This is a genomic window from Caulobacter sp. CCNWLW153, from assembly GCF_036889365.1.
Lineage (GTDB): Bacteria > Pseudomonadota > Alphaproteobacteria > Caulobacterales > Caulobacteraceae > Caulobacter > Caulobacter radicis.
The window spans coordinates 55,380-109,027 of record NZ_JBAKFV010000013.1; the positions used below are offsets into that span (position 1 = coordinate 55,380).

At 69.5% G+C, this 53,648-nt stretch carries 57 protein-coding genes (2 of these 57 cut by a window edge); 32 read left to right on the plus strand and 25 right to left on the minus strand.

The window, feature by feature from the left end:
• The 8 genes from V6S85_RS19150 to V6S85_RS19190 form a co-directional block, all read left to right on the plus strand.
• Positions 1–547 carry the 3' portion of an ArsR/SmtB family transcription factor gene (locus V6S85_RS19150; RefSeq protein ID WP_334349931.1) on the plus strand. The gene continues 431 nt to the left of window position 1, outside the view, so 547 of the gene's 978 nt are visible here — the last part of the coding sequence; its start codon lies off the left edge, out of view; its stop codon occupies positions 545–547.
• Positions 544–1,494, plus strand: coding sequence for a methylenetetrahydrofolate reductase [NAD(P)H] (metF, locus tag V6S85_RS19155; protein ID WP_334349932.1), 951 nt, complete (start codon positions 544–546; stop codon positions 1,492–1,494). The genes V6S85_RS19150 and metF overlap by 4 nt, the downstream gene beginning before the upstream one ends.
• Positions 1,491–2,351 carry a CAU/MBL1b family subclass B3 metallo-beta-lactamase gene (gene blaCAU, locus V6S85_RS19160; RefSeq protein ID WP_334349933.1) on the plus strand — a complete coding sequence of 287 codons (861 nt, stop codon included), beginning with the start codon at positions 1,491–1,493 and terminating at the stop codon, positions 2,349–2,351. Before metF ends, blaCAU begins: the two co-directional genes overlap by 4 nt.
• Positions 2,348–3,439, plus strand: a complete 1,092-nt coding sequence (locus V6S85_RS19165) for a homocysteine S-methyltransferase family protein (protein WP_334349934.1) — start codon at positions 2,348–2,350, stop codon at positions 3,437–3,439. Before blaCAU ends, V6S85_RS19165 begins: the two co-directional genes overlap by 4 nt.
• Positions 3,440–3,453: 14 nt before the next feature.
• Positions 3,454–4,458 carry a D-alanine--D-alanine ligase family protein gene (locus V6S85_RS19170; RefSeq protein WP_334349935.1) on the plus strand — a complete coding sequence of 335 codons (1,005 nt, stop codon included), beginning with the start codon at positions 3,454–3,456 and terminating at the stop codon, positions 4,456–4,458.
• A gap of 2 nt (positions 4,459–4,460) precedes the next feature.
• Positions 4,461–4,862 carry a DUF4259 domain-containing protein gene (locus V6S85_RS19175; protein ID WP_334349936.1) on the plus strand — a complete coding sequence of 134 codons (402 nt, stop codon included), beginning with the start codon at positions 4,461–4,463 and terminating at the stop codon, positions 4,860–4,862.
• Positions 4,859–7,534: a methionine synthase gene (gene metH / locus V6S85_RS19180; RefSeq protein WP_334349937.1), complete on the plus strand. Its 2,676-nt coding sequence runs from the start codon at positions 4,859–4,861 to the stop codon at positions 7,532–7,534. Before V6S85_RS19175 ends, metH begins: the two co-directional genes overlap by 4 nt.
• 214 nt (positions 7,535–7,748) lie before the next feature.
• Positions 7,749–9,197: a GH1 family beta-glucosidase gene (locus V6S85_RS19190; RefSeq protein WP_334349938.1), complete on the plus strand. Its 1,449-nt coding sequence runs from the start codon at positions 7,749–7,751 to the stop codon at positions 9,195–9,197.
• A gap of 121 nt (positions 9,198–9,318) precedes the next feature.
• Here V6S85_RS19190 and V6S85_RS19195 read toward each other — a convergent pair whose 3' ends face one another.
• Positions 9,319–10,182, minus strand: a complete 864-nt coding sequence (locus V6S85_RS19195) for a hypothetical protein (RefSeq protein ID WP_334349939.1) — start codon at positions 10,180–10,182, stop codon at positions 9,319–9,321.
• A gap of 294 nt (positions 10,183–10,476) precedes the next feature.
• Between V6S85_RS19195 and V6S85_RS19200 the strand changes: the two genes are divergently transcribed.
• The 4 genes from V6S85_RS19200 (at position 10,477) to V6S85_RS19215 (ending at position 13,239) form a co-directional block, all read left to right on the plus strand.
• On the plus strand, positions 10,477–11,172 hold the full coding sequence (locus V6S85_RS19200) for a J domain-containing protein (protein ID WP_116487518.1): 696 nt from the start codon (positions 10,477–10,479) through the stop codon (positions 11,170–11,172).
• A gap of 124 nt (positions 11,173–11,296) precedes the next feature.
• The gene (locus V6S85_RS19205) at positions 11,297–11,599 is read left to right on the plus strand and encodes a hypothetical protein (RefSeq protein WP_116567398.1); all 303 of its coding nucleotides are present in this window, start codon (positions 11,297–11,299) and stop codon (positions 11,597–11,599) included.
• Positions 11,600–11,730: 131 nt separating this feature from the next.
• Entirely contained in the window at positions 11,731–12,021 is a 291-nt protein-coding gene (locus V6S85_RS19210; protein WP_116567314.1) for a putative quinol monooxygenase, read from the plus strand.
• Between the two features lie 126 nt (positions 12,022–12,147).
• The gene (locus V6S85_RS19215; protein WP_116487520.1) at positions 12,148–13,239 is read left to right on the plus strand and encodes an NADH:flavin oxidoreductase; all 1,092 of its coding nucleotides are present in this window, start codon (positions 12,148–12,150) and stop codon (positions 13,237–13,239) included.
• A gap of 182 nt (positions 13,240–13,421) precedes the next feature.
• Here V6S85_RS19215 and V6S85_RS19220 read toward each other — a convergent pair whose 3' ends face one another.
• The 7 genes from V6S85_RS19220 to V6S85_RS19250 form a co-directional block, all read right to left on the minus strand.
• Entirely contained in the window at positions 13,422–14,333 is a 912-nt protein-coding gene (locus V6S85_RS19220; RefSeq protein WP_334349940.1) for an SMP-30/gluconolactonase/LRE family protein, read from the minus strand.
• A gap of 136 nt (positions 14,334–14,469) precedes the next feature.
• Entirely contained in the window at positions 14,470–15,546 is a 1,077-nt protein-coding gene (locus V6S85_RS19225) for an NAD(P)H-dependent flavin oxidoreductase (protein WP_334349941.1), read from the minus strand.
• Between the two features lie 16 nt (positions 15,547–15,562).
• Positions 15,563–15,934 (minus strand): hypothetical protein, encoded by a 372-nt coding sequence (locus tag V6S85_RS19230; protein WP_334349942.1) that lies wholly within the window; start codon positions 15,932–15,934, stop codon positions 15,563–15,565.
• Positions 15,931–16,449, minus strand: coding sequence for a dihydrofolate reductase (locus V6S85_RS19235; protein WP_116487524.1), 519 nt, complete (start codon positions 16,447–16,449; stop codon positions 15,931–15,933). Before V6S85_RS19235 ends, V6S85_RS19230 begins: the two co-directional genes overlap by 4 nt.
• A gap of 39 nt (positions 16,450–16,488) precedes the next feature.
• Entirely contained in the window at positions 16,489–17,331 is an 843-nt protein-coding gene (locus V6S85_RS19240) for a thymidylate synthase (protein WP_334349943.1), read from the minus strand.
• Between the two features lie 97 nt (positions 17,332–17,428).
• Positions 17,429–18,373 (minus strand): SH3 domain-containing protein, encoded by a 945-nt coding sequence (locus V6S85_RS19245; RefSeq protein ID WP_116567400.1) that lies wholly within the window; start codon positions 18,371–18,373, stop codon positions 17,429–17,431.
• Between the two features lie 79 nt (positions 18,374–18,452).
• Positions 18,453–19,007 carry a DUF924 family protein gene (locus V6S85_RS19250; protein WP_116567327.1) on the minus strand — a complete coding sequence of 185 codons (555 nt, stop codon included), beginning with the start codon at positions 19,005–19,007 and terminating at the stop codon, positions 18,453–18,455.
• Positions 19,008–19,111: 104 nt separating this feature from the next.
• On the opposite strand from V6S85_RS19250, the gene V6S85_RS19255 reads away from it, so the two are divergent.
• Together V6S85_RS19255 and ilvC are read left to right on the plus strand one after the other, a co-directional pair.
• Positions 19,112–19,987 carry an RcnB family protein gene (locus V6S85_RS19255; protein ID WP_334349944.1) on the plus strand — a complete coding sequence of 292 codons (876 nt, stop codon included), beginning with the start codon at positions 19,112–19,114 and terminating at the stop codon, positions 19,985–19,987.
• 243 nt (positions 19,988–20,230) lie between these two features.
• Complete coding sequence (ilvC, locus tag V6S85_RS19260) at positions 20,231–21,250, plus strand: ketol-acid reductoisomerase (protein WP_116487528.1); 1,020 nt, start codon at positions 20,231–20,233, stop codon at positions 21,248–21,250.
• Positions 21,251–21,406: 156 nt separating this feature from the next.
• Here the strand turns inward: ilvC and V6S85_RS19265 are convergent, their stop codons facing one another.
• Positions 21,407–22,207, minus strand: a complete 801-nt coding sequence (locus V6S85_RS19265; protein ID WP_116567331.1) for a CAP domain-containing protein — start codon at positions 22,205–22,207, stop codon at positions 21,407–21,409.
• Positions 22,208–22,270: 63 nt separating this feature from the next.
• On the opposite strand from V6S85_RS19265, the gene V6S85_RS19270 reads away from it, so the two are divergent.
• Entirely contained in the window at positions 22,271–22,834 is a 564-nt protein-coding gene (locus V6S85_RS19270; protein WP_334349945.1) for a nucleoside 2-deoxyribosyltransferase, read from the plus strand.
• Between the two features lie 206 nt (positions 22,835–23,040).
• Positions 23,041–24,408, plus strand: a complete 1,368-nt coding sequence (locus V6S85_RS19275; protein ID WP_334349946.1) for an MATE family efflux transporter — start codon at positions 23,041–23,043, stop codon at positions 24,406–24,408.
• A gap of 156 nt (positions 24,409–24,564) precedes the next feature.
• Here the strand turns inward: V6S85_RS19275 and V6S85_RS19285 are convergent, their stop codons facing one another.
• Both V6S85_RS19285 and mdoH read right to left on the minus strand, forming a co-directional pair.
• Positions 24,565–25,467 carry a cobalamin biosynthesis protein CbiG gene (locus V6S85_RS19285; protein WP_334349947.1) on the minus strand — a complete coding sequence of 301 codons (903 nt, stop codon included), beginning with the start codon at positions 25,465–25,467 and terminating at the stop codon, positions 24,565–24,567.
• A 168-nt stretch (positions 25,468–25,635) separates the two neighbouring features.
• Positions 25,636–27,630 (minus strand): glucans biosynthesis glucosyltransferase MdoH, encoded by a 1,995-nt coding sequence (gene mdoH, locus V6S85_RS19290; protein ID WP_116567402.1) that lies wholly within the window; start codon positions 27,628–27,630, stop codon positions 25,636–25,638.
• A gap of 272 nt (positions 27,631–27,902) precedes the next feature.
• Between mdoH and V6S85_RS19295 the strand changes: the two genes are divergently transcribed.
• The gene (locus V6S85_RS19295) at positions 27,903–28,265 is read left to right on the plus strand and encodes a copper-binding protein (protein ID WP_243410544.1); all 363 of its coding nucleotides are present in this window, start codon (positions 27,903–27,905) and stop codon (positions 28,263–28,265) included.
• A gap of 137 nt (positions 28,266–28,402) precedes the next feature.
• On the opposite strand, the gene V6S85_RS19300 is transcribed toward V6S85_RS19295, so the two are convergent.
• Complete coding sequence (locus V6S85_RS19300; protein ID WP_334349948.1) at positions 28,403–29,428, minus strand: NADP-dependent oxidoreductase; 1,026 nt, start codon at positions 29,426–29,428, stop codon at positions 28,403–28,405.
• 113 nt (positions 29,429–29,541) lie between these two features.
• Between V6S85_RS19300 and V6S85_RS19305 the strand changes: the two genes are divergently transcribed.
• Positions 29,542–30,471, plus strand: a complete 930-nt coding sequence (locus tag V6S85_RS19305; RefSeq protein ID WP_116567343.1) for a Gfo/Idh/MocA family protein — start codon at positions 29,542–29,544, stop codon at positions 30,469–30,471.
• Positions 30,472–30,646: 175 nt separating this feature from the next.
• Here the strand turns inward: V6S85_RS19305 and V6S85_RS19310 are convergent, their stop codons facing one another.
• Positions 30,647–31,843, minus strand: a complete 1,197-nt coding sequence (locus V6S85_RS19310) for an MFS transporter (protein WP_334349949.1) — start codon at positions 31,841–31,843, stop codon at positions 30,647–30,649.
• A gap of 344 nt (positions 31,844–32,187) precedes the next feature.
• On the opposite strand from V6S85_RS19310, the gene V6S85_RS19315 reads away from it, so the two are divergent.
• From V6S85_RS19315 to V6S85_RS19335, 5 genes are all read left to right on the plus strand, one after another.
• The gene (locus tag V6S85_RS19315; protein ID WP_279325491.1) at positions 32,188–32,742 is read left to right on the plus strand and encodes a sugar O-acetyltransferase; all 555 of its coding nucleotides are present in this window, start codon (positions 32,188–32,190) and stop codon (positions 32,740–32,742) included.
• A 94-nt stretch (positions 32,743–32,836) separates the two neighbouring features.
• Complete coding sequence (locus tag V6S85_RS19320; RefSeq protein WP_334349950.1) at positions 32,837–33,244, plus strand: VOC family protein; 408 nt, start codon at positions 32,837–32,839, stop codon at positions 33,242–33,244.
• Between the two features lie 79 nt (positions 33,245–33,323).
• A complete protein-coding gene (locus V6S85_RS19325; RefSeq protein WP_334349951.1) occupies positions 33,324–35,495 on the plus strand; it encodes a TonB-dependent receptor in 2,172 nt (723 codons plus the stop codon).
• Positions 35,495–36,619, plus strand: a complete 1,125-nt coding sequence (locus V6S85_RS19330) for a PepSY-associated TM helix domain-containing protein (RefSeq protein ID WP_334349952.1) — start codon at positions 35,495–35,497, stop codon at positions 36,617–36,619. Before V6S85_RS19325 ends, V6S85_RS19330 begins: the two co-directional genes overlap by 1 nt.
• Before the next feature lie 95 nt (positions 36,620–36,714).
• Positions 36,715–37,608: a hypothetical protein gene (locus V6S85_RS19335; protein WP_334349953.1), complete on the plus strand. Its 894-nt coding sequence runs from the start codon at positions 36,715–36,717 to the stop codon at positions 37,606–37,608.
• 8 nt (positions 37,609–37,616) lie between these two features.
• On the opposite strand, the gene V6S85_RS19340 is transcribed toward V6S85_RS19335, so the two are convergent.
• Together V6S85_RS19340 and V6S85_RS19345 are read right to left on the minus strand one after the other, a co-directional pair.
• Positions 37,617–38,135, minus strand: coding sequence for an MOSC domain-containing protein (locus V6S85_RS19340; protein WP_334349954.1), 519 nt, complete (start codon positions 38,133–38,135; stop codon positions 37,617–37,619).
• A complete protein-coding gene (locus V6S85_RS19345; RefSeq protein WP_116567359.1) occupies positions 38,135–40,552 on the minus strand; it encodes a UvrD-helicase domain-containing protein in 2,418 nt (805 codons plus the stop codon). Before V6S85_RS19345 ends, V6S85_RS19340 begins: the two co-directional genes overlap by 1 nt.
• A 110-nt stretch (positions 40,553–40,662) precedes the next feature.
• Between V6S85_RS19345 and V6S85_RS19350 the strand changes: the two genes are divergently transcribed.
• Both V6S85_RS19350 and V6S85_RS19355 read left to right on the plus strand, forming a co-directional pair.
• On the plus strand, positions 40,663–40,887 hold the full coding sequence (locus V6S85_RS19350) for a hypothetical protein (RefSeq protein ID WP_116487543.1): 225 nt from the start codon (positions 40,663–40,665) through the stop codon (positions 40,885–40,887).
• Positions 40,888–40,917: 30 nt separating this feature from the next.
• Positions 40,918–41,139 carry a hypothetical protein gene (locus V6S85_RS19355; RefSeq protein ID WP_116567361.1) on the plus strand — a complete coding sequence of 74 codons (222 nt, stop codon included), beginning with the start codon at positions 40,918–40,920 and terminating at the stop codon, positions 41,137–41,139.
• 43 nt (positions 41,140–41,182) lie between these two features.
• On the opposite strand, the gene V6S85_RS19360 is transcribed toward V6S85_RS19355, so the two are convergent.
• Positions 41,183–41,392 carry a ribbon-helix-helix domain-containing protein gene (locus tag V6S85_RS19360; RefSeq protein ID WP_116567363.1) on the minus strand — a complete coding sequence of 70 codons (210 nt, stop codon included), beginning with the start codon at positions 41,390–41,392 and terminating at the stop codon, positions 41,183–41,185.
• A gap of 91 nt (positions 41,393–41,483) precedes the next feature.
• On the opposite strand from V6S85_RS19360, the gene V6S85_RS19365 reads away from it, so the two are divergent.
• Positions 41,484–42,266, plus strand: coding sequence for a Coq4 family protein (locus V6S85_RS19365; protein ID WP_116567365.1), 783 nt, complete (start codon positions 41,484–41,486; stop codon positions 42,264–42,266).
• Positions 42,267–42,338: 72 nt separating this feature from the next.
• Positions 42,339–44,147: a vWA domain-containing protein gene (locus V6S85_RS19370; RefSeq protein ID WP_334349955.1), complete on the plus strand. Its 1,809-nt coding sequence runs from the start codon at positions 42,339–42,341 to the stop codon at positions 44,145–44,147.
• Positions 44,148–44,151: 4 nt separating this feature from the next.
• Here the strand turns inward: V6S85_RS19370 and V6S85_RS19375 are convergent, their stop codons facing one another.
• Entirely contained in the window at positions 44,152–45,084 is a 933-nt protein-coding gene (locus V6S85_RS19375; RefSeq protein ID WP_116487547.1) for a LysR substrate-binding domain-containing protein, read from the minus strand.
• 95 nt (positions 45,085–45,179) lie between these two features.
• Here V6S85_RS19375 and V6S85_RS19380 point away from each other — a divergent pair, with 95 nt between their 5' ends.
• Positions 45,180–45,344: a hypothetical protein gene (locus tag V6S85_RS19380; protein WP_165828818.1), complete on the plus strand. Its 165-nt coding sequence runs from the start codon at positions 45,180–45,182 to the stop codon at positions 45,342–45,344.
• Positions 45,345–45,353: 9 nt separating this feature from the next.
• Here V6S85_RS19380 and V6S85_RS19385 read toward each other — a convergent pair whose 3' ends face one another.
• From V6S85_RS19385 to V6S85_RS19405, 5 genes are read right to left on the minus strand one after another with little or no spacing between them, the layout of a single operon-like run.
• A complete protein-coding gene (locus V6S85_RS19385; protein WP_334349956.1) occupies positions 45,354–45,914 on the minus strand; it encodes a hypothetical protein in 561 nt (186 codons plus the stop codon).
• Entirely contained in the window at positions 45,911–46,543 is a 633-nt protein-coding gene (locus V6S85_RS19390) for a hypothetical protein (RefSeq protein ID WP_334349957.1), read from the minus strand. Before V6S85_RS19390 ends, V6S85_RS19385 begins: the two co-directional genes overlap by 4 nt.
• A complete protein-coding gene (locus V6S85_RS19395) occupies positions 46,540–46,716 on the minus strand; it encodes a DUF4169 family protein (RefSeq protein ID WP_116487550.1) in 177 nt (58 codons plus the stop codon). The genes V6S85_RS19390 and V6S85_RS19395 overlap by 4 nt, the downstream gene beginning before the upstream one ends.
• A 17-nt stretch (positions 46,717–46,733) precedes the next feature.
• Positions 46,734–47,651, minus strand: a complete 918-nt coding sequence (locus tag V6S85_RS19400; protein WP_334349958.1) for a DUF6807 family protein — start codon at positions 47,649–47,651, stop codon at positions 46,734–46,736.
• A complete protein-coding gene (locus V6S85_RS19405; RefSeq protein WP_116567377.1) occupies positions 47,648–48,235 on the minus strand; it encodes a glutathione S-transferase family protein in 588 nt (195 codons plus the stop codon). Before V6S85_RS19405 ends, V6S85_RS19400 begins: the two co-directional genes overlap by 4 nt.
• Before the next feature lie 154 nt (positions 48,236–48,389).
• Here V6S85_RS19405 and V6S85_RS19410 point away from each other — a divergent pair, with 154 nt between their 5' ends.
• Positions 48,390–48,626, plus strand: coding sequence for a DUF2171 domain-containing protein (locus V6S85_RS19410; RefSeq protein WP_334349959.1), 237 nt, complete (start codon positions 48,390–48,392; stop codon positions 48,624–48,626).
• Between the two features lie 74 nt (positions 48,627–48,700).
• On the opposite strand, the gene V6S85_RS19415 is transcribed toward V6S85_RS19410, so the two are convergent.
• Positions 48,701–49,903 carry a pyridoxal phosphate-dependent aminotransferase gene (locus tag V6S85_RS19415; protein ID WP_116567380.1) on the minus strand — a complete coding sequence of 401 codons (1,203 nt, stop codon included), beginning with the start codon at positions 49,901–49,903 and terminating at the stop codon, positions 48,701–48,703.
• A 287-nt stretch (positions 49,904–50,190) separates the two neighbouring features.
• Here V6S85_RS19415 and V6S85_RS19420 point away from each other — a divergent pair, with 287 nt between their 5' ends.
• Positions 50,191–50,775, plus strand: coding sequence for a hypothetical protein (locus tag V6S85_RS19420; RefSeq protein ID WP_334349960.1), 585 nt, complete (start codon positions 50,191–50,193; stop codon positions 50,773–50,775).
• A gap of 211 nt (positions 50,776–50,986) precedes the next feature.
• Here the strand turns inward: V6S85_RS19420 and V6S85_RS19425 are convergent, their stop codons facing one another.
• Together V6S85_RS19425 and V6S85_RS19430 are read right to left on the minus strand one after the other, a co-directional pair.
• Positions 50,987–51,520, minus strand: a complete 534-nt coding sequence (locus tag V6S85_RS19425) for an NADPH-dependent FMN reductase (RefSeq protein ID WP_116567384.1) — start codon at positions 51,518–51,520, stop codon at positions 50,987–50,989.
• Positions 51,521–51,582: 62 nt separating this feature from the next.
• Complete coding sequence (locus V6S85_RS19430; protein ID WP_334349961.1) at positions 51,583–52,248, minus strand: ParA family protein; 666 nt, start codon at positions 52,246–52,248, stop codon at positions 51,583–51,585.
• A 217-nt stretch (positions 52,249–52,465) separates the two neighbouring features.
• On the opposite strand from V6S85_RS19430, the gene V6S85_RS19435 reads away from it, so the two are divergent.
• A complete protein-coding gene (locus tag V6S85_RS19435; RefSeq protein ID WP_116567404.1) occupies positions 52,466–53,179 on the plus strand; it encodes a TVP38/TMEM64 family protein in 714 nt (237 codons plus the stop codon).
• Between the two features lie 245 nt (positions 53,180–53,424).
• Positions 53,425–53,648: the 5' portion of a 2-isopropylmalate synthase gene (locus tag V6S85_RS19440; RefSeq protein ID WP_116487558.1), read on the plus strand. 1,366 nt of this gene lie beyond the right edge of the window; 224 of the gene's 1,590 nt are visible here — the first part of the coding sequence; it begins with the start codon at positions 53,425–53,427; its stop codon lies beyond the right edge, outside the window.

Genomic DNA, 53,648 nt, shown 5'->3' on the forward strand with positions numbered 1-53,648 from the left:
CCTGCGCGCGACCGGCGAGGGGCCCTTCGACGAGATGGTCGACCTGGGCGCGGGCGCTGGCCGCATGCTGACGCTTCTGGGCGGACGGGCGGTGAACGCTCTGGGCCTGGACCTGTCGCAGCAGATGCTCAACATCGCCCGCGACGAGGTGGCCAAGGCCGGGCTGACGGCCTGCGAGCTGCGGCACGGCGACATCTTCGACACCGGGCTGCCGGGCGGCTGCGCCGACCTCGTCACCGTGCACCAGGTGCTGCACTATCTGGGCGACCCCGCCGCGGCCGTGGCCGAGGCTGCGCGCCTGGTCGCGCCGCGCGGCCTGCTGCTGATCGCCGACTTCGCCCCGCACGACCACGAGTTCCTGCGCGAGGCTCACCAGCACCGCCGCCTGGGCTTCGCCGACGACGAGATCCTGCCGTGGATCGAGGCCGCGGGCCTGGTCCCCGAAACCAACATCGCCCTGCCGCCGATCACGGCCGAGGGGTTGACCGTCAAGATCTGGACCGCCCGGCGCCCCGGCGCGGCCCTCGCCGAAAGGACCGCCGCATGACCCTGCCGCCCACCCGCCGCGTGATCGGGCCGGTGGCCCGCGCCGGCGAGCGTCCCGTCGGCGCCGCCCGGCCGCGCGTGTCGTTCGAGTTCTTCCCGCCCAAGACCGAGAAGATGGAAGCCAGCCTGTGGGAGGCGATCACCCGCCTGGCCCCGCTGGACCCCGCCTTCGTCTCGGTGACCTACGGCGCCGGCGGCTCGACCCGCGAGCGCACGCACCGCACCGTCAAGCGCATCCTCGACGAGACCAGCCTGAAGCCGGCCGCGCACCTGACCTGCGTCGGCGCCAGCCGCGCCGAGGTCGATGAGGTGATCCACGACTACTGGAACATCGGCGTGCGCCACATCGTGTCGCTGCGCGGCGACCCGCCTCCGGGCGAGGGCGGCATCGGCGGCGTCTACGTGCCGCGCGAGGACGGCTACAAGAACGCCACCGAGCTGACGGCGGCCCTGCGCGGCGTCGCGCCGTTCGAGGTGCTGGTCGGGGTCTATCCCGAGAAGCACCCCGAGAGCCCGTCGCTGGACCACGACATCGAGGTGCTGAAGGCCAAGGTCGACGCCGGCGCGACCCTTGGCATCAGCCAGTTCTTCTTCGACATCGACGCCTTCCTGCGCTTCGTCGACAAGGCGCGCGCCGCCGGGATCACCATCCCGATCGTGCCGGGCATCATGCCGGTGACCAACTTCAAGGGCCTCAAGACGATGTCGGCCGCATGCCAGACCTCGGTGCCGTCGTGGCTGGCAAACCTGTTCGAGGGCCTGGACGAGGATCCGGAGACCCGCCGCCTGATCGCCTGCTCGGTGGCCGCCGAGATGTGCGCCAAGCTGCAGGAGCAGGGCTTCAACGACTTCCACTTCTACACGCTGAACCGCGCTGATCTCGTCTACGCCATCTGCCGGGTGCTGGGCGTGCGCGAGACCGCCCCGGCCCACGAGGCGGCCGCATGAGGGCCCTGGTTTTCGCCCTGGCGCTGGGCCTGGCCTCGACGAGCGTCGCGGCCCGGGCCGACGACAACGCCAACTGGACGCGGCCGATCAAGCCGTACCGGGTGGCGGGCAACATCTACTATGTCGGCTCCGAGGGCCTGTCGGCCTGGCTGATCACCACGTCGGAAGGCCATGTCTTGCTTGACGGCGGTCCGTCGGCGGAAGGCGGCAAGCTGATCGAGCGCAGCATCCAGGCGCTGGGCTTCAAGCCGTCGGACGTGAAGGTGCTGATCAACACCCACGCCCACTACGACCACGCCGGCGGCCTCGCCCAGCTGAAGGCCGACACCGGCGCCAAGCTGTGGGCCTCGCGCGCCGACAAGCCGGCCCTGGAGAAGGGCCAGCACTTCGGCGACAACGCCAACGGCCTGACGCCCTTTCCGGCCGTGAAGGTCGACAAGACGTTCGGCGACGAACAGAAGCTGAAGATGGGCGGGACTACCCTGGTGGCCCACCTGACGCCCGGCCACACCATCGGTTGCACCAGCTGGACCACACAGGTGGTCGAGAAGGGGAGGCCGCTGAACGTGACCTTCCCGTGCTCGCTGTCGGTGGCCGGCAACCTGCTCGTCGGCAACAAGACCCACAAGTCGATCGTCGCCGACTATCGGGCCAGCTTCGCGGCGCTGCGGGCGATCCCGACCGACGTGATGCTGCCCAGCCACGAAGAGCAGGGCGACCTCTTGGCCAAGCGCCAGAAGCAGCTGCGCGGCGACGCCGACGCCTTCATCGATCCGACCGAGCTGACCCGCTTCGTCGACGGCTACGAGACCCGGTTCAACCAGGAACTGGCGCGCCAGCAAGGAGCCGCCAAATGACCGACCTTTCCACCCGCGACATCTCCACGAGGCTTGGCCGCGTGGCCGCCCTCAAGGCCGCCGCCAAGGAGCGCATCCTCATTCTGGACGGCTCCTGGGGCGTGATGTTCCAGAAGAAGAAGCTGACCGAGGCCGACTATCGCGCCGAGCGCTTCGCCGACTTCGACGGCCAGATGAAGGGCAACAACGACATCCTGTGCCTGACCCGGCCGGATCTCGTGGCCGAGCTGCATTACGCCTATTTCGCCGCCGGCGCCGACATCTCCGAGACCAACACCTTCTCGGGCACCACCATCGCCCAGGCCGACTATCACCTGGGCGAACAGGACGTCTGGGACATCAACCTGGAAGGCGCCAGGATCGGCCGCCAGGTCGCCGACCGCTGGAACGCCGAAAACCCCGACCGTCCGAAGTTCATCGCCGGCTCTATCGGCCCGCTGAACGTCATGCTGTCGATGTCGTCGGACGTGAACGATCCGGGCGCGCGCAAGGTGACCTTCGACCAGGTCTACCAGGCCTATCGCCAGCAGGTGGACGCCCTCTACCAGGGCGGGGTCGACCTGTTCCTGATCGAGACCATCACCGACACGCTGAACTGCAAGGCCGCCATCAAGGCGATCCTCGACTGGCGCGACGAGGGCCACGAGGAGCTGCCGATCTGGATCAGCGGCACCATCACCGACCGCTCGGGCCGCACCCTTTCGGGCCAGACCGCCGAGGCGTTCTGGAACTCGATCAAGCACGCCAAGCCGTTCGCGGTGGGCTTCAACTGCGCCCTGGGCGCGGACCTGATGCGCCCGCACATCGCCGAGATGGCCCGCATCGCCGACACCCTGGTCGCGGCCTATCCCAACGCTGGCCTGCCCAACGCCATGGGCGAGTACGACGAGGAGCCGCACGAGACCGGCCACGCCCTGCACGAATGGGCCAAGGACGGCCTCGTCAACATCCTGGGCGGCTGCTGCGGCACCACCCCCGACCATATCCGCCACGTGGCGGACGAGGTGCGCGGCGTCACGCCTCGCGCTATTCCTGAGCGCCCGAAGGCCATGCGCCTGGCGGGCCTGGAACCCTTCGAGCTGGCCTGATCGAGTACGAGACGATGCGCACCACCATTCTTTTCGGCGGCCCCAGCCGCGAGCGTCTCGTGGCCGTGGCCAGCGCCCAGAGCCTGGTCCGCGTGCTGCCCGAGGCCGAGCTGTGGTTCTGGGCGCCGGACGGCCAGGTCTATGCGGCCAGCCAGGCCGTGCTGCTGGGCCATGACCGTCCGTTCGAGCTGGACCTGCCCACCGAAGGCGCGCCGATCGGCGATATCGAGACGGCCCTGGACGTCGCCGCCCGCGAGGACCGCGTGCTGCTGCTCGGTCTGCACGGCGGTTTCGCCGAAGACGGCGGCTTGCAGGCGCTGTGCGAAGCCAGGGGCGTGGCCTTCACCGGCTCGGGCTCGGAGGCCAGCCGCCTCGCCTTCGGCAAGATCCTGGCCAAGGAAGTCGTCGGCAGGGCCGGCGTCTCGGTTCCCGAAAGCATCTTCCTGGAGGGCGCCGAGGGGGCGCTGGCCGAGTATGGTCGGTTGATCGCCAAGCCGGCCGAGGACGGCTCGAGCTATGGATTGATCTTCGTCGACGGCCCCGCCGATCTGGCGACCGTCGCCGAGGCGGCCAAGGAGATGCCTTACCTCCTCGAACCCTTCGTGCAGGGGCTGGAATCGACCTGCGGCGTGCTGGAGCTGGCCAGCGGCGAGCTGATCGCCCTGCCGCCGGTGGAGATCCGTCCGTCGGCCGGCAAGTTCGACTACAAGTCCAAGTACTTGGCCAAGGACACGGTCGAGATCTGCCCGGCCACATTCGCGCCTGAGGTCAACGGGGCCCTGCAGGACCAGGCCCTGAAGGCCCACAAGGCGCTGGGCTGCCGCGGCTATTCGCGCTCGGACTTCATCGTCTCCGAGCACGGCCTGGTCTATCTGGAGACCAACACCCTGCCGGGCCTGACGGCCTCGTCGCTGTATCCCAAGGCGCTGAAGGCGCAGGGGATCGAGTTCGGCGACTTCCTGCGCGGCCAGCTGGCCCTGGCCGAGGCCCGCGCCAAGCAGACCGTGACGGCGGCCTGATCATGGGCGCCTGGGACAACGGACCGTTCGACAACGACGAGGCGGCCGACTTCATCGAGGACCTCGCGCAGGCGCCGGACTGGCGCACGGTGGTGCGCATCCTCGAGCACGTGACCAAGGCCGCGGGCTATCTGGAAGCGCCCGAGGGCGAGATGGCCGTGGCGGCCGCGGCCATCGTGGCGGCCTGCATTGGCGACGTCGCCGTGCTGCCCGATGACCAGCGCGGCCTGAAGGAGGCCCTGGGCACCCCGCCCGAGGGCCTCGTCCAGCTGGCGCGCGCGGCCCTGGCCCGCGTGGTCGCCCCCGCTTCCGAAATCGACGAACTCTGGCAGGAAGGCGACACGCATGACGCCTGGCTGACCCATATCGCCGGCCTGCAGACCCTACTGAGCGCATCCCAATGAGACCTGTCTTCGTCAACATCGGCGAGCGGACCAACGTCACCGGTTCGGCCAAGTTCAAGAAGCTGATCGTCGAGGGCAACTTCGCCGAGGCCCTGTCGGTCGCCCGCCAGCAGGTCGAGGCCGGCGCCCAGGTCATCGACGTCAACATGGACGAGGGCCTGCTCGACAGCGAGCAGGCGATGGTCACCTTCCTGAACCTGATGGCGGCCGAGCCCGATATCGCCCGCGTGCCGGTGATGATCGACAGCTCCAAGTGGGAGGTGATCGAGGCCGGCCTGAAGTGCGTGCAGGGCAAGGCGATCGTCAACTCGATCTCGATGAAGGAAGGCGAGGCCAAGTTCATCGAGCAGGCCAAGCTGTGCCTGCGCTACGGCGCGGCCGTCGTGGTCATGGCCTTCGACGAGGTCGGCCAGGCCGACACCGCCGCTCGCAAGATCGAGATCTGCACCAAGGCCTACGATGTCCTGGTGAACAAGGTCGGCTTCCCGCCCGAAGACATCATCTTCGACCCCAACATCTTCGCCGTGGCGACCGGGATCGAGGAGCACGACAACTACGCCGTCGATTTCATCGAGGGCACGCGCGAGATCAAGAAGCGCTGCCCCTACGCCCGGATCTCGGGCGGGGTGTCGAACGTCTCGTTCAGCTTCCGCGGCAACGAGCCGGTGCGCCGGGCGATCCACTCGGTGTTCCTCTTCCACGCCATCAACGCCGGCATGGACATGGGCATCGTCAACGCCGGCGACCTGCCGGTCTATGACGACATCGACCCGGTGCTGCGCGAGGCCGTCGAGGACGTGATCCTCAACCGCCCGCAGCGGACCAACATCTCCAACACCGAGCGCCTGGTCGACATGGCGCCCGGCTACAAGGGCGAGAAGGGCGCGGCCCAGCAGGTCAACCTGGCCTGGCGCGAGGGCACGGTGGGCGAGCGCATCACCCACGCCCTGGTCAACGGCGTCACCGAGTTTATCGAGGCCGACACCGAAGAGGCGCGCCTGGCGGCCGAGCGCCCGCTGCACGTCATCGAAGGCCCGCTGATGGACGGCATGAACGTCGTCGGCGACCTGTTCGGCGCGGGCAAGATGTTCCTGCCGCAGGTGGTCAAGTCGGCCCGCGTGATGAAGCAGGCCGTGGCCTGGCTGATGCCGTTCATGGAGGCCGAGAAGGAAGGCCAGGAACGCAAGGCCGCCGGCAAGGTGCTGATGGCCACCGTCAAGGGCGACGTCCACGACATCGGCAAGAACATCGTCGGCGTCGTGCTGCAATGTAACAACTACGAGGTCGTCGACCTGGGCGTGATGGTGCCCGCCGACCGCATCCTCGACGAGGCCAAGAAGCACCAGGTCGACATGATTGGCCTGTCGGGCCTGATCACCCCGTCGCTGGACGAGATGGTGTTCGTGGCCGCCGAGATGGAGCGCCAGGGCTTCAACATCCCGCTGCTGATCGGCGGCGCCACCACCAGCCGCACCCACACGGCGGTGAAGATCGAGCCGGCCTATCGCCGCGGCCCGACCACCTACGTGGTCGACGCCAGCCGGGCTGTGGGCGTGGTCTCCTCGCTGCTGTCGCCGACCGAAAAGGACCGGGTGATGGCCGACACCCGCGCCGAGTACGTCAAGGTGCGCGAGCAGTACGCGCGCGGCCAGACGGTCAAGGCCCGCACCGCCATCGGCGAGGCCCGCAAGCGCAAGTACGCCATCGACTGGAAGGGCTATGAGCCGCCCAAGCCGCTGTTCACCGGCGCGCGGACCTTCGAACCCAGCTTGGCCGAGCTGGAGCCGTTCATCGACTGGTCGCCGTTCTTCGCCAGCTGGGAGCTGATCGGCCGCTATCCGCAGATCCTCGAGGACGACGTGGTCGGCGAGGCCGCCCGCGATCTCTATCGCGACGCCCGGGCCATGCTCGACAAGGTGATCGCCGAGAAGTGGTTCGGGGCCAAGGGCGTGATCGGCTTCTGGCCGGCCCAGGCGGTCGAGGACGACGTGGTGCTCTATTCGGACGAGACCCGTAACGTCGAGATCGCCCGCCTGCACACCCTGCGCCAGCAGATCGACAAGGGCCCGGGCACGGGCAAGGCCAACCTCGCCCTGTCGGACTTCGTCGCGCCCGTCGGCGGGCCGGCCGACTATGTCGGCGGCTTCGCGGTGACCGCCGGTCACGGCGAGGACGAGATCGTCAAGCGCTTCAAGGACGCCGGCGACGACTACAGCGCGATCATGGCCTCGGCCCTGGCCGACCGCCTGGCCGAAGCCTTCGCCGAGTGGCTGCACCACAAGGCCCGCGTCGAGCTCTGGGGCTACGCGCCGGAAGAGGGCTTCGACGCCGACCGCCTGATCGCCGAGAAGTACCAGGGCATCCGCCCGGCCCCCGGCTATCCGGCCCAGCCCGACCACACCGAGAAGGGCACGCTGTTCCGGCTGCTGGACGCCGAGGCCGCCACCGGCATGGCCCTGACCGAGAGCTTCGCCATGAGCCCCGGCGCGGCCGTTTCGGGCCTCTATTTCAGCCACCCGCAGAGCCACTATTTCGGGGTCGGCAAGATCGACTTCGATCAGGTCAAGGACTACGCCCGCCGCAAGGGCTGGGACCTGGCGACGACCGAACGCTGGCTCTCGCCGATCCTCAACTACGACCCGCTCGCCCGGGCGCGAGGCGAGGCGGCTTAAGGACCGAAAACCTCCCCCTGAAGGGGGAGGTGGCCCGAAGGGCGGAGGGGGAAAGTTCCGCTGACGGCGGTTCTTCTCACTTCTCTTTAGTTACATCCCCCTCCGTCGGCTTCGCCGACACCTCCCCCTTCAGGGGGAGGATCTGGCTGCTCTGGCCAAGCCCTGCGCTTTCAGGTCATCCTCTCCCCAACGAACGACCCTGGGGAGTGGGGCGATGGATGGGAGTGGGGTGAGCCGCCGTGCGCTGGGCGCGCTGGCGGTCGGGGGGGCGGCGGCGGGGCTGGCGGGCTGCGCCGGGCCCAAGGGCGGCGACGTGAAGCCGAAGTCGCGGGACTTTCCCAAGGATTTCGTCTGGGGCACGGCCAGCGCGGCCTTCCAGACCGAGGGCTCGCCGACCGCCGACGGGCGCGGCCCCAGTGTCTGGGACGTGTTCCAGGACCAGCCGGGCAAGATCATCGACGGTTCCGACGCCAAGGTCGCCACCGACAGCTATCGCCGCTGGGCCGAGGACGTCGACCTGGTGGCCGGGGCGGGGATGGGGGCCTATCGCTTCTCGATCTCGTGGTCGCGGGTGCTGCCGACCGGAGCGGGCGCGGTGGCCCAGGCCGGGATCGATCACTACAGCCGGCTGGTCGACCGCTTGCTGGAGAAGGGCGTCACGCCTTACGCCACGCTGTTCCACTGGGACCTGCCGCAGGCGATCCAGGATCGCGGCGGCTGGGCGGCGCGCGACAGCGCCAGGGCCTTCGCCGACTATGCGGCCCTGATCGGCGAGCGGCTGGGCGACCGGCTAAAGAAGATCATCGTGCTGAACGAGCCCGCCGTGCACACGGTGTTCGGCCATGTCACCGGCGAGCATGCGCCGGGGTTCAAGGACGTGGCCCTGCTTGGGCCGGTGACCCATCACATGAACCTCGCGCAAGGGATGGCGATCCAGGCCCTGCGCGCCGCGCACGGCGACCTGTCGATCGGCACGACCCTGGCGCTACAGCCTTGCCGGCCCGCGGGCGGCGGCCTGGCGTTCTGGAACCGCCTGGCCTCGGACGGCCTGGACGCGCTGTGGAACCGCGCCTGGCTCGATCCGCTGCTGAAGGGCGAATATCCCGACCAGATGGACGAGTTCCTGGGCGACCGTGTGCGTTCGGAGGATCTGTCCACGATCCGCCAGCGGGTCGACTTCATGGGCGTGAACTACTACGCGCCGGCCTATATGCGCCTGGCGCCGCTGTCGCCGGGGCGGATCAAGCCGGCCGATCCGCCGCGCGGCGTCGAGCTGGACGCCTTCGGGCGGCACGTCGATCCGTCGGGTCTGCTGGAGGTGCTGGCGCGGCTGCGCACCGAGTACGGCAACCCTCCGGTGTTCGTCACCGAGAACGGCTGTTCGGATCCGTTCGGCGACGGCAGGGCGATCCAGGCCGACACCTTCCGCATCGCCTTCCTGCGCCGCCACCTGCAGGCGGTGAAGGCGGCCATGGAGGCCGGCTCGCCGGTGAAGGGCTTCTTCGCCTGGTGCCTGGTCGACAACTGGGAATGGGCGCTGGGCTATCGTTCTAAGTTCGGCCTGGTCAGCCACGACCGCACGAGCGGTGAGCGCAAGCCCAAGGCCTCGTACGGCTGGTACTCGGGCCTGGCGCGGAGCGGGGTCTTGCCGACGGCGCCGTGAGGACCGCCTGGCGGCGGTCCCCTCAGTCGCTTCGCGACAGCTCCCCCAGAGGGGGAGCATCTTGGTGCTTCATCCCCCTTTGTGGGAGCTGGCCCAGAGGACCGGAAGGGGTCTTCGCCGCTTAGTCCGGCTTGCAGATCAGCACGTCCTTGCCGCCGCGCTTCGCGGGAAGGAGGCTGCCGGCGCAGGCCTGGGGATTGGCCGGGTCGATGATGATCTCGCGGCTGGCCGGCAGCTTGGCCGGGGTCGAGCCGATCGGGGCCAGCGGCTTGGCGGCCGTGGAGGCGGGCTTCGTCGCCGGCTTGGCGACGGGCTTTTGCACCGCCGGCTTGGGCGCGGGCGGGGTCGAGGCCTCGATCTTGGCCGGGGCGGGCGCCTCGACGGGGGCCTCTGCGGCGGGCGGCGGGGGTGGGGCGGCTTCCGGTTCGGGCGCCGGAGCGGCCTGCGGCTCGACCGGCACGGCGCTCTTGACGTTGTAGTTCAGGGCCTGGCCCAGCAGGTTGGACTTGGTCTCGAGGGTCTTGGCGCGGGTTTCGCAGTCGCCGGGCGGCGACCAGCTCATCCACACCTGGGCCAAGCGCGCCTTGTCGATGGCTTCCGAGCCGCCCCAGATCGAGCGGCCTTTCTTCATGGCCGCCGCGCCATACTCGGCGATCGGACGCGGGCTGGCCTTCTCGGCGGCGGTGATGGCCGAGCCGTAGGTCTTCAGGTCCGAACGCGCCTGGATGCGCATCGCCGGATATTCCTTCAGCGCCGCGGCCGCGCCGTCGGGGCCGGGGAAGGCCTTCTCGATCCGCGTCACCTCGGGCATGACCTTGTCGTAGAGGTCGACATAGCCGCTGAGCGCGCCGTAGCACCAGGCGATGTAGCCGTACTCGTCGGTCGGCGGCGTGGCCGCCGGCTGGGTGCGCGGGGGAGGAGCGGCGGTGGTCACGGGCGCGTCCTGCGCCATCAGGGCGAGAGCGAAGAGAAGGGCGGTCGCCATTCGGCCGGGAATCCTTTTCGGTAGCGTCAGTAGAGCTGACTAGATCATTTCGGGCCGCATTGGGACCTCAGCATGGCGCCGAATGGTCAAAGTCGCGCGCCAAGCTCAGCCATAACGACGCAGACGCCGGATGGCTCCGAAGATGGCGACAATTCTGAACAAGTTTACATGTGCGATGCAGCAATCGCCGGGTGGGTCGCGTGCGATGCGTATGCTAGAAGGCGCTTCCGGTGCGGCATCCTGGCGCTGTCCGGATCCGTATCTTCCGAGACCCGCCGACATTAGAATTCCCGCATGACCTTCTGGCGCAACATCGCAAGCATCGCGGCCCGTCGGCTGGACCTGGCGGAATGCGCTGAATGTCCCCCGGGCCCGCCGGGGCAGGATCCGGCCTTCTCGACGGCCGTCACCGCGCTGGGCGCCAAGCTCGCCAAGGCCGACGGCAGCGCCGACGGCCACGAGTTCGAGGCCTTCTCGCAGGTTTTCCACCCCGACCCGGCCTCCGAACAGAACATCCATCGCCTGTACGACCTGGCCCGCCAGACCACGCACGGCTTCGAGAGCTACGCCAAGCGGCTGGCCAAGCGCTATCGCTCGTGCCCGCAGCTGCTGGAGGACGTGCTCGACGGCCTGTTCCACATCGCCAAGGCCGACGGGGCCGTGACCCAGGACGAGCTCGACTACCTGGAACGGGTGGCCGAGCTGTTCGGCCTGTCGCCGCTGGCCTTCCGCCGCCTCAGCGCCACCCACCTGGGCGCGGGCGCCGACGATCCCTACGTGATCCTCGACGTTCCGGCCGACGCCGAGGACGAGGTGGTGCGCAAGGCCTGGAAGTCGGCCCTGTCTGACGCCCACCCCGACCGGGCCCGGGCGCGCGGCCTGCCGGCCGAGTTCATCGAGGTGGCCGAGGCCAAGGCAGCCGCGATCAACGCGGCTTTCAGCACCGTCATGCGCGAGCGGCGGGAACTCGGGCTGGCCGCCGCGGGTTGAACGGAAAAGTCTTTGTGATTGAACCCAATGGGTGTTCAGTTGACGTTCAGACCTCCAGAGCCAACCTAAGGGGCGAGGACGGAGATTCTGGGCGCTCCGGCGCCGATCGAGGACGACGATGACCATGACCCTGGGCGCGAACATCGGCGCGACGCACTCTTCGGCTTGGCGCGGTCTGGCCGCGGTGGTCGGCGGCGTGGCCACGGCGATCGCGGTCTCGGTGGCCGCCATCGTGGCGGTGGTGTTCGCCGCGACCCTGGTGGTGGTCGGCTTCATGGCCACCGCGCTGCTCGGCCTCGCGGCCTTCGCCCTGCGCGGCCGCCGCCAGGCCGCCCGCGCCAAGGCTTCCGCCGACCCCAACCTGATCGAGGCCCGCAACGTCGGCGGCCATTCGTGGGTCGCCTACGGCTGGAACGAGCGGCGCTAAAGCGCCATCCTTCTCCATCGAGTTTTGAACGCCGTGATCGCCGAGAGGCCGTTGCGGCGTTTTTCGTTGGTGCTTGCCCCGCGGCTCAACCTCGTCCACCGTGCATTCAAACAAGCGTTGGGAGGATGAGCATGATCGGCGTGGTGGCGAGCCTGAAGGTGCAGCCGGACAAGACGGCGGAATTCGAGGCGGTGTTCCTCGACCTGGCGGCCAAGGTGAAGGCCAACGAGCCCGGCGCGATCGTCTATCAGCTGACCAGGTCCAAGACCGAGGCTGGCGTCTACAAGGTGCTGGAGCTGTACGCCTCGGCCGACGCCCTCAAGCATCACGGCGGGACCGACTACTTCAAGGCCGCCGGCGCGGCCATGGCGCCGTTCCTGGCCGGCCGTCCCGAGATCGAATATCTCGACGCGGTGGAGTAGGGGGCGTTTTCAAGTCCCCTGGGCTATGCCGGATAACCGCAACCGTTGCAGTTTTTCTGCATGGCGTGGGCGCGAAAACGACCGTTTAACTTGCCGTCGAAACCTACCGTCTCCCGGAGCGCCCCCATGGCCCTCGACTCTCTCTTCAAGCCGTTCGAATTCAAGTCGCTGAAGCTGCCCAACCGGGTGGTGATGGCGCCGATGACCCGCTCGTTCTCGCCCGGCGGCGTGGCGACCGACGACGTGGCCGCCTATTACGCCCGCCGCGCGGCGGCGCAGGTCGGCCTGATCGTCACCGAGGGCACGGGCGTGGCCCGCCCGGCCTCGCTGAACGACGCCAATGTGCCGCGCTTCCACGGCGAGAAGGAGTTGGCGGCCTGGAAGAAGGTCGTCGACGAGGTGCACGCCGCCGGCGGCCTGATCGCCCCGCAGCTGTGGCACGTGGGCTCGGCCAAGGGCCCGGCGCAGCTGGGCAAGGTCGACAGTCCCTCGGGCGTGTCCAAGGCGGGCGGCGGCCAGTTCACCGAGCCGATGAGCGACTCCGACGTCGCCGACACCATCGCCGCCTTCGCCACGGCCGCCGCCGACGCCAAGCGCCTGGGCTTCGACGCCATCGAGCTGCACGGCGCCCACGGCTACCTGATCGACCAGTTCTTCTGGAACGGCACCAACCTGCGCGGCGACGCCTTCGGCGGTCCGACCATCGCCGAGCGCAGCGCCTTCGCCGCCGAGATCCTGAAAGCCGTCCGCGCCGCCGTCGGCCCCGACTACCCGGTGATCATCCGCCTGTCGCAGTGGAAGCAGCAGGACTATGCGGTGAAGAACGCCGAGACGCCGCAAGCCCTGGAAGCCTGGCTGCAGCCGCTGGCCGACGCCGGCGCCGACATCTTCCACTGTTCGCAACGCCGCTTCTGGGAGCCGGAGTTCGAGGGTTCCGACCTCAACTTCGCCGGCTGGACCAAGAAGCTGACCGGCGCCCCGACCATCACCGTCGGCTCGGTCGGCCTGTCAGGCGAGTTCATCGCGGCCTTCGGCGGCGAGGGCAGCCAGCCGGCCTCGATCGACGGCCTGCTCGAGCGGCTCGACCGCGGCGAGTTCGACCTCGTGGGCGTGGGCCGCGCGCTGCTGCAGGATCCCGAGTGGGTGGTGAAGATCCGCGAGGGACGGAACGATGAGTTGCAAAGCTTCAGCCGTGAGGCGCTGGGGGTTCTTTACTAGCCGCCTGCGCCGGCCCCCTCAGTCGCTCCGCGACAGCTACCCCATAAGGAGGACCCTCCCCCTCTGGGGGAGGTGGCCCGGAGGGCCGGAGGGGGGACGGTTTCAGCTTTCTCGACGGCCGAAGTGTTCGCGCTTCCCCCTCCGTCGCCTTCGGCGACACCTCCCCCTTCGGGGGGAGGATCTCAGGCGTTGAAGTTCAGCTTCAGCCCCGGCCGCTCCCAGCGACCACGCCAGAGCTTTCCGGTCCCGGACGCCGTGATCCACACGTCCCGCATGTCTTCCCCGCCGAAGCAGATGTTGGTGGTGATCACGTCCGGCACGGCCACGTGCTGGGTCGTCCCGTCGGGCGAGAAGGCCGTGATCCCGCCGTTGATGATCGTCGCCACGCAGACGCGGCCGTCGGCCTCGACGGCCAGGCTGTCGAGCAACTGGTAGCCCGGCAGGTTGCAGACCACGCGGCCGGGCTGCAGCGGCGCGGGCGGGGCGAGCTCGCCGGGCGCGACGACGTCGAAGGCCCATAGCCGCCCCAGCATGGTGTCGGCCACGTAGACGACGTCCTCCGCGGGCGACAGGCCCACGCCGTTGGGCGAGATCAGGTGGTCGCGAAGGCGCACGATGTGCGAGCCGTCGGTGCGGGCGTAGTAGAGCGCGCCATACCTGCGGCCGTCCGGCGTCGAGCAGCCGTGGTCGGTGAACCAGAAGCCGCCCTGCCGGTCGAAGACGAGGTCGTTGGGCCCGACCAGGCGCTTGCCGTCGCAGGCCTCGTAGAGGGAGGTGACCGCGCCGGTGGCCAGGTCCACGCGCTGGATCGAGCCGCCGCTGTGGCTCTCGGGCGTGGGGCCGGGGATGTTCAGCCCGCCCATGTCGAAGAACTGGAAGCTGCCGCCGTTGTTGGTGACATAGACCGCGCCGTCCGGGCCGATCGCCGCGCCGTTGGGGCCGCCGGGCAGGTCGGCGACGGTGGTCCGCGCTCCGTCCGGCGCGATCCGCGTCAGGGTCTGGCGCTGGATCTCGACCAGCAGCACCGAGCCGTCGGCCATGGCGATCGGGCCTTCGGGAAACTGCAGGCCTTCGGCGACGAGGGTCAGGTCCATGTCGTCTCGCTCCCATTTTCTGGCGCGTGACGGGCGCCGAAACCGCTCACACTTTCGGCTGTCACGCTTGATGGACGTCTCTGAACGGACGCCTGGAAGTCGAGTAAACGTTCGTTTGAACCAGGCCGCAACCCACTCAGGCGTCAGCGAGCAGCCTGGTCAGGTCTTCCGAGTTGAGCCCGCGCGGGGCCAGGCGCGCCGACTGGCCGGCCCAGAGATTGGTGAAGTCGCCGTTGGCGCCGTCCTGACGCAAAGGGACCAAGGCCCCGCCGGCCAGGGGGAAGGGCGGCACGACGTCGCCGCCGATCGGCCCGACCTCGCGCATCAGCCGGTTGGCCACGCCTCGGGCCGGGCGGCCGGTGAAGACGTCGGTCATCATGGTGTTGTCGTCGCGGGCCTCGTCCAGGGCGGCGCGGTGGGCTGGCGGGATCTGGGCCTCGGGCGTGAAGAGGTAGGCCGTGCCGACCTGCACCCCGGCCGCGCCCAGGGCCCGGGCGGCCGCGACGCCGCGCGCCTCGGCTATGCCGCCGGCGGCGATCACCGGGACGGCGACGGCGGCCACCGCCTGCGGCAGCAGCGCGAACAGGCCCGGCTGGCTGGCGGTGTCCAGCCGGTTGTCGATCGCCTCGCGATAGCCCGGCAGGAAGGTGGCGCGGTGGCCGCCGGCCTCGGCGCCCATGGCGATGACGGCGTCGACGCCGTTGGCCTCCAGCCAGACGGCCTCGGCGACGGTGGTGGCCGACGACAGGATCTTCGCGCCCGTGGCGCGCACGCGATCGAGCAGCGCCGCCTGCGGCAGGCCGAAGTGGAAGCTGACCACCTGTGGCCGCAGGTCCTCGACCAGGGCGCAGAAGGCCTCGTCGAACGGGGCGCGGCCTCCGGCCGGCGGCGGCGGGGCCGGATCGAGGCCGGCCTCGACGTAGTAGGGCGCCAGGCGCGCGCGCCAGGCCAGCATCCGCGCCGGATCGGCGGCGGGCGGCGTATGGGCGAAGAAGTTGAGGTTCAGGGGGGCGTCGACGGCGACGCGGAACTGCGCGATCGCCGCCCGGGCCTGGTCGGGCGTGTATTGGGCGCAGGCCAGGGAGCCCAGGCCGCCGCCGCGCGCCGCGCCGATGGCCATGGCCGGGGTGGTGGCGCCGGCCATCGGGGCCTGGAGGACGGGGGCCGCGATCCCGAGCAGGTCGATCAGCCGGCGGTCGGTCCAGGCGCTCATGCGAGGCTCCGCGCTCTCAGTTCAGGTCGAACAGGTCGTAGGCGATCAGCTTGAGCCGCTCGTCGAAGAAGGCGCGGCCATAGCTGGAGCGCTGCAAGGCGGCCTGGTCGACGCCGTGCTCGACGTCCGAGCCGCTGGCGCCGGGCGCGGCGCACGGGACCGACAGGCGCAAGGTTCGGCCGACCTTCAGCTTCACGCCCGGCTCGGCGCGGACCACGGTGGCCGCCACGAAGCAATGGCCGCGCACGCCGCGTGGCACGCCCACATGCCTGACCTGCAGGACGACGATCTCGGCGGCCTTGTCGCGGGCGTGCTGGCGCGCGTCGGCGGGCGGCGGCGTCGCCGACGCCGCCTGGGCCAGAACGAAGGCGGCCAGCAGGGCGCTCACTTGCGCTCCAGCACGCGGAAGACGAACGGGAAGTCGTCGCCCTCGCCGGCGGGGCGCTCCTCGCGGCGCACTTCCGTCCAGGCGCTTTCGTCGAAGGCGGGGAAGGCGACGTCGCCCTCGACCTCGGCCTGGACTTCGGTGACGTAGATCCGCTTGGCGCGGGGCAGGGCGAGCTCGAACAGCGCCGCGCCGCCGATCACGCAGACCTCCTCGACGCCGTCCTCGGCCGCCTGCTCCTTGCCGATCTGCACGGCTTCGGACCAGGTGTCGCAGACCACCGCGCCCTCGGCCTCGAACTTGTGGTCGCGGGTCAGGACGATGTTGAGGCGGCCGGGCAGGGGCTTCCTGGGCAGGCTGTCCCAGGTCTTGCGGCCCATGATCACCGGCTTGCCCAGGGTGGCGGCCTTGAACATCTGAAGATCCGACTTCAGGCGCCAGGGCAAGTCGTTGTCGCGGCCGATGACGCCGTTGAGCGAGCGGGCGACGGGGCCGACGGTGAGGATGGGGGCGGTCATGACGGCGAGTCTTAGCGGCCCGCCGTCGCTAGAGGAAGGTCAGACCGAGACCGCCGCCTTGATGTGCGGGTGGGCCTCGTAGCCTTCCAGCGTGAAGTCCTCGTACTCGAAGGCGAAGAGGTCGGTCTTGTCGGCGATCTTCATCGTCGGGAAGGCGTAGGGCTCGCGGGTCAGCTGCTCGCGGGCCTGGTCGAGGTGGTTCAGGTAGAGATGGGCGTCGCCGAAGGTGTGCACGAACTCGCCCGGCTGCAGACCCACGACCTTGGCGACCATCAGGGTCAGCAGGGCGTAGCTGGCGATGTTGAACGGTACGCCCAGGAACACGTCGGCGCTGCGCTGGTAGAGCTGGCAGGACAGCTTTCCATCCGCCACGAAGAACTGGAACAGGCAGTGGCAGGGCGGCAGGGCCATGTCCTCGACGTCGGCCGGGTTCCAGGCGCTGACGATGTGGCGGCGGCTGTTGGGATTGGTCTTCAGGCCCTCGACCAGGTTGACGATCTGGTCGATCGACTGGCCGTTCGGCGCCGCCCACGAGCGCCACTGCTTGCCGTAGACCGGGCCGAGCTCGCCGTTCTCGTCGGCCCACTCGTCCCAGATGCGCACGCCGTTGTCCTTGAGATAGGCGATGTTGGTCTCGCCCTTCAGGAACCACAGCAGTTCGATGATGATCGAGCGCAGGTGCAGCTTTTTGGTGGTCAGGACCGGGAAGCCCTTGGCCAGGTCGAAGCGGATCTGGCGGCCGAACACGCCCCGGGTGCCCGTGCCCGTGCGGTCGCCGCGCTCGACGCCGTTGTCGAGGATGTCGGCCAGCAGGGCGAGGTACTGCCGCTCGGGATGGTCGGCGGCGGCGGCTTTCGGGGCGTCGAGGACGGCGGTGGTCATGGGCCGCACAATCGCGACGAATCGAGCCCGTGGCCAATCACAAAAACGCCCCGCGCGGCGAGCCGGCGGGGCGTTCTCGTTCAGGTGGAGGCGAGCCTTACTTGCCCGGCTCCAGGCCGGTGTTCAGCACCCAGCCGACGTTGTCGTTCTCGTCGGCCACTTCCCACCACAGGTCCTGCTTCTTGCCGGTCGGGTAGACGATCGAACCGGCCGGCAGGGCGCGGACCAGCTTGCCGGCGGCGACCGGGGTGGCGCGCATGTTGACGACGCGGGTGGCCACGAAGGACTTGGTCGGGGCGGCCTGCGCCGAGGCGGCGCTGTCGCCGACCAGGCCCAGTTCGCCGACCATCTTCGAGTAGCTGTTGATGAAGGCCAGGGTGATGATGCGGCCGATCTCGGTGTCTTCGTAGCCGCCGCCGACCGCGCCGGCGAAGCCGATGCCGCCGCCCGCGCCCCAGCCGATGTCGTTCTTCACGGCGTAGCCTTCCTGCACGGCCACGGTCTCGGTGGTGCGCACGTTGGTCAGCGACAGGACGGTGTTGGCTTCCAGCTTCTTGGTCTTGATGCCGCCGATCAGGCCGCCGGCGCGACCGCCGATCAGGCCGCCGATGGCGCCGGCCACCGCGCCGCCGCCGGCGTTGCTGTCGCTGGCCTGGACCTCGGCGACCAGCACGTAGTCGGCCGCCTTGATCTGGCCCTGGCCGACGTTGGAGCCGCGCTGCAGGCCAAGGTTGCCGCCGATGTTGCGTTCGATCTGGGCGGCGTTCAGGCCCGCGCCCCGGTCGACCAGGTTGAAGCAGCCCGACTTCTGGACGATGGCGCGCAGCAGCTTCTGCGGCGAGGCCAGATTGTATTGGGTCCAGCCGCGCGGATCATCGCCGTCGATGATCGACAGGGTGCCAAGCTTGCGGGTGCAGCGCGGCACTTCGGCCTGGGCCTGGGTCTGCATCTGCTGGGCCTTGGTCGGCTTGGCCTGGGCGAACGCCTCGACCGGCACGGCGACGCAAATCATCGCGCTCGCCGCGAGCATGAGTTTCTTCATCGACATAGACAGCGCCCTCCAGGCCCCTTCGAATTCCGCGCGGACACTACAGTATCGATTGCACGCAAGCCAAGCTCGCCTAACCGGCGAACCCGCCTTCGTCGAGAAAGGCCTGCTCGGCCGGGGTGGTTTCCCGTCCCAGCGCGACGTTGCGGTGCGGGAAACGGCCGAACCGGGCGATGATGTCGCGGTGGATGATGGCCCACTTCATGGCGTCCTCGTCGCCGGTGTCGGCCTGCATGCCCGCGCACAGCTCGATGCACAGCTCCTGGTCGGCCAGGGATTCGGAGTGCTCGAACGGCAGGTAGAAGAAATAGCGCAGCTCAGGAGCGACGGCGGTGTCGTGTCCCTTGGCGATGGCGGCGCGGGCCACGGCGCGGGCCTTGCCGTCGGTGGCGAAGGCGTGGCCGCTGCGGCGGTAGAGATTGCGAGGAAACTGGTCGAGCACGATGATCAGCGCCAGCGAGCCCTCGGGCGTCTCGACCCAGGAATCGTAGTCGCCGCGGGCGGCCGCGTGGTGGGTCGGCTCGTACTTCAGGCGGATCGCCTCGTCGAACCCGCGATTCTTCTCGAACCATCGCTTGGGACCAGCGTCGGTCCAGAAGCCCAGAATGTCCTGCGGTCGGGCGGCCATGGCCTTCTCCTGCGGGTTTCGTTCAATTGCGGTTCATGCGCCAAGCGCGACACTGTGATCAAGGGATGAGCTACGGGCCGGCGCAAGGCCCCTTGGAGCAAGAGATGAAACGTCTGATCACCGTCGCGATGATCCTGTCGCTGACGGGCGGCGCGGCGGCCCAGGCCGGCTCCGCCGCGACGGTCCTGGCGATGCAGCAGCAGAACGAGCGGGGCGACCGCGGCGATCGCGGCGACCGTCCGGATCGTGGCCCGCGCGCCGACCGCGGCGACCGCCAGGAAGGCGGCTGGCGCGGCGGCGGCGGCCGCGCGAACGATTCCGCGCCCCAGGCGCCGCGCGCCCCTGAGGCTCGTCCGGCGCCGCAGGCTCCGCAGGCCGATCGTGGCGATCGCAGCGGCGGGCAGGGCAGGGGTGATCGCCCAGACCGTCCCGACCGTCCCACCGGCGGCGGCTGGCAAGGCGGCCAGGACCGCAATCCGGGCCCCGACCGCCCCGACCGCCCCGACCGCCCCGACCGCCCCAACCGTCCCGGCGGCGAGCGTCCCGACCGTCCCAATGGCGGCTGGCAGGGCGACCGTGGGGATCGTGGTCCCGACCGCGGCCGTCCCGGCGGCGGCTGGCAGGGCGGCGACCGTGACCGGGATCGCCCGGGCTCGCGTCCCGGCGACCAGCGCTGGCGCGACCGCGACAACGGTCGTCCGCAGTACGACCAGCGTCGCTGGCGCCCCAGCTACCGCGCGCCCCAGCGCTATCGCGCCCCGGCCTACCGCTATCCGCGCGGCTGGTACGTGAACCGCTGGAGCTTCGGCGACTACCTGCCGGGCGGCTGGTACGGCAGCACCTACTACCTCGACTGGTTCCGCTACGGCCTGCCCATGCCGCCGATCGGCTGCGAATGGGTGCGGGTCGGCGGCGACGCCGTCCTGGTGGACGTCTGGTCCGGCCAGGTGCTGAGCGTCTACTACGACCTCTTCTGGTAGGCGGGCGACCGCTCCGGACAGAAGGCCGCGTCTCCTGACCGAGGCGCGGCCTTTTCGTTTTCGGGGCCGGCGGCCTGCCTTTGGGAGGGCTTTTTCGCCTCACTCGCGGTATTTAAGCGTCGCCGAACATCGCTCAGGGCGCCCCCCGCCTTGACGAGGCGGCAAAAAAACGCTCAAACGCCCGCCTTTCCCGCTTTCAGATTGCGTGAGGCGGGCAGATTGACCAGTCCTGGAGAAGAAATCATGCGCGTCTACTACGACCGCGACGCCGACCTCGCCCGCATCCTGGACCGGAAGATCGCCATCGTAGGCTATGGCAGCCAGGGCCACGCCCACGCCCTCAACCTTCGTGACAGCGGCGTGCCGAACGTGGCCGTCGCCCTGCGTCCGGGCTCGCCCTCGGCCAAGAAGGCCGAAGCCGAAGGCCTGAAGGTGATGTCGGTGGCCGAAGCCGCCGCCTGGGCCGACCTGATCATGATCCTGGCGCCGGACGAGCATCAGGCCGCGATCTACAAGAACGACATCGCCCCCAACATCCGTGACGGCGCGGCCCTGCTGTTCGCCCACGGCCTGAACGTCCACTTCGGCCTGATCGAGCCGAAGGACACCATCGACGTGCTGATGGTCGCCCCGAAGGGCCCGGGCCACACGGTCCGCGGCGAGTACCAGAAGGGCGGCGGCGTGCCCTGCCTGATCGCGGTGCACCACAACGCCACCGGCAACGCCCTCGACCTCGGCCTGGCCTACGCCTCGGCCATCGGCGGCGGCCGCTCGGGCATCATCGAGACCAACTTCCGCGAGGAATGCGAAACCGACCTGTTCGGCGAGCAGGCCGTCCTCTGCGGCGGCACGGTCGAGCTGATCCGCGCCGGCTTCGAAGTGCTGGTGGAAGCCGGCTACGCGCCGGAAATGGCCTACTTCGAGTGCTTGCACGAGCTGAAGCTGATCGTGGACCTGATCTACGAAGGCGGCATCGCCAACATGAACTACTCGATCTCGAACACCGCCGAGTACGGCGAGTACGTCACCGGCCCGCGCGTCGTGACCGCCGAGACCAAGGCCGAGATGAAGCGCGTGCTGGAAGACATCCAGTCGGGCAAGTTCGTCCGCGACTTCATGCTGGAAAACGCCGTCGGCCAGCCGTCCTTCAAGGCGACCCGCCGTCGCGCTTCCGAGCACCAGATCGAGGAAGTCGGCGCGCGCCTCCGCGGCATGATGCCGTGGATCGCCAAGAACAAGCTGGTGGACGTCACCAAGAACTAAGCGTCGGCTTCACGGCTGAACGGACGACGGCGGGCTCGCAAGGGCCCGCCGTTTTTCGTCGTGCGGGCGGCAAGCCGCGTCAGAATGCCGGCATGACCGAGCTCGACGCCGCGCTGGAGCGGATCTACCGCCTCTTCGCGATCGCGCCGCCGTTTCCTAGCCCAGCACGAACACCGGGCCCCAGGCCACCTGGTACTTGTGCGTGCCGCTCGACAGGTGCGGGCGCAGTTGCCAGGCGCCGGGCGGGATGCTGACCGGCTGCGGGCGCTCGACATAGGTCTGGGTCAGCACGTCGCCGCCGGGTTCGGACAGCGAGAACTGGTCGATGCGCGGGCTGGCGCGCGACAGGGCCGCGGCGATGGCCTCGACGCTGGCCGCACGAAGCGGGGCGGGGACGGCCAGGCGGGCGGAGACCTCGGCATAGACGCCGACGGCGATCACCTGCGGGCCTTCGCGCAGGGCGGCGTAGGCGACGTGGGTGAAGCCCGGCGCCAGGAGGTTGGCGCGGTGGCCGGGGCTGGTCTTCCACTGGCCCATGATCTGGTCGGGACGAACCTGGCCGGCGGCGTTGCGGCGCATGGCGATGTTCTCGGCCGGGGCGCCGACGAGGTCGCGGGCCAGGAGGCCCACGCGCGCGGCCGGGCCGAAGCCCTCGCGGGTCATGTGGTCGTAGATCTGGCTGCGGGCGATGTCGGCCGCGTGGGCGCGGGCAGCCAGCGCCAGGCCGGGATCGAAGCGCAGGGGCGACAGGCCCCGGGCCTCCCGGAAAGCGTCGCCCTGGTCGAGCAGTTCGCGCTCGAAATCGGCGTCGTAATCGCCTCGGCGCGCGGCCATCTGCTCGCGCAGGCGGCGCTCGTAGGCGAGGAAGGTCTGGGCCGCGGCGGCAGCGGCCAGGCTCGGCGCGGTCAGGGCGGCGGCGCCCAGGACCAGGGTCGCGCGGCGGGACAGGGTGGTCATCGGCGGACGGTTCGATCTCCAAGACGGTTGACAGGTCGGGTCGGTCGCCCGCTCTAAGGCCGGATGCGACCTGTCCGTTCCCTTTGGCTGGCCGGCCCCGAAGCCTGGCTCCCTGACGCCCAAGCTCAAGACCTGCGCCGCAAGGCCCTGTGCCTGGACGCGGGCTTCACGCCGTTCTCGGGCGGCCAGGCCGCGCCGGGCGACGACTTCAGCTCCGAAATCCAGGCCCGTGAACTCTACATGGACCGGATGGCTCAATTGCGTCAGGTCGATGCGGCGATCGTCAACCTGACCCCTTGGCGGGGGGCGTCCTGCGACACCGGCGTCGCCTTCGAGGCGGGGGTGCTGGCCGGGCTGGGCAGGCCGGTGTTCGCCTATCTCAACGTCGAGGACGAAAGCCTGGCCGAGTATGTTGACCGCGTCGACGTGCTGGTCGGCGCCGAGCGCGGCGAGGACGGCGTCTGGCGCGACGAGAACGGCTGCATGGTCGAGGACCTGGGCCTGCCCGAGAGCGTGATGCTGTGGGCCGAGGCCCGGCGCCTGTTCGTCATCATCACGCCCGATCCGCTGCACGACCTGACGGGGCTGGAGATGTGCCTGCAGGCGCTGCGGCTGTACGCGGAGTGAAGACCCTCCCCCTGAAGGGGGAGGTGGCCCGGAGGGCCGGAGGGGGAAGTTCCTTCTGGTGTCGGGATGGTTGCGGGCTCACAGGTCACATCCCCCTCCGTCGGCTTCGCCGACACCTCCCCCTTCAGGGGGAGGATCTATAGGCGCCCCTTGCTCAATCGATGGGCATCAGCCACCTTCCGGCCCCGTTTTGAAAGGCCAACCCCATGTCGCGTCCCGCGGCCGCGCCGGCTTCCGGGAAGTCGCGCGGCGTCATCGTCACAGACCTGATCGAACTGCTGCGCCTGGCCGGCCCGGTGGTGCTGTCGCGCCTGGGGATCATGGTCATGGGCCTGACCGACGCCATCGTCGTGGGCCACTTCTCGGCCCAGCAGCTTGGCTTCCACGCCATGGCCTGGGCTCCGACCTCGGTGTTCGTCACGGTGACCGTCGGCCTGCTGGTCGGGACCCAGGTGATGGGCTCGCGGGCCATGGGGGCCGGGCGGCCGCATGAGGCCGGGGCGGTGCTGCGGCGGGGCGTGGTCTACGCCTTCTGGCTGGGCCTGGCCGGCTCGGCGCTGCTGGCCGTGGCCGCGCCGCCGCTGCTGCACCACGTCGGCATCGAGAAGGCCCTGGCCGACGGGGCGACCGCGCCGCTGATCGTGTTCTCGCTGTCGCTCACCCCCTATGCCCTGAGCGTGGCCCTGAGCTTCTGGCTCGAGGGGCTGGGGCGGCCGGGCCTGGTGACGGTCAACATGTGGGTGGCCAACCTGATCAACCTGGCGGTCAACCTCCTGCTGGTGCCCGGCGTCATGGGCCTGCCGGCCCTGGGCGCGGTGGGCGCGGCCTGGGCCACCTTCGTCGCCCGCACGGCCTTCACCATCATGCTGGTGATCGTGATCGTGCGCCTGAAGGACGCCCGCGCCATGGGCGTGTTCGACAAGCCGGTGCGCGACCGCGCGGCCGAGAAGGAGCAGCGCCGGGTCGGCTACGGGGCCGGCAGCTCCAACCTGTTCGAGGTCTCGGCCTTCGCCGGCATGAGCCTAGTGGCCGGCTGGCTGGGCGGCCTGAACGTCGCCGCCTGGGCCGTCGTGCTGAACGTGGCGGGCGTGATCTTCATGGTCCCGCTGGGCCTGGCGACGGCGACCGCCGTGCAGGTGGCCCGCGCCCACGGCGCGCGCGATCCGGCGGGCATGAGCCGGGCCGGCTGGATCTCGTTCGGGGTCACCGCCGTCTTCGCCCTGGTGGTCGCGGTGCTGCTCTATCCGCTGCGCCACCTGGTGGCCGGCGCCTACACCGCCGATCCGGCCGCCATCGCCCTGATCGCGCCGGCGCTGGTGCTGACCTGCCTGTTCCTGGTGCCCGACGCCGTGCAGGTCGTCTGCGCCCAGGCGCTGCGGGCGCGGGGCGAGGTCTGGATCCCCGCCGCCACCCACATGGTCGCCTACGCCCTGATCATGGGGCCGCTGGCCTGGTGGCTGGCCCTGCCGATGAAGATGGGCCTGGACGGCATCGTCTGGTCGGTGATCGTCACCAGCTTCGCGGCGGCGGCGATGCTGCTGGGGCGGTATCGGATGCTGGATCGGCGTGTCTGAAGCCCTCTCCCGGAGGGGAGAGAGGGGCCCAGGCGATAGCCTGGGAGGGTGAGGGGTGACGGCGTTCGACGGCGTGCCGGCACGCCGATCAGCCTCGTAACCCCTCATCCTCCCACCGCTGCGCGGCGGGCCCCTCCTTCTCCCTCTGGGAGAAGGTTAAATGGAAGCCCCCAGGATCCAGCCTTCCTGGGTCTGCACGTCCTCGACCAGCTGCGCCGGCGCGTCCTTGTCCGGCCCAAACAGCGCGGCCAGCTTGCCGGCCTCGTCGAGCTTGGCGAAGTGTTCGGCCAGGCCCCGCACCTGGGCCAGGTCCTTGATCTCGCCGGGGCCGGGGACGGCCTTGATCAGCGAGGGATAGACCTCGGCGACCACGGCCTCGACGCCGTCCAGGTCGGCTTCGGTCAGGGCCTTGAAGCCGGTCTCGAACGGCCAGACGCGCACGGCCTCGCCGCGGGCGTCCTTCAGGCGGCGCACCGCCGGGATGCCCATGATCGCCTGGCCGCCGACCGAGCCGTTGTAATAGAGCTTCCAGATCGAGTGCGCGCCCTTGGCCGCGACATCGGCGTGGCGGAACTCGGGCAGGTCGCCTGGACCATGCTCGCGGGTGCGCTTGGGCTGCAGGGTGGTCAGGGCGTCCTTGGGCGGGCAGCCCCAGAACGGGAACGGACCGCCGGTCAGGCGGCGGTTGATCTCCGAGCCGACGCCGAAGCGGTTGTTGGTGTTGTCGGCCTTGTCCTTGACCATCTTGTTCAGCTGGTCCCAGACCGCGCGCCAGGGCGTCTCGCCCGGCAGGTTCAGGGCCTGGGAGAAGCCGCGCGGGAAGCCCAGCGGGAAGTCGAAACCGACCAGCGCGCGCTCGCCGCGCTTCTTCAGGTCGTCGAGGATCACGGCGAGCTTCGCCTCGGCCTCGTTGCGCGTGGCCGGGTTGTAGCTCTCGAAGGTCAGGCGGAAGCGCACGTCGCGCTTGAGCACGCCGATCCAGACGGAGTCGGCTCCGGTGGTCGGCTTGGCCGCCGCGCTCCAGTCGACGATCACATAGGCGCTGAAAAGCCGCGACACGGCGGAGGCTCCGTCAAATCCAAACGAAGCGCGCTTCTACTCCCCCAAAGGGCGAGCCGCCAGCCGTTGCGGAGCTTGAGTTGGTGTTTCTGGGACGTCCGTATCGACGGCCAATAAAAAACCCCGCCCGGGAGGGGCGGGGTTCTTCGTGGGACGATGATCGGGCGATCAGGCCGCGGTCTGTTCGGCGGGCGCCAGGGCGGGGGCCTTGGCCTTGCCGACGTTCCAGCGGACCGGCGGTTCGCAGACCGGGCCGAGGGCGGCGCGGACGATGGCCGGCGGCGTGCGCTCGTCGGGGGTCATGAACAGGCCGTTGGCCTTGATGGCCAGGCCGGCGGCCTTGCTGGCGCCCAGCATGGTCAGCGGCACGGCCAGGATCAGGCCGGCCAGAATCGGGGCGGTGGCGGTCAAGAGGTCCGGCGTGAACCAGAACAGGCCGGCGAGCACCAGGCCCGTGGCGCTGATCCAGCCCATGGCCGCGCAGGCTTCCTTGAAGGCGACCTTGTCGGCGTCGCGGCGCTGGGCGCTCCAGCCGCCGACGCGGCCGGCCAGGATCTCGACCACGGCGCGGGTCTGGGTGAACATCAGCATCGGGGCGACCAGGGCCGAGAGCAGCATCTCGACGCCCAGGCCGGCCACCACGCGGCGACGGCCGCCGAAGCCCTTCAGCTCGTGCTTGCGCATGAAGATCAGGGTGGCGCCCAGGATCTTGGGGCCGAACAGCAGCACGAAAGTGATGATCATCGCCCAGGCCGTGGCCTGGATCTCGCGCCAGTCGATCAGGGCGTGGGCGGCGGCCTGCAGGTCGGCCATCGTGAAGGCGGCCTTCTTCACCTCGGGCATCAGGGCCCGCGAGATGACGCCGGCCGACAGGGCGACGAACCAGATCGGCGACAGGGCGTAGCTGAGCACGCCGATCACCAGGTGCAGGCGGCTCATCCAGTGCAGGCCCGGCAGGCCGATCAGCGGCACGTGCTGGACGTTGCCCCGGCACCAGCGGCGGTCGCGGGTGGCGAAGTCGAGGAGGTTCGAGGGGCTCTCCTCGTAGGAGCCTTCCAGGTAGGGGGCCAGGTGCACGGCCCAGCCGCCGCGGCGCAGCAGGGCGCTTTCCAGGGCGTCGTGGCTCATCACCTCGCCGCCGAAGGGCTTGGGGCCGTTCAGCGAGGGCAGGCCGCAGGTCTGGGCGAAGGCCTTGGTGCGGATGATGGCGTTATGGCCCCAGAACGAGCTTTCCGAACCCGACCACCAGGCCAGGCCCGTCCAGGCCACGCGGCCGTAGAGCTTGGTGGCGAACTGCAGGGTGCGGGCGAAGATCGTCTGGCCGTTGATGATGGTCGGCATGGTCTGGATCAGACCCACGCCCGGATGGCGCTCCATGGCGTCGGCCAGGCGGACCATGGCGTCGCCGGTCATCAGGCTGTCGGCGTCGAGCACCAGCATATGCTCGTAGTCGCCGCCCCAGCGGGCGACCCAGTCGGCGACGTTGCCGGCCTTGCGACCCGCATTGTCGGCGCGGCGGCGATAGAAGACGTGGCTGGAGGCCTCGCGACGGAAGCGGGCGAAGCAGGCCTGCTCGGCCAGGGCCACGGCGGCGTCGCGGGTGTCGGAGATGATGAAGATGTCGAAGGCGCGGCTGGCGCCGGTCTCGGCGATCGAGGCGTCCATGGCCCGCAGGCGGGCGAACACCGCCTGGGCGTCCTCGTTGTAGACCGGCATCAGGATCGCCGTGCGGGCGCGCGGCTTGGGCATGGGCTTGCTGCTATCGATGCCCAGCGGGTCCTTCGGCGTGCGCAGCAGAACCACGAAGCCGGCCACGGCGGTGACGAACCACAGGGCCAGGGCCAGGAACAGCGGGGCCAGCAGGGTCAGGCAGACAGCTTCCAGGCGGGTGACGCCGCCGAGCGCCACGGTGTCGAAGGTGGCCTTCCAGCCGGCCGCGCCCATGATCGCCGTGGCGATGAAGATCACCCAGCGGCGCATGACCGTTTCCGAGCCCGGGCCGCGCACGGCGCGCGCCGCGCCTTGCCAGAAGCCCAGCGGCTGCACTGGCATGGCCAGGGGGGCCTCGGTCGGGATTTCGACCCGGTCGCGCGGGGCGATCACGGTTTCGAAGGCCACGGGCGTAGAGGTGGCCAGGTCGAAGAAGGCGCCGCGTTCAGTCATCGGGTCCGTCTCGGTGATCCGACCGTGGTCGGACGAAATGCAGAGCTTCGATTTCACGCCGAACGGCTTCACGGGACGCATCCGGTCCGCTAGGGATCGGCGGCGTTCAGGGAAGGGTCTGGCGTTGCACGAAATCCGGCGGAGGAACCGCCGACGCATCTAGAGTAAAACTTCGATCACGAAATCGCTATCGAAAATGTGATCGATTTCGCAGGTGCGATAGAAAATCTGTGCAAATGCGCAAAGCTTCGCCGGGCGCGGAGCCTGGAAGGTTGAGCAAGGCTATGAAGTTCAAGGCTGTTTTCGTATTTCTCGCGGTCGGGGCCATGACGGCTTGCGGACCTGGAAACAAGAGCGAAGGCTCCAAGTCGCCCGCCGCCCAGCCCGCGCCGCCGATCTCGACGGCGCCGCAGCATGAGACTCAGGGCGTGATCGCCAGCGTAGAGGGCCAGGTGCTCACGCTCGATCACGACGGCGCGAGCGCCGCGCCGCTGGCCGCCGGCCGCACTGTCTTCCAGGCCTATGGCGACGTGCTGGCCGAGGCGCCGCTTGAGCCGGGCGCCCGCGTGACCTTCAAGTTCCGCAAGGTCGCCGTCGGCGAGGGCTGGGAACTGACGGAGATGCGGGCGCGGTAAAAAAGATGCTCCCCCTGAAGGGGGAGCTGTCGCGAAGCGACTGAGGGGGAAGTGACTGCCGACTTGGCGGCGGCTGAAAACGTCCCCCCTCCGGCCCTCCGGGCCACTTCCCCCAGAGGGGGGAGGATCTTAAGCTCCTACAGCTTCACCAGCATCTTCCCGAGGTTCTCGCCCGAGAACAGCTTGATGAAGGCTTCGGGGGCGCGGTCGACGCCTTCGACCACCGTTTCCTTCCACGTCAGCTTCCCGGAATTGATCCAGTCGGCCATGTCGCGGACGAAGGCCGGGAACAGGTCGTAGTGGTTGGAGACGATGAAGCCTTCCAGCCGCAGGCTCTTGCCCACCGCCCGGATGATGTTGGCCGGGCCGGTCGGGCGGCCGGTCTCGTTGTACTGCGAGATCATCCCGCACAGGGCGAAGCGGCCGAACGGGCGGGCCGCGTTCAGCGCCGCCTCCAGGTGTACGCCGCCGACGTTCTCGAAATAGACGTCGATGCCCTTGGGCGCGACCTTGGCCAGTTCGGCGGTCACGTCGGGCGTGGCCTTGTAGTCGATGACGTGGTCGACGCCGATCTCCTTGAGGAAGGCGACCTTCTCGGGCCCGCCGGCCGAGCCGATGACCGTGTGGCCCTTGATCTTGGCGATCTGGCAGACGACCGAGCCGACCGCGCCGGCGGCGGCCGAGACGAAGACGACGTCGCCTTCCTTCAGCGCGGCGACGCGGAGGAGACCGGCATAGGCGGTCATGCCGGGCATGCCGGCCACGCCCAGGAACGCCTGGGGCGGCATGCCGTGGGTGGAAAGCTTCATGATCCCGCCCATCGGGCCGGCGGCGGCCAGCGCCCTGGGATTGGCGTTGTAGGCCTCGCGCCAGCCGAACATCGAACTGACGATATCGCCGACCTTGAAGTCGGGGTCGTTGGAGGCGGTGACCTCGCCGACCGCGCCGCCCTGCAGAGCCTTGCCCAGCTCGAACGGCGGCACATAGCTCTTCCGGTCGGTCATGCGGCCACGCATGTAAGGGTCGACCGACATGTAGAGGTTCTTCACCTGGATCTCGCCGTCGCCGGGCGGCGGCAGCTCGACGCTGGCCAGCTCGAAGTTGTCGGCGGTCGGCACGCCGACGGGGCGGCTCTTGAGGCGGATCTCACGCGACGTGGTCATGGCGACCTCCCTGGCTCTTGGCCTTTGTGTTCTTGTTCAAACGAATGTTTAGCGCCGGCTCGTCCCGGCCGCCAAAGCTTTTCGCAAGCGGTCGAAGCGGCTAGAGACGGGCCATGACCCAAGAAGCGCAAGTCCAAGTCTTGAAGGCCGGCGTCGTCGGCGCCGGCGTGTTCGGCGGCTATCACGCCAAGAAGTATGTCGAGTTGCCGGGCGTCGAACTGGCGGCCGTGTTCGATATCGACCTGGCGCGCGCCGAAGCCCTTGCCGGGCCGCTGGGCGCCAAGGCCTATGACGACATGGACGCTTTCCTGGCCGCCGTCGACGTGGTCACCGTCGCCACTCCGGCTGTCCACCACGCCAAGGCCGCGCTGGCGGCGCTGAAGGCGGGCAAGCCGGTCTATTCCGAAAAGCCTCTCGCCGTGTCGCCGGAAGACGCCGACGCCCTGATCGCCGCAGCCGCCAAGGCCGGCGTGCCGCTGGCCTGCGGCCACCAGGAGCGCGTGGTGTTCCAGGCCATGGGCCTGCTCGACATTCCCGAACAGCCCACGCGCCTCGAAGCGGTGCGTCGCGGCACGCCGTCGGACCGCAACCTCGACGTCTCGGTGGTGCTGGACCTGATGATCCACGACATCGACCTGGCGCTGGCGCTGTGCGCCGCCGACCCGGTGGCCGTGGAAGGCGAGGGCGAGGCCGATCGCGGCTATGGCCTGGACTGGGTGAAGGTCGAGGCGACTTTCGCCAACGGGTTCACGGCCGTGTTCGACAGCTCGCGCGTGGCGCAGGCTCGCGAGCGGACGATGAAGGTCGTCTACCCTTCGGGCGAGGTCGAGATCGACTTCCTGGCCCGCACGTTCCGCAACACCACGCCGTTCCCGCTGATCGAGGACTTTACCGAGACCCCGGCCGGCAAGGACCCCCTGGGCCAGAGCGTGGCCGGCTTCCTGAAAGCCGTGCGCGGCGAGGCGCCGCGTCCGGTGGTGACGGGGGAAGAGGCCGCCCGGGCCCTCGATCTGGCCCTGGCGGTCGAGCACTCGGTGGATTGAAGGGGGGCTTAGTCGTCACCCTAATTCTTGCTTTCCTGGGCCTTGTGCCCAGGACCCATCGTTCCGCCAGCGCTGAGGCGCAAGCCTAGCCAGGGCGATCGAAGCCGCGTTAGCTGAGGCATGGATCCTGGGCACAAGGCCCAGGAAGGCAGTGTTTGAGGGAGGCGGCTGAAGCTCAGCCCCGCCGCCGCTTCAGGCTCGCCACCTGCAACACGGTGGCGATGGCCGCCAGGCCTGCGCCCATCAGGGCCACGCTGCTCCAGCCGCCCAGGTTCCAGGCCGCCGCCGCGGCGGCCGAGCCGGCCGCGCCGCCAAGGAACATGCCGCCCATGAACAGGGTGTTCAGTCGCGCCCGGGCCTGCGGCCGCAGGGCGTAGACCAGGTGCTGGTTCGAGACCAGCGAGCCCTGCACCGCGAAATCGAGCAGCACCACGCCCACCAGCAGGCCTGCGATCGACACCCAGGTCCCGAACAGGATCCACGAGGCCAGGGTCAGCACCGCGCCCAGCGCGATGGTCAGGTGCGGCCCGCGCTTGTCGGCGATCCGGCCGGCGACCGGGGCGGCCAGCACGCCGACCACCCCGACGATCCCGAACAGGCCGGCGACATCGGCGCCCAGCGAGAACCGCTGCTGCAACTGCAGAGCCAGGATGGTCCAGAAGGCGGTGAAGGCGGCGAACAGGCTGGCCTGGGTCAGGGCGGCCAGGCGAAGATCCGGGAACTCGCGCCACAGCTTGCCCAGCGAGGCCAGGAGGTCGGCGTAGGAGAGGTCGGTGTCAGGCTTGCTGCGGGGCAGGGCCACGGCCATCAGGGCGGCGGCGGACAGCGCGATCGGCGCGCCCAGCCAGAACATCGCCCGCCAGCCGCCGTGGGTGGCGACGAACCCGGCCAGGGTGCGCGACAGCAGGATGCCGCACAGCAGGCCCGACATCACCGTGCCGACGGTCGCGCCGCGCTTTTCGGGCGCCGAGAGGTGGGCGGCGAAGGGCACGATCTGCTGGGCCACGGTGGCCCCGGCCCCGACCAGCAGCGAAGCCAGCAGCAGGAGGGCGGTGCTGGGCGCCAGCGCGGCGGCGACCAGGGCGATCGCCAGCACCAGGAACTGGCCGACGATCAGGCTCTTGCGCTCCATGCGGTCGCCCAGCGGCGTCAGCAGGAAAAGGCCCGCGGCGTAGCCCAGCTGGGTCGCGGTGGGCACGAAGGCCGTCAGCGGACCGGGCAGGTCGCGCTCGATCAGGCCCAGCATCGGCTGGTTGTAATAGATGTTGGCCACGGCCAGGCCGGCGGCGGCGGCCATGGCGAAGGTCAGGCTCCGGCCCAGGGCGGGCGAGGCGCCGGTGTCGTTGGGGGCGGGGAGGGCGGCGGTGCTCATGATCGGCTCCAGGCCGCCCGACGGTAGGGGGAGGGGGCGGCGTTCCGTGTCAGTCGCCGAGCTATATAGAGCATCCCGCCATCGTTTATAGTATGGCCTTGCGGTAAGCTGGCATAACGAAATTCGATAGAATGGGCCTCGCCCGCGTCGACGTCGTCTCAAGGCCGCGCGAGCCTTCGGGCGCCTGGTCGGACGTGGCGGGCATCCCGCGACGCGCCACGCGCTGGCCCAGGGCGCCTGTTCGCGGTCGCCTTGGCGCGGCGGCCGGCCCAAGCGTGACATTTTCATTGTTTGCAGGCGGCCTCCGGTCCAATCCGGGGCTCATGTTGCCCATGGAGACTGGCTTGACCGACAATCGCACCCACAAAGAGCGCATGCTGGCCGGCGATCTCTACAATCCGATGGACGCCGAGATCGTCGCCGACCAGGAGCAGACCCTGGCCTGGATGGAGCGCTTCAACGCGCCCGGCCAGACGATCGCCCAGCGCCAGGCGCTGCTGGCCGAGCTGTTCGGCGGGGTGGGGACCGGGGTCAACATCCGCGCGCCTTTCCATTGCGACTATGGCTACAACATCACCCTGGGCGACGGGGTGTTCATGAACTTCGGCTGCGTGATCCTGGACGTGGTGGCGGTGACCATCGGCGACCGCACGATGATCGGCCCGCACGTGAAGATCTTCGCCGCCGATCACCCGCGCGACGCCGACACCCGCAAGACCGGGCTGGAGTTCGGGCGGCCCGTGACCATTGGCAAGGACGTCTGGATCGGCGGCGGAGCGATCATCGTCCCGGGCGTCACCATCGGCGACGGCGCGGTGATCGGGGCCGGCGCGGTGGTCACCCGCGACGTGCCGGCCGGCGCCACGGCGGTCGGCAATCCGGCCCGCGTGAAGGCCTGACAGCAAAGCCCGACAAAAAGTTCGGGCAGGGTGTCGGGGCGGGGCCGCGGCCAGCGTCCTTGGCCCGACAACCAAACACTAGGGAGCCGCCATCATGCGCATGATCTTCGTCAACCTGCCGGTCGCCGACCTCGCACGCTCCAAGGCCTTCTTCGAGGCCCTGGGCTTTTCGATCAATCCGCAGTTCAGCGACGAGACCGCCGCCTGCGTGGTGGTGTCCGAAACCATCTTCGTGATGCTGCTGACGCACGACAAGTTCCGCCAGTTCATCACCGGCGAGATCGGCGACGCCCATGCCGCCACCGAGGTGCTGACCTGTCTGTCCGCCGAAAGCCGCGAGGAGGTCGACGACCTGCTGGCCAAGGCGCTCGCCAATGGCGGCAAGGCCTGGAAGCCGATCATGGACATGGGCCCGATGTACGGCGCCAGCTTCCAGGACCCCGACGGCCACGTCTGGGAGCTGATGTACATGGACATGGCCGCCATGCAGCAGGGCGGCTGATCGCCTGTCGGATAGATTTCAGGATTGAAACTCAGTCGCAGTTGCGCCTATAGCCGCCGTCTCTTTTCTGGGGATGGTCATGCGACTCCGTTTCTCGCGCGCCGCCGCTCGGCGCGCCCTGTTCTCGACGCTCAGCCTGGCGGCGCTCTCGACGGGCGCCGCCGCCCATGCCCAGGCCTCCCAGGGCCAGGCCGGCGACGTCGAGCAGGTGGTCGTCACCGCCGCCCGCACCAAGCTGCCGGTCACGGCCCTGCCGCTGACGGTGGACGTCATCGACAACCAGACCCTTGAGCAGCAGCTGGCCGTCAGCGGCTCGGCGGTCGACGCCATCTCCAACCTGTCGGCCTCGTTCTCGCCGACCCGCGAGAAGCTGTCGGGCTCGGGCGAGAGCCTGCGCGGCCGCTCGCCGCTCTACGCCATCAACGGCATCCCGCAGTCGACGCCGATCCGCGACGGCTCGCGCGACGGCTACACGATCGACCCGTTCTTCATCGACCGCATCGAGCTGATCTACGGCTCGAACGCCCTGCAGGGCATCGGCGCCACCGGCGGCGTGGTCAACCAGGTGACGGTCGGCCCGCCCAGGCGCGACGGCGTCTCGGGCAAGGTGCTGACCCAGACCGCCATCGGCCATGACATGGGCGACAGCGTCGGCGCCAAGGTCGGCGGCCTGGTCGCCTGGCGCCAGGGCGCCTTCGACGCCACCGCCGGCGTCGCTTACGAAAAGCGCGGCGCCTTCTACGACGCCAACGGCCGCCGCATCGGCATGGACAACACCCAGGGCGACGTCCAGGATTCCAAGGCCCTGTCGTTCTTCGGCCGCTTCGGCTGGCAGCTGAACGAGACCGTCCGCCTCGACGTCGTCGCCAACCGTTTCGAGCTGAAGGGCGACGGCGACTACGTGACCATCACCGGCACGCCGCCGGCCGTCACCGACGGCAACCGCGCCACGCGCCTGCCGACCACTTCGATCCACGGCGACGTGCCCGGCGTTCCGGCCGCCAACCGCGTCGAGACCCTGTCGGCCCAGCTGACCGACAGCGACCTGCTGGGCGGCGATTTCACCGCCCAGGTCTTCTATAACCGCTCGCGCGACACCTTCGGCGGCGACCGCAACGCCACCTTCCAGGACGTGCGCATCGCGCCTTCCGGCACGCTGTTCGACCAGTCGTCCAACCGCTCGCGCAAGCTGGGCGCGCGGATGAGCTACGAGCGCCAGGCGCCGGGCATCGAGAACCTGACCGCCACGGTCGGCCTGGACGCCATGAGCGACCGCACCGAGCAGATGCTGATCGCCACCGGCCGCGCCTGGGTGCCGCCGACCAAGTTCCAGAGCATCGCGCCGTTCATCCAGGGCAACTACGCCCTGCTGGACGGCCGCCTGCGCCTGGCCGGCGGCGTGCGCTTCGAGAACGTCGAGCTGAAGGTCGACGACTTCGAGACCCTGGCCTCGTACGGCTCGCGCAAGGTCGCCGGCGGCAATCCCGACTTCAAGGCCACCCTGGCCAACGGCGGGGTGGTGCTGGAGCCAGCCTCGGGCCTGCGCTTCTACGCCAGCTACGCCGAAGGCTACACCGTGCCCGACGTCGGCCGGATCCTTCGGTCGATCAACGTCAACGGCGTCGACGTCGACAGCTATCTCAGCATCGAGCCGATCGTGTCGAACAACCGCGAGATCGGCGGGGAATGGAAGCGCGGCCCGATCGACGCCAGCGTCGCCTATTTCTGGTCGTCGTCGAAGCTGGGCCAGCTGCTGGTCAAGAATTCCGGCGGCATCTTCGACGTCCAGCGCCAGAAGGTCGCCATCGAGGGTCTCGAGGTCAATGTGAAGACCAGGACCTCGGTGCCGGGTCTCGACCTGTCGGCCGGCTACGCCCGCCTGCGCGGCCAGACCGACGCCAATGGCGACGGCAGCCTGGACACCGATCTCGACGGCGCCAACATCTCGCCCGACCGCATCAACCTGGCGGCCGACTACGCCACCGGCAAGTGGGCCCTGCGCCTGCAGGTGCGGGCCTATCTGCAGCGCAACATGAGCAACGCGCTGGTGAAGGACGACTTCGACGGCTACACCCTGGCCGACGCCTTCGTCCGCTACCGCCTGCCGGTCGGCGACCTGTCGCTGGGCGTGCTGAACCTGTTGAACAAGCAGTACATCACCTACAACTCCGACACCGTGGCCCCGGCCAAGGACAAGTTCTACGCCGGTCGCGGCCGCACCGCGACGCTGGGCTGGACGGCGCGCTTCTGATGAAGATCCTGCGGCTCCTGCACCGCTGGTCGGGCGGTCTGATCGGCCTTCTGCTGGCGGTGCTGGGCCTCACCGGCGCGCTGCTGGTGCACGAGGACGCCTTCCTGCGCGCCACCGTGCCCCACGCCGCCGACGTCCAGCGGCAGGGCACGGCCACCCTGGCGGTCGCCGCGACACGGATCTTCGCCGCGCAGGAGCGTCCGCGCTCGATCGTGCTGGCGACCGAGCGCAAGGGCCTGCACAAGCTGTCCTATCCCGGTGAGACCGAGAAGGGCGCCTATGCCGACCAGGACGGCGCCATCGTCCAGGCCTGGACCAGCAACTGGGCCCGGCCCGAGATCTGGCTGTTCGACCTGCACCACCACCTGTTCGCCGGCGACCTGGGCGACATCGTCGGCGGGATCGCCGGCCTGGCGGGCCTGGCCTTCGTGGTCACCGGCCTGATCCTGTGGTGGCCGACCCGGCGGATGTTCCACCTGCGCGCCTGGCCGCGGATGATGAAGCGGGCGGCCATCGTCCACCACCATCGCGACCTCGGGGTGCTGGTGGCGCCGCTGCTGATCCTGTCGCTGACGACGGGGGCGACCATGAACCTCAAATGGTTCTCGCAAGCCCTGCGCGCGCCGTTCACGGCCCCGGCCGCCATGGACAAGGCCTCGGCCGCGCCGAAGATCAAGGGCGGCAAGCTGGCCGCCGACCTCGACTGGGGCAAGGTGATCGGCCAGGCCCAAGCCCGTTTCCCGGGCGCGGAGGTGCGCACCATCGGTCTGCCGGCCAAGACCGGTGGCCTGGTCGCCATCCGTCTGCGCCAGCAGGCCGAGTGGCTGCCCAACGGCCGCACCATGGCCTGGTTCGATCCCGCCACCGGCAGGATGGTCGCCTCGCGCGACGCCCAGGCCATGCCGCTGGGGTCGCGCATCACCAATGCCGACTTCCCGCTGCACGCGGCCAAGGTCGGGGGGCTGGCCTATCGGCTGGTCATGACGGTGTCGGGCCTGGCCCTGACGCTGCTCGGCACGCTGGCGGTGGTGACCTTCTGGGGCAATCCCTCGGGCCTGCCCAAGCGCCGCAAGAAGAAGGCGGCCGCGCCGGCCGGAAAGCAGCCCGCGCCGAAGCCCGCCTGAAGCCCTCCGTCGGCGAGGCTAGGGTTTTCCCCAGTTTCGGCCGGCGGTCGCTCCGCCTCAGGATGACGGACTCCGTTCACGAAAGGCGTCCGATCATGGCCGACAACTCCAACGACAACGGTGGCTCCTCCGGCGTCGGGGGCGTCTCGGGGGCGAGCGGCGCCTCGACCGCCGACCGGGCCGAGGCCGCGCGTGACGCCATGGACGCCGGCCGCACCGCCGCCGAGAAGGCCGCCGAGACGATGGTCGCCGACGCGGTCAGCACGCTGGGGAACGTCTGCAGCGTCAACACCCAGGCCCTGGCGCAGGCCGTGGCGGCAACGCCGGTCGACGTGCGCGCCGCCGTCATCGACGCGGTGGCCGACAAGCTGGGGCCGCTGCAACAGGCCCAGTTCGAGCAGGACCTGGCCGCGGCCACCTTCACCGAGAAGTTCACGCAGGCGCCCGACATGTCGCCCCGCGCCTGGGAAGGCTTCCAGGCGGGCTTCACCGGTCAGCTGGGCCCGGCCGGCGGCATGGTCGGGGTCGAGTTCGGCGGCCCGGCGGGACTTTCGCCGACCTGGGACGCCACGGTCGGGGCGGGGCCGGTGTCGACCAGCCTGCGCGACGGCACGGTCTCGGTCAGTGCGCCGCTGGGCGGCCTGTTCTCGGGAACCTACAGCCACACGCCGGGCCTGGACGGCGACGTCAACCGCGTCGGGATCGCCATCGGCGTCGACAAGGGCCCGGCCGGCGCCGGGTTCGAGGTCAATGTCGACGTCGGTCCAAACGAGCCGGCGACCACGCTGCAAGGGACCTGGCAGGACCGCGACGCCAACGGCAAGATTCAGGCGGCCGGCGAGAATGTCGACAATCGCAGGATGACCGAGTTCGGCCCGGGCGTATCGTCGACCGTCTACGACTCCACGGGCCGTCCCACCCAGTACAACACCGGCGTCGTGGCCAACGACCCCAACAACCTCGACCGGGCGATGAGGGGGCTCAGGTAGGGGAGGGTTCAGCCCTCTACCGACACCACATCCCCCACCGCGATCTCGCCGCCTTCGATGACCCGGGCGGTCAGGCCGCCGCGACCGCGCACGGCGTTGTAGCCGCCCTCGCCGAGGATGTCGTTCATGCGGCTGCACGGATGGCAGCCGCCGGTGGCTTCCAGCAGCGCGCCGCCGACCCGGAAACGCTTGTCCGAAAGGCCCAGCAGGTTGATCCCCTCCACCACCAGGTTGCGGCGCAGGTCGGACGGGGAGGCGGGCTCGGCGCGGCCCAGGAAGCCGGCGATGGCGGCAAGGTCCTCGGCCTGGATCAGGGTCACCTGGCGCGGACCGCCCGGGCGGCCGGCATAGTGGTCGCCGACCAGGCCGGCCTCGACCGTGATCTGCGCGCGCTCGACGGAGACCAGGGCCGCGCGACGGGCAGGACGCAGGCCGATCCAGACCAGGCGGCCCGGCCGCATGGGCCCCGCGATCAGCCGGGCGAGGGGGCTGTCGGGATTGATCCCCCGCTTGGCCCCCGCCGCCATCAGGCCTTCTCGACGAAGCTGTCGATGACCTTCTTCTCGCCGGCCTTGTCGAAATTGACGGTCAGCTTGTTGCCCTCGATCGAGGCCACGTGGCCGTAGCCGAACTTGACGTGGAACACGCGGTCGCCGCGGCTGTAGGCGCTGTTGGTGGGCGCCGAGACGGCCACCAGCCGGCCTTCGCCCTCGATCGGCTTGGCCCGGGCGGCCGAGCCGCCGCCGCGCCAGGCCGCGTGACCGCCGCCCTTTTCGGCGAAGCCGCGCGAGGTCTGCTGCACCCGGTCCTGCGCCCGCTTCCAGCCGGGGCTGTCGTAGCTGCCGCTCTGGAAGGCGCTGGTGCCCGGATCGTCCCAGCGCGACGATACTGTCTGCTGCATGCCCGGACCGCCGCCGTAATAGCCGGTCTCCGACCCCGCATCGACGTGCTCCAGCGGCAGTTCGTCGACGAAGCGGCTGGGAAGCTGGCTGGTCCAGCGGCCATAGACCTGGCGGTTGGCCACGAAGCTGATGCGGGCCTCCTCGCGGGCGCGGGTGATGCCCACGTATGCCAGGCGTCGCTCTTCCTCGAGACCCTTCTCGCCCTTGTCGTCCATGCTGCGCTGGCTGGGGAACACGCCTTCCTCCCAGCCGGGCAGGAACACCAGCGGGAACTCCAGGCCCTTGGCCGAGTGCAGGGTCATGATCCAGACGGCGTCGCCGGTGGCCTCGCGATCGAGGTCCATGACCAGCGACACGTGCTCCAGATAGGCCTCCAGGCTGTCGAACTGGCCCATCGACTGGACCAGTTCCTTCAGGTTCTCCAGGCGCGTCTGGCTCTGCGGGCCTTTGTCCAGGCGCAGGGCGTCGGTGTAGCCGCTCTCTTCCAGCACCATTTCCAGCACCCGCTGGTGGTGCATGTTCCCGATCTGGGCGCGCCAGCGGTCGAGGTCGCGGATGAAGTTGGACAGCGCCGTGCGCGTGCGGGCCGGCAGGTCGTCGCTGCCGATGATCACCCGGGCCGCCTCGACGGTGGAGATCCCTTCCAAGCGGGCGATCTGAAGCAGCTTCTGCACCGAGGTGTCGCCGATGCCGCGCTTGGGCGTGTTGACGATGCGCTCGAAGGCCAGGTCGTCGTCCGGCGACTGGATCAGGCGCAGATAGGCGTGTGCGTCGCGGATTTCAGCCCGTTCGAAGAACCTCGGGCCGCCGACCACCTTGTAGGGGATCTGCAGCATCACGAAGCGCTCTTCGAAGGCGCGCATCTGGAAGCTGGCGCGAACCAGGATGGCCATCTGGTTGTAGCGGCGGCCGGCCCGCTTGGCCTTCTCGATCTCGTCGGCGACCATCCGGCTCTCGGCCTCGCCGTCCCAGACGCCGCTGACCTTGACCTTCTCGCCGCCGGTTTCCTCGGTCCAGAGCGTCTTGCCGAGCCGCCCCTTGTTGGCGGTGATCAGGGTCGAGGCGGCCGCCAGGATGTGTTCGGTCGAGCGGTAGTTGCGCTCCAGCCGCACGACCTTGGCGCCGGGGAAGTCGCGCTCGAAGCGCAGGATGTTGTCCACCTCGGCCCCGCGCCAGCCATAGATCGACTGGTCGTCGTCGCCCACGCAGCAGACGTTCTGGCGGCCCTGGGCCAGCAGGCGCAGCCACAGGTACTGGGCGACGTTGGTGTCCTGGTACTCGTCGACCATCACGTACTGGAAGCGGCGCTGGAAGTCGGCCAGCACGTCGGGATGGCCGGTGAAGATCGTGATGTTGTGCAGCAGCAGGTCGCCGAAGTCGCAGGCGTTCAGGATGCGCAGGCGCTCCTGGTACTGGCGATAAAGGCTGATGCCCTTGCCGTTGGCGAACTCGCCGGCCTCGCTGGGCGGCACCTTGTCGGGCGTCCAGCCGCGGTTCTTCCAGGCGTCGATCAGGCCCGACAGGATGCGCGGCGTCCAGCGCTTGGCGTCGATGTTCGCCGCCTCGATCAACTGCTTGAGCAGCCGCTCGTTATCGTCGGTGTCGATGATCGTGTAGTTCGACTTCAGCCCCACCAGCTCGGCGTGGCGGCGCAGGATCTGGGCGGCCACCGAGTGGAAGGTGCCCAGCCACCGCAGGCCCTCGGCTTCCGGGCCGATGATGTGGGTGATCCGCTCGCGCATCTCGCGCGCGGCCTTGTTGGTGAAGGTGACGGCCAGGATCTCCCACGGCCGGGCGCGGCCGGTGGCCAGAATGTGGGCCAGGCGCGTGGTCAGCACGCGGGTCTTGCCGGTGCCGGCGCCGGCCAGCACCAGGACCGGGCCCTCGGTGGTGACGACGGCTTCGTGCTGCTCAGTGTTCAGCCCGCTTAGATAGTCGGGCGCAGGGCCGCCGCCGCCCGGGGCTTGCGGTCGGGCCAGGTCGGAGATGCGCGGAGCGGGGAGGTCGCCGAACGGGTCGGTCGAGTCGAAGCCGGAAGACATGGGAACATATGTAGCACAAACTTCCCGGGGCTTAAGCCCCAGAGGCGGCTTTACGGAACCCTGGCCGCGGCCCTCCCGTTGATCGGCAGGGACGAGACAGGAGCAGGAACATGGCGGAAGAATCCAAATCGGGCGGGGGCAACGGCGGGCTGGCCTTTATCGTCGGCGCCCTCGTGGTCGTCGTGGCTGTGCTGGCTTTCGTGATGTTCTCCGGCGGCTTCACCCAGAAGAAGTCGGTGGACGTCGACATCACCGCGACCGCGCCCAAGCTGCCGGATGCGCCCAAGATGCCCGAAGCGCCGAAGGTTCCCGAAGCGCCCAAGGCGCCTGGCTGAACCGCGCCGGCCTAGAAAGAGGAGGCGGGCATGGCTCGCCATCATGGACATCATCACGAAGGCGCCTGGAGCGGCGCCGCGCTGCTGGCGGTCTTTCTCCTCGCAGCACTGCTGATCTTCGCGATCTGGCGCTCGGGCCTGCTGGTCGTGCGCCCCGACTTCGCCGACCTGCGGCTGCCCAACCTGGCGCCGCCGACGATGCCGGCGCCCAATCCCGAGCCGCTGCCGTCGCCGGTCCCGCGGCCGGGGTAGGGGCGCATAGTGAACCTCCGCCAGAGGGGGAGGTTCCTAAAGGCTAGTCCCCCGCCCGCTGCAGGGCGTAAACCCGGCAGGCCGAGGCGAGCGGGCGCTCGCCGCGACCCACGTCTATGCGCTGGATCAGGGCGGCGATGCTGACGGCGTCCTGCTTGGCGATGCGGTCGAGCGCCGCCCAGAACTCGGGCTCGAGGGCCAGCGAGGTGGCGTGGCCCGCCAGGTTCACCGATCGCTTCTTCAAACTGCCCATCGGCGCAACTCTCCGGCGGAACGACGGTTCGGCTCTTGATTAAAAATGACGGCGTGTCATCTTTAGTGACGCCACGCCGGGAGCATGCCTGATGAGCACAGCCGCGCAAGTCCTTGACGCTACTTCCGCGCGTCCTCCGCTGGGCGCCCGCGATGCGAGCTTCCGTTTGCAGCCTTTGCGGGCGTTTCGCGCCGTCCGTCGGTTGATCGCCGACAAGGAAGACACGGCCCAGGTGTTCGAGGTCATGCGGGCCTTGTCGGGCAAGGCGATCCCGGACGGCTATGCCCGCCTGCTGAAGACGCCGCAAGGCGGGGCGATCGCCTACCGGCGCGAGGAATTCGCCGACTGGCTGTCGGACGAGGCTTGGCTGGCGCAGTTCCAGCCGGGCACGGTGGGCGCGGCCTATCGCGACTTCATCGCCCCGCGCGGCCTGACCGCCGAGGGCCTGGCCGAGGAGAGCCGCAAGGTCGCCGACGCCGACATGGACGCGGCCCACCCCTTGCTGTGGTACGCCCGCCGCCTGCGCGACGTGCACGACGTCTGGCATGTGCTGACCGGCTACGGCACGGACGCGCTGGGAGAGGTCTGCGTGGTGGCCTTCTCCTACGCTCAGACCCGCAGCCTGGGCTTTGCCTTGATCGCCCTGGCCGGCGCCCGCGAGTTCCGTCGCCTGAAGGACGGCCAGCCCTACGGCAAGGCCGTGCGCGAGGCCTGGCGGGCCGGGCGCAAGGCCGCCTGGCTGCCCGAGGTCGACTATCCGGCCTTGTTCGCCATGCCGCTCGAAGAGGCGCGGCGAACCTTGAAGATCAAGCCGCCGGCCACCTACCAGGCCATTCCGCAGGACCTGCGCGAGCACTACCAGCGGGCCGCCTGAACCTTAGCAATTTCGCTTGTTCTCCCTGAGCGCGCGGCGTTAGCCTTCCTGCAATCAAAACGGGAGGTTCCGATGTCGCGTCGCCTTTGGTCCGCCGCCTCCGTCCTGGCGCTGGCGCTCGTTTCCGCCCCGGCCTGGTCCCAGGTCCAACCGCCCCCCGACGACGAACCCGTCATCGAAGAGATGGTCGTCGTCACCGGCATGCGGGTGCGCCAGGGCGGCGCCCAGGACATCAACCACTTCCGCGGCCAATCCGAAGCCGGTCAGATCCCGATGCCCGACACCCTGACGCCCGAGGGGCTGATGGGCGGCTACGACCTGCAGATCCCCGGCGAGGCCTGCGTGCGGGTGTTCTGCGTCACCGGCGAGGCCATGCGCGCCAACCTGCCGCTGTCGCCCGCCGACAAGATCCTGGTGGGCGTGGGCTTCAACTCCGGCATCGACGCGGCGACCTGGAAGCGCGAGCCGCTGAACCTGGTGGCCGCGGTCGACAAGTCGGGCTCCATGAGCGGCGAGCCGCTGGACCAGGTCCGCGAGAGCCTGCGCCAGATCCTCGACCAACTGCGCCCGGGCGACCAGTTCAGCATCGTGCTCTACGGCGACCGCTCGCACCGCCACCTGGAGCCGACGCCGGTGGCCGGGGGCAAGGCGGTGATCCGCAAGGCCATCGACGCCATCGAGAGCGAGGGCTCGACCAACATGGAGGAGGGGCTGCGTGTCGGCTACGACACCGCCTTCGCCAGCCAGCCGGGCTTCAAGGGCGTCACGCGGGTGATGCTGTTCACCGACGAGCAGCCCAATGTCGGCGCGACGGACGCCGACAGCTTCATGGGCATGGCCAGGGAGGCCTCGCGGCGCGGGATCGGGCTGACCACCATCGGCGTCGGCGAGCAGTTCGACGCGCCGCTGGCCACCGAGATTTCCAGCGTGCGCGGCGGCAACCTGTTCTTCCTGCGCGATGCGAGCGACATCAAGGCGGTGTTCACCGGCAAGCTCGACACCATGGTGTCGGAGCTGGCCTACGACCTGAACCTCAGCGTCAAGGCGCGGCCAGGCTACCGCATCACCGGCGTCTACGGCGCGCCCGAGGACGGCCTCAAGCGCGGCGAGGACGGGGCGGTGTCGATCTCGGTGCCGACGGCCTTCCTGTCCACCGAGGGCGGCGGCCTGATGATCGGCCTGGCCAAGGCCGAGGGCGCGACCTACCTGCCCGAGCCGACCCTGGCGCCGGGTGAGAAGCTTCTTGACGTGGGCTTGGACTATGTCGATCGCGGCGGGGCCAGCCATGCCCAGCAACTGGCGGTGGCCGCGCCGGCGCAGGCCCCTTCGGCCGGCCTTCGCCTCGGTCACCTGCTGATCGACGAGTTCCAGTCTCTGCACAAGGTCGCCACCCTCTATCACGAGAACAGCGACGAGGAGGGGGCCTACCAGACGCTCAGGCGCTTCGACGAGCGGCTGCGGGCCGATACCGACCCCAAGCTGGCGCCGGAGCGCAGGCTGGTCGGCCAGTTGCTGACCCGCACGGCTCTGCTGTCGGGCCATGCCGGCGAGGTGCCGGCCGTGGGGCCCGCCGGCCTGGTGGGCGCCTGGACGATCGCCAGGGTCGACGGCGAGGGCCAGATCGACCTCAGGCGCGGCGATCGCCTGACCTTCGGCGACGAGGAGCTGACCGTCGAGCGCCGAAAGGGCCGAGCCTTCGAGGAGGATCCGTCCGAGACCTACCTGGTCAACGACACCCAGCTGTCGCTGGAGGATTCCGAACTGGTCTTCGACTACCGCCTGGCCGACAGCGATTCCCTGGTGCTGACCCACAAGACGCTGGATCTGCGGCTGGTGCTGAGGCGCGCGCCTCGACCGGTGGCGACCGCGTCGGCGAGCTGAAGGCTCAGCCGGCCCGCTCGTCGGCCGCCGCGTAGCGGGCGATGGACGGGTCGGCGGCCACGGCCTCGAGGATCCAGTCGCGGAAGGCGGCGATCTTGCGCACGCGTCTGCGCTCTTCCGGATAGACCAGCCAATAGCCGCCGCCGTAGTGCGGCGCGATGTCGAACGGCTGCACGAGGCGCCCCGAGGCGATCTCGGCGGCGAAGAAGATCGGCGAGCCCACGGCCAGGCCTTGGCCGGCCAGGGCCGAGGCCACTTCGATCGACTGGGCGTCGGCCGCCAGGCGCGGGGCCTCGGGGTTCTGCGGCGGCGCGACGCCGGCGGCGCGGAACCACACCTCCCATTCGCGGGAGGCGCCGATGCGCGGGGCGTTCAGCAGGTCGGCGGGGCGCTCGAACGGCCCATGTCGCGCCAGGAACTCGGGCGAGCAGAGGGCGGTCTGGACGAAGGGCATCAGGAAGTGGGCGGCCAGGCCCGGCCACTGGCCATCGCCGGCGCGCAGGCCCAGGTCGGCCTCGCCGCGATCCAGGTCGCGTAGGACGTGGCTGCCCTCCAGCCGCACGGCGATCATCGGATGGGCCAGCTGGAAGGCGCCCAGGCGCGCGGCCAGCCAGTGGTTGGCCAGGCTCTGCATGGTGGTGATCGCCAGCACCCCCTGGTCGGCCTCGACCAGATCCGACAGCGCCGCGCGCAGCAGGCCCATGGATTCGGTGGCGGCGCGGGCCAGCCGCTCGCCGGCCGGGGTCAGGTCGACCTCGCGCACCTTGCGCACGAACAGCGGCTGGCCCAGCCGTTGCTCCAGCGTCTTCACCTGCCAGCTGACGGCGGCCTGGGTGACGCCCAGCTCGTCGGCGGCGCGCGTGAAGCTCTTCAGCCGGGCGGCCGCCTCGAAGACGCGAATGGCGCCGAGGGAGTATGAAGCAAGGATGTCAGCCATAAGTCTGGCTTATCCATAACTCAACGAACCGCGTTTGTCGCGCGCCTCGATCAGGCCGATCTTCCCTGTGTCGCCGGGGAACAGGAGATGCGGCCATGGAAGAATTCCACAAGACCCATAAGGAAACCACGTTCGGCTGGGTGTGGGCGATCGAGCGCCTGATCGCCGCCTGGAAGCGGATGGGCGAGGTCCCGCCTCCGCCGGTGGTCGGCTGCTGCGACAGCCTGCCCAAGGGGGCGCGCTACCTGGTTCCGCGGTGAGCCTGGCGTTCAGCGCCGGAAGCGACGGAAAAGCACCAGGCCGATAAAGCCGGCCAGGAGGGTCACGGCGGCCGAGATCGCCGTCCGCCAGTGCGCCTTGCGCCGCCGTTCGGTCTGGCCCAACGCGGTCAGTCTTGCTTTCTGGTCGTCGGTGCGCAGCAGCCAGTCCGAGCCAGACTTGGCGCCGAGCAGCACAAGCCTGGGCGCGGCGCCCCGGCTTTCGATCCGCTCGTAGTAACGCACCGTGGCGTAGCGGCCCGAATGGTCGCCGATCTTTCCGCCGCCGTTCAGGCAATCGTCGGCGGCCGCGCCCGCCGGCCGACAGCGCAGGCGCAGGCGGCGTCCGTCGACCGTCTCGAACGCGTAGCCGTCGGCCCGAGGCGTATTGGTGGCGGTCTTGAAGACGCCGATGGTCAGGATCGTCCGTTCGCGGGGCGGCGGCGTCCAGGCCGGGTCGACCGGTGTCGCCCAATCCCAGATCGCGTTCCAGGCGATGACGGCGACCAGCACCGGCGCGAAGCGGAACGCCAGGGCCTGGAACGGCCAGGGAGACCGGGGCTGCTGGGTCATTCGGTCGATGGAGCGGGGCGGGACGTCTTGCGACGCACCACATCGAAGATCATGGCGGCGATCACGGAGAGGATGATCGCGCCCGTGAACGATGTCATGGTGCGCGGAGACACCTCGAGACGTCGCTGGGTCGCCGCGCCGGCGGCCAGCCGATCGGCCTGGTCCTCGGGGGAAAGGATCCAGCGCCGCCCGGCGTTGGCGCTCAGCAGGATGCGTTCCGGTTCGCCGCCGAAGGCGCCGGGCAGTTCGTAGTATCGCACGCTGACGCGTTGGCCCGCGTAGTCGCCAAGGCGACCGCGCCCGGCCAGGCAGTTGTCCCGGATGGTCGGCGAGGCGTCGGCATAGGGCGTGCAGCGCAGGCGCAGGTGGCCGCCGCCAAGGCTTACGAAGTCATAGCCGCGCGGCTGGAAGGCGTCGGTGCTGCTGGCGAAGACGCCGCTGGCGATCAGAGTCTGCCCACGGGGCGGCGGCGACCAGGCTGGATCCAGCGGGATCAGCCAGTTCCAGAACAGATGACAGCCCACCAGCAGCGCGCCGACCACGCCGGCATAGATCGCCGCCTCCGCCCACTTTCGTTGGCCGGAGGTGAAGGATTCCGCCCTGGGGCTGCGGTGGAAAGGCTCGGTCATTCCTCGCGCTTGGCGCCGTCCAGCCCGCGCGACAGCTTTTCGGCGCGAGCCGCGTCGAGGGTTTTTTCCGCCTTGGTGCGGCCGAAACGGGCGCGGTTCTCGGCGGCGGTCTGCTTGGCGTCCGTCTTGGCCTTGGCCTTGCGGGCGTGGTTGAGGTTGAGGATCTCGGCCATGGTGATCGGGTCTTGGTTCAGGTCTTGGGCTTGGCGGCCGGAGCAGGGGCGGGCGGGCGCTTGCTGGCCGGGCGGATGACGAGGGTTTCCTGCAGGCGCAGGCTTTCACCCTTCTTGATCACATAAGGCGCGCGGCCGGGGAAGACGCAGTTCTGCATCGAAAGCTCGTTGCGCAGGATCCAGCGGGTGACCGGCTTGCCGTTGGCCTTGCAGCTCAGGCCCACGGTCCAGGCCGGGACGCCGGGCGCCGCGGGCCAGGCGAAGCCCATGGCCTTGCCGGCCTCGACCGGTTCGTTCTGGGCTTTGACCTGCTTGCCGTCCGAGCCGAACACCAGGGCGTCGGGCCGGATCAGGCGGATCGAGAAGCCGCCATAGCCCTTGACGTCGTTGCTGCCGCCCAGGGCCAGGCTGTCGGTGCGGGCGGTGATGGTGGTGTCGAACTCGATCCGCCGCGCGCCGCCCTTCAGCGGGTGGACGACGATCGAGGTCGTCTCGGCAGCCGCATAGACCACTTCGGGCCCGGAATTGACCAGCCAGTCGGCCTTGATCGTCAGCTTGCCGCGCCCGGCGCCGTCGCCCTCGAAGCTGCGGTCGTGGATGTTGAAGGAGAGGCCCTGCATGAACCAGCCGTCGCCGATGCTCTTGCCGTCGACCAGCACCTGGTGCCAGCTCCAGAAGGCCCCGCGCTGGTGCAGGTGGTCGGCGGGCCGGTCCTCGGTCAGCACCGTGCCGTCCGGCGCGTACAGCGGATGGACGTAGTTGGAGCGGCCCGGCTCTTTGGCCGGGTCCAGCGGCTTGGTGCGGTAGACCAGCACCGTCTTGCCGTCCTCGGTGACGGTCAGGGCGTCGTCGCTGAGCACGGCGTCGATGCGGCCGGCCAGCGCCGGCGTGGCCGCGCTCAGCAGGAAGGCGGCGGCGAGGGCGGCTTTTCTCAAGACAGGTCGTCCTTGGAGAACGCCCGGGCGAGGGCGGGGCGGGCGTTGGCGCGGGCCAGCCAGTCGTCATAGACCGCGTGGGCGGGCAGCATCTGGCGCGCGAACTGCAACAGGCTGACGAACAGGATGTCGGCCGCCGAGAACTGCTCGCCCAGCAGCCAGGGCTGCTTTTCCAGAGTGGTGCGCAGGCGCTCGTCGAGGGCTGCGTACTGAGCCTTGTCCTGGTCGTCCTGCCGCTGCTTCCAGAGATTGGTCACCGCCGGCTCCAGCACCCCGGCGTAATAGGCCAGCCACGACAGGTAGGGTCCGCGATGCGGGTCGCTGATCATGGGCCCCAGGCCCGCGGTCGGGAACTTGTCGGTCAGGTAGAGGGCGATGGCGGCGCTTTCGGTGATCAGCACGCCCTCGTCGAGCAGGGCCGGCACCTGGCCGTGCGGGTGGGGGTTGCGCGGGTCGCGCGCGCCCGTTCCGCTCATGCTGCGGAAGATGTCGACCTTCTCGATGCGGTAGGGCGCGCCCAGCTCCTCCAGCAGCCAGAGGAAGCGCGTCGAGCGCGATCGCGGGGCGTGGAAGAGGGTGAGCATGGCGCTTCTCCTTGAACCGCTTGGCCTCGCGGTCTTGCCGGTGAACGTAAGGCGAACGAAGGGCCTCGGCAATCGGGAAACCAATGGTCGCCCACAGCCGTTTGAAGCCCCATGACGGCGCGGTGGAGGCGCCGACGATGGGAGGACATGTCCGATGATGGATGCATCTCTGATCCGCGAGCATCTCGAGGTGGTCGGTTCCGACGGCAAGCATGTCGGCCGGGTCGACCACGTGGTCGGCACGGAGATCGAACTGACCAAGCTCGACCTGGGCTCGGGCCTCAAGCACCACATGATCCCGCTGTCGTGGGTCGACTATGTCGACGACGACGCGGTGCACCTGAGCATGACCCAGGAAGACGCCAAGGCCGGTTGGCGCGAGAAGCACTGAGGGCGTCGCTCGGCCAATGAAAAAGCCGCGGTCCCGGGACCGCGGCTTCGTCATTTCCGGACGGGCCCGAAAGCCTACTTCACGTTGGCGCAGAAGCGCTGGATGCGCGAGCAGGCGTCTTCCAGCACGTCGTTGCTGGTGGCGTAGCTGATGCGGAAGAACGGCGACAGGCCGAAGGCCGCGCCGTGCACCACGGCCACGCCCTCGGTTTCCAGCAGTTCGACGGCGAAGTCTTCGTCGCTCTCGATGACCTTGCCCGACGGGGCGGTCTTGCCGATCAGGCCGGCGCACGAGGGGTAGACGTAGAAGGCGCCTTCCGGGGTCGGGCAGTGCAGGCCGGTGGCCTGGTTCAGCATCGACACGACGAGGTCGCGGCGTTCCTGGAACAGCTTTGCGTTCGGCTTGATGAAGTCCTGCGGGCCGTTGAGGGCCTCAAGCGCCGCCCACTGGCTGATCGAGCAGGGATTCGAGGTCGTCTGGCTGATCATCTTGCCCATGGCCTTGATCAGCGCTTCGGGACCCGCGGCGTAGCCGATGCGCCAGCCGGTCATCGAATAGCCCTTCGAGACGCCGTTCATCGTCAGGGTGCGGTCATAGAGCTTGGGCTCGACCTGGGCGATGGTGGTGAACTCGAAGTCGTCGAACACCAGATGCTCGTACATGTCGTCGGTCAGCACCCAGACGTGCGGGTGCTTGAGCAGCACGTCGGCGATGGCCTGCAGCTCGGCGCGGGTGTAGGCGCCGCCCGAGGGGTTGGACGGGCTGTTGATGATCAGCCACCTGGACTTGGGCGTGATCGCCGCTTCCAGGGCTTGCGGCGTGATCTTGAAGCCGCTCTCGGCGGTGGTCTCCACCGGCACGGGCGTACCGCCGGCCAGCAGGGTCATGTCGGGGTACGACACCCAGTACGGCGCGGGGATGATGACCTCGTCGCCCGGGTTCAGGGTGGCGACGAAGGCGTTGTAGATCACCGGCTTGCCGCCCGGGGCGACGTGCACCTGGCTCGGCTTGTAGTCCAGGCCGTTCTCGCGCTTGAACTTGGCGCAGATGGCCGCCTTCAGCTCGGGCATGCCGTCGGGGTCGGTGTACTTGGTCTTGCCGGCCTTGATGGCGGCGATGGCCGCGTCCTTGATGTTGTCCGGGGTGTCGAAGTCCGGTTCGCCCGCCGAAAGGGCGATCACGTCACGACCGGCGGCTTTCAGCGCGCGCGCCTTGGCGCTGATGGCGATGGTGGCCGACGGTGCGATGCGCCGCAGTGCGGCGGACTCGAGCGACATTATCTTGGACTCCCCTGGAAAGGACCGGTTTCAGGATTGCGGCGGTCTTTACGCCCGACCCCCTCGCGGCGCAACGCGGGACGGGCTGCAAAGCGCTGCTTCTTGCCAGTTTGTGGCGTCCGCGCTACCGCTACCATCGAAGAACAAGGTTCCGCCGCGCGCACGACGGAACCCCGCGTCGGGGGACGTGGTCGGAGCATTTTCGACAATCCCCCAGGGAAGGAGACGGCCGTTCGTCCGCATCGCGCGGGCGAGCAAGATCATGCCTTTCGGAAGGGGGAAGCCACATGAAGAAGACGATTCTCGGAGCCGCCGTCGCGGCGCTCGCCCTGTCGCTGTCCGCGCCGGTCGCCACGGCGGCCGACGAGGGAATCATGAAGTACGCCATCAACAAGCCGTCGACGGCCTGGAACGTCTACGGTTCCGGCCAGACCAACGCCTACGTCAAGGACAAGGCCGTGGTCGGCGGCGGCGGGGTGCGGGTGGCGATCGCCACGCCCGATCCGGCGGCGGCCTGGCGGGTGTCGGGCAGCCAGGCGGTCAACGGCAAGATCGCCAAGGGCGACGTCATCACCGTGGCCTTCTGGGCCAAGGCCGAGGCGATGGACGGCGGCGCGCCGGTCGCCACCGTGACCAATGTCCGCGTGCAGCAGTCGGCCGAGCCGTGGGGCGGCATAGTCGAGGGCGGGGCGATCAAGGTCGATAGCCCCGACTGGAAGATCTACACCGTCAGCGGCCGCGCCACGATGGACGCCGACAAGGGCGGGGCGGCCGTGTCGCTGCACCTGGGCTCGGCCAAGCAGACCGTGGTGCTGGGTCCGCTGTTCGTGCTGGACTTCGGGGCCAACTACGACCCGTCGCAGGTGAAGTAGGGGCGGGAGGGCGGCCGTCGGATCAACCCGACCAACATCCCGTAAAACCCCCGCGAAAGCGGGGGCCTAGGCTTTTTATGAAACGCGCGGCGCTCGACGATAAAACGCCTAGGCCCCCGCTTTCGCGGGGATTTTACGAAAAATGGGGATCCGGAGGGACTTCCCCCTCCGGCCCTCCGGGCCACCTCCCTCAGCGGGGGAGGATTTTGGCTCAACCCCTCACTGCCTCCGCGAATTCCTTCAGGTGCCGGCGCAGGGCGTCGATCGTGCGCTCGTCGGTCAGCACGCCGTCCTCGATCTTGGTGTGGGCCTGGCCGACCAGGACGTCGCCCTGCGGTTCGGTGCGGGCGCCGGCGCGGCGCAGGGACAGGCGCAGGGCGTCCTGGGCGCGGACGGTTCCGGTGATCCCCGGCGAGGCGCCGACCAGGCAGCACAGCTTGCCGGCCAGGGGCGCGGGCTTGCCGCGCGAGGCCCAGTCGACGGCGTTCTTCAGCACGCCGGTGATCCCGCCGTTGTATTCAGGACAGGCGATCAGCAGGCCGTCGGCGGCGCGCACGGCTTCTTTCCAGGCGACGACGGCGGCGGGATCGCCCTCGGCCTCGAGGTCCTGGTCGAAGAACGGCAGGTCGCGCAGCGAGAACGGGGTGATCGACACGCCCTCGGGCGCCAGGTCCTGCGCGGCGCGAAGGAGGGCGGTGTTGAACGAGCCGGCCCGCAGGCTGCCCGAGACGGCGAGGATGTTCATGCGCGACTCCGATACTCTTGGGAGGCGCGACCATGCCCGCCGTCGGGCGGGCCGGGCAAGGTTCAGCTGGCGCGGGCGGCCGGGGCGGCGACCGGCAGGGCCAGATGGCCGGCGACTTGGCCCCACAGGCGGCTGATCTCCTGGGCGGCGGCCCCGGCGGGCTCCCATTCCAGCACCGAGCGGCCGTGGGCGATCGACTGCTGGAAGGCCGCGCGCGCGCGCAGGCCGACGCTCGCCAGCGGCAGGCCGCAGAAGCGCAGGGCCTCGGCGGCCTTGACCACGCTGGCCGGTTCCTGCCCGCCGCGCTTGGCCGGCGCCTGGTTGATGACGATCAGGCCGTTCTTGCCCAGGCGCCGCACGGCCTCGGCCGAGCGGGCGACGGCGGCGATGTCGAGGAAGGTCGGGCGGCAGACCAGCAGGCACAGGTCGGCGGTGTTGATGGCGGTGACCACGTCGGCCTCGGGCGAGGCGGGCGTGTCGATCAGCATCAGGTCCAGCCGTTCGTGCTCGGCGTGGTAGCGGGCCTGGAACAGCTTGCCGGCGCTGCTTTCCAGCAGGGCCGGGCCGTCGGCCTCGCGTCCGCGCAGAACGTCCGACGCCGAGCGCTGCGGATCGATGTCGGCCAGCACGGTGCGGCAGCCGGCCAGGTGGGCGGCGATCGCCAGATTGACGGATAGAGTGGTTTTGCCCGCGCCCCCCTTGCGCGAGATGACGGCCAAGGTCTTCACGTACGTTTCCTCACCAAGCGCCCGCGTCCCCCTGCAGGCCTGTGGATAAGTAGCGTCGCTCTACGACGTTATCGCAACGTAAATGTCGTGAAGGGCGAATCCGCTCGCCGGCGCCCGCCTGAACGGCGAAGTTTGACCGCGAATGCGCAGCGGCCACGCTTTTGACGCCATCGGGGCGCTTGACCCGGCGATAGCCATGCGCGAGGCAGGGGCCGTGATCATCCGCCGTCTCATCGATTTCTTCACCAACATGGACGCCCGCGCCTGGCGCGCGGTGGCCGTCTCCTTCGTGCTGTTCGGCGGGGTGGGGATCGTCTTCCTGTTCGGCGCCCAGTTGCTGGGCCTGGACGGCGAGACCACGGTCGAGCACTGGCTGAGCGCGGCGCACGGGCCCTGGGCCCTGCCGGTGGCCGTCGGCGCCTTCGCGGCCCTGGCCTTCGTGGGCGTGCCGCAGTTCGTGCTGATCGCCGCGGCGGTGGTGGCCTTCGGGCCGTGGACCGGCTTCGCCTACAGCTGGATCGGCACCCTGGTCTCGTCGATGGTCGGCTTCTGGGTCGGCCGGTCGTTCGGCGGCAAGATGCTGGCCAGCCTGCCCAGCGACGGCGTGCACAAGTTCATGAAGCTGATCGGCAAGAACGGCTTCATGGCCAGCCTGATCGTGCGCCTGGTGCCGTCCGCGCCGTTCATCGTCGTCAACATGGCCGCCGGCGTCACGCCGATGAGGGTGCGCGACTTCGTCTCCGGCACGGCCATCGGCATCATTCCGAAGATCGCCCTGACCGCGTTTGCCGGCAACACCATCGTCCAGGCGATGCGGGGAGGGGGCGTTCAGCACGTCATCCTGCTGGTCGTGGCGGCCGCGATCTGGATCGGCGCGGGTTGGGTCGCCCGCAATTGGCTGAAGGCCAAGGAAGAACAAGCCGACCAATAATCTGGTTTGAGGCAATTATTGCCCCTGTCGCGGCGAATTGACTGCCTTGTGAGCAAACGGCTTGCTGGATTTGGCGTGGTTGGGTAATACAACCGGCATGTGCCGCGAACGCGACAACCTTCTTCCCTTTGCGCTGGGGCTTAGCCGCCCCTGGGCGTCCGTCTAGCCGCGCGTACGTATCGTCGCGGCCGGTCGCTCAGGGGACAACACCCTTCAGCCCTCCGGACCTCGCGAAAGACACCTCCATGACCGCCCCCATCTCGCCCGTCGCCGCTGACTCCAAAATCGGGTCGGGCCGCGACAACGTCGTCATCTTCGACACCACCATGCGCGACGGCGAGCAGTCGCCCGGCGCCTCGATGTCGCTGGAAGAGAAGCTGGAACTGGCCAAGATCCTCGAGGAGATGGGGGTCGACATCATCGAGGCCGGCTTCCCGATCGCCTCGAACGGCGACTTCCAGTCGGTCAA

What these genes read in the sequence shown, in the direction of transcription:
- metF (WP_334349932.1), top strand. Translation starts at nt 544, where the DNA reads ATGACCCTGCCGCCCACCCGCCGCGTGATCGGGCCGGTGGCCCGCGCC.
- blaCAU (WP_334349933.1), top strand. Translation starts at nt 1,491, where the DNA reads ATGAGGGCCCTGGTTTTCGCCCTGGCGCTGGGCCTGGCCTCGACGAGC.
- V6S85_RS19165 (WP_334349934.1), top strand. Translation starts at nt 2,348, where the DNA reads ATGACCGACCTTTCCACCCGCGACATCTCCACGAGGCTTGGCCGCGTG.
- V6S85_RS19170 (WP_334349935.1), top strand. Translation starts at nt 3,454, where the DNA reads ATGCGCACCACCATTCTTTTCGGCGGCCCCAGCCGCGAGCGTCTCGTG.
- V6S85_RS19175 (WP_334349936.1), top strand. Translation starts at nt 4,461, where the DNA reads ATGGGCGCCTGGGACAACGGACCGTTCGACAACGACGAGGCGGCCGAC.
- metH (WP_334349937.1), top strand. Translation starts at nt 4,859, where the DNA reads ATGAGACCTGTCTTCGTCAACATCGGCGAGCGGACCAACGTCACCGGT.
- V6S85_RS19190 (WP_334349938.1), top strand. Translation starts at nt 7,749, where the DNA reads ATGGATGGGAGTGGGGTGAGCCGCCGTGCGCTGGGCGCGCTGGCGGTC.
- V6S85_RS19195 (WP_334349939.1), bottom strand. Translation starts at nt 10,182, where the DNA reads ATGGCGACCGCCCTTCTCTTCGCTCTCGCCCTGATGGCGCAGGACGCG.
- V6S85_RS19200 (WP_116487518.1), top strand. Translation starts at nt 10,477, where the DNA reads ATGACCTTCTGGCGCAACATCGCAAGCATCGCGGCCCGTCGGCTGGAC.
- V6S85_RS19205 (WP_116567398.1), top strand. Translation starts at nt 11,297, where the DNA reads ATGACCCTGGGCGCGAACATCGGCGCGACGCACTCTTCGGCTTGGCGC.
- V6S85_RS19210 (WP_116567314.1), top strand. Translation starts at nt 11,731, where the DNA reads ATGATCGGCGTGGTGGCGAGCCTGAAGGTGCAGCCGGACAAGACGGCG.
- V6S85_RS19215 (WP_116487520.1), top strand. Translation starts at nt 12,148, where the DNA reads ATGGCCCTCGACTCTCTCTTCAAGCCGTTCGAATTCAAGTCGCTGAAG.
- V6S85_RS19220 (WP_334349940.1), bottom strand. Translation starts at nt 14,333, where the DNA reads ATGGACCTGACCCTCGTCGCCGAAGGCCTGCAGTTTCCCGAAGGCCCG.
- V6S85_RS19225 (WP_334349941.1), bottom strand. Translation starts at nt 15,546, where the DNA reads ATGAGCGCCTGGACCGACCGCCGGCTGATCGACCTGCTCGGGATCGCG.
- V6S85_RS19235 (WP_116487524.1), bottom strand. Translation starts at nt 16,449, where the DNA reads ATGACCGCCCCCATCCTCACCGTCGGCCCCGTCGCCCGCTCGCTCAAC.
- V6S85_RS19240 (WP_334349943.1), bottom strand. Translation starts at nt 17,331, where the DNA reads ATGACCACCGCCGTCCTCGACGCCCCGAAAGCCGCCGCCGCCGACCAT.
- V6S85_RS19245 (WP_116567400.1), bottom strand. Translation starts at nt 18,373, where the DNA reads ATGAAGAAACTCATGCTCGCGGCGAGCGCGATGATTTGCGTCGCCGTG.
- V6S85_RS19250 (WP_116567327.1), bottom strand. Translation starts at nt 19,007, where the DNA reads ATGGCCGCCCGACCGCAGGACATTCTGGGCTTCTGGACCGACGCTGGT.
- V6S85_RS19255 (WP_334349944.1), top strand. Translation starts at nt 19,112, where the DNA reads ATGAAACGTCTGATCACCGTCGCGATGATCCTGTCGCTGACGGGCGGC.
- ilvC (WP_116487528.1), top strand. Translation starts at nt 20,231, where the DNA reads ATGCGCGTCTACTACGACCGCGACGCCGACCTCGCCCGCATCCTGGAC.
- V6S85_RS19265 (WP_116567331.1), bottom strand. Translation starts at nt 22,207, where the DNA reads ATGACCACCCTGTCCCGCCGCGCGACCCTGGTCCTGGGCGCCGCCGCC.
- V6S85_RS19270 (WP_334349945.1), top strand. Translation starts at nt 22,271, where the DNA reads ATGCGACCTGTCCGTTCCCTTTGGCTGGCCGGCCCCGAAGCCTGGCTC.
- V6S85_RS19275 (WP_334349946.1), top strand. Translation starts at nt 23,041, where the DNA reads ATGTCGCGTCCCGCGGCCGCGCCGGCTTCCGGGAAGTCGCGCGGCGTC.
- mdoH (WP_116567402.1), bottom strand. Translation starts at nt 27,630, where the DNA reads ATGACTGAACGCGGCGCCTTCTTCGACCTGGCCACCTCTACGCCCGTG.
- V6S85_RS19300 (WP_334349948.1), bottom strand. Translation starts at nt 29,428, where the DNA reads ATGACCACGTCGCGTGAGATCCGCCTCAAGAGCCGCCCCGTCGGCGTG.
- V6S85_RS19305 (WP_116567343.1), top strand. Translation starts at nt 29,542, where the DNA reads ATGACCCAAGAAGCGCAAGTCCAAGTCTTGAAGGCCGGCGTCGTCGGC.
- V6S85_RS19310 (WP_334349949.1), bottom strand. Translation starts at nt 31,843, where the DNA reads ATGAGCACCGCCGCCCTCCCCGCCCCCAACGACACCGGCGCCTCGCCC.
- V6S85_RS19320 (WP_334349950.1), top strand. Translation starts at nt 32,837, where the DNA reads ATGCGCATGATCTTCGTCAACCTGCCGGTCGCCGACCTCGCACGCTCC.
- V6S85_RS19325 (WP_334349951.1), top strand. Translation starts at nt 33,324, where the DNA reads ATGCGACTCCGTTTCTCGCGCGCCGCCGCTCGGCGCGCCCTGTTCTCG.
- V6S85_RS19330 (WP_334349952.1), top strand. Translation starts at nt 35,495, where the DNA reads ATGAAGATCCTGCGGCTCCTGCACCGCTGGTCGGGCGGTCTGATCGGC.
- V6S85_RS19335 (WP_334349953.1), top strand. Translation starts at nt 36,715, where the DNA reads ATGGCCGACAACTCCAACGACAACGGTGGCTCCTCCGGCGTCGGGGGC.
- V6S85_RS19340 (WP_334349954.1), bottom strand. Translation starts at nt 38,135, where the DNA reads ATGGCGGCGGGGGCCAAGCGGGGGATCAATCCCGACAGCCCCCTCGCC.
- V6S85_RS19345 (WP_116567359.1), bottom strand. Translation starts at nt 40,552, where the DNA reads ATGTCTTCCGGCTTCGACTCGACCGACCCGTTCGGCGACCTCCCCGCT.
- V6S85_RS19350 (WP_116487543.1), top strand. Translation starts at nt 40,663, where the DNA reads ATGGCGGAAGAATCCAAATCGGGCGGGGGCAACGGCGGGCTGGCCTTT.
- V6S85_RS19355 (WP_116567361.1), top strand. Translation starts at nt 40,918, where the DNA reads ATGGCTCGCCATCATGGACATCATCACGAAGGCGCCTGGAGCGGCGCC.
- V6S85_RS19360 (WP_116567363.1), bottom strand. Translation starts at nt 41,392, where the DNA reads ATGGGCAGTTTGAAGAAGCGATCGGTGAACCTGGCGGGCCACGCCACC.
- V6S85_RS19365 (WP_116567365.1), top strand. Translation starts at nt 41,484, where the DNA reads ATGAGCACAGCCGCGCAAGTCCTTGACGCTACTTCCGCGCGTCCTCCG.
- V6S85_RS19370 (WP_334349955.1), top strand. Translation starts at nt 42,339, where the DNA reads ATGTCGCGTCGCCTTTGGTCCGCCGCCTCCGTCCTGGCGCTGGCGCTC.
- V6S85_RS19375 (WP_116487547.1), bottom strand. Translation starts at nt 45,084, where the DNA reads ATGGCTGACATCCTTGCTTCATACTCCCTCGGCGCCATTCGCGTCTTC.
- V6S85_RS19380 (WP_165828818.1), top strand. Translation starts at nt 45,180, where the DNA reads ATGGAAGAATTCCACAAGACCCATAAGGAAACCACGTTCGGCTGGGTG.
- V6S85_RS19385 (WP_334349956.1), bottom strand. Translation starts at nt 45,914, where the DNA reads ATGACCCAGCAGCCCCGGTCTCCCTGGCCGTTCCAGGCCCTGGCGTTC.
- V6S85_RS19390 (WP_334349957.1), bottom strand. Translation starts at nt 46,543, where the DNA reads ATGACCGAGCCTTTCCACCGCAGCCCCAGGGCGGAATCCTTCACCTCC.
- V6S85_RS19395 (WP_116487550.1), bottom strand. Translation starts at nt 46,716, where the DNA reads ATGGCCGAGATCCTCAACCTCAACCACGCCCGCAAGGCCAAGGCCAAG.
- V6S85_RS19405 (WP_116567377.1), bottom strand. Translation starts at nt 48,235, where the DNA reads ATGCTCACCCTCTTCCACGCCCCGCGATCGCGCTCGACGCGCTTCCTC.
- V6S85_RS19410 (WP_334349959.1), top strand. Translation starts at nt 48,390, where the DNA reads ATGATGGATGCATCTCTGATCCGCGAGCATCTCGAGGTGGTCGGTTCC.
- V6S85_RS19415 (WP_116567380.1), bottom strand. Translation starts at nt 49,903, where the DNA reads ATGTCGCTCGAGTCCGCCGCACTGCGGCGCATCGCACCGTCGGCCACC.
- V6S85_RS19420 (WP_334349960.1), top strand. Translation starts at nt 50,191, where the DNA reads ATGAAGAAGACGATTCTCGGAGCCGCCGTCGCGGCGCTCGCCCTGTCG.
- V6S85_RS19425 (WP_116567384.1), bottom strand. Translation starts at nt 51,520, where the DNA reads ATGAACATCCTCGCCGTCTCGGGCAGCCTGCGGGCCGGCTCGTTCAAC.